The 55,872-nt window shown below is 65.5% G+C and carries 56 protein-coding genes and 2 other annotated features (2 of these 58 running past the window's edge); of the genes, 29 read left to right on the forward strand and 27 right to left on the reverse strand.

From position 1 onward, the window contains the following. The 3 genes from ACWPN5_RS28870 to ACWPN5_RS28880 form a co-directional block, all read right to left on the reverse strand. Positions 1-1,302, reverse strand: partial view of a trypsin-like serine peptidase gene (locus tag ACWPN5_RS28870; protein WP_492298864.1) — the 5' portion only. 615 nt of this gene lie to the left of the window's left edge; only the first 1,302 of its 1,917 coding nucleotides appear in the window; it begins with the start codon at positions 1,300-1,302; its stop codon lies off the left edge, out of view. A gap of 3 nt (positions 1,303-1,305) precedes the next feature. After that, positions 1,306-2,529, reverse strand: a complete 1,224-nt coding sequence (locus ACWPN5_RS28875) for a trypsin-like serine peptidase (RefSeq protein WP_492298866.1) — start codon at positions 2,527-2,529, stop codon at positions 1,306-1,308. A gap of 267 nt (positions 2,530-2,796) precedes the next feature. Continuing rightward, positions 2,797-4,028 (reverse strand): IS3 family transposase gene (locus tag ACWPN5_RS28880; RefSeq protein WP_492295000.1). Its coding sequence is split into 2 segments (ribosomal slippage): positions 2,797-3,737 and positions 3,737-4,028, totalling 1,233 coding nucleotides; the frame shifts between segments, so codons are not numbered across the junction. After that, positions 3,628-3,744 (reverse strand) — a sequence feature (AL1L pseudoknot). Its footprint overlaps the gene before it by 117 nt. Between ACWPN5_RS28880 and ACWPN5_RS28885 the strand changes: the two genes are divergently transcribed. Then, positions 4,006-4,761, forward strand: a complete 756-nt coding sequence (locus ACWPN5_RS28885; protein WP_492298868.1) for a hypothetical protein — start codon at positions 4,006-4,008, stop codon at positions 4,759-4,761. The genes ACWPN5_RS28880 and ACWPN5_RS28885 overlap by 23 nt on opposite strands. Before the next feature lie 328 nt (positions 4,762-5,089). Continuing rightward, positions 5,090-6,304, forward strand: a complete 1,215-nt coding sequence (locus ACWPN5_RS28890) for a tyrosine-type recombinase/integrase (RefSeq protein WP_492298870.1) — start codon at positions 5,090-5,092, stop codon at positions 6,302-6,304. A gap of 52 nt (positions 6,305-6,356) precedes the next feature. Here the strand turns inward: ACWPN5_RS28890 and ACWPN5_RS28895 are convergent, their stop codons facing one another. The 4 genes from ACWPN5_RS28895 to ACWPN5_RS28910 are packed head-to-tail and all read right to left on the reverse strand — an operon-like array spanning position 6,357 to position 11,195. Then, on the reverse strand, positions 6,357-7,877 hold the full coding sequence (locus ACWPN5_RS28895; RefSeq protein WP_492298872.1) for a hypothetical protein: 1,521 nt from the start codon (positions 7,875-7,877) through the stop codon (positions 6,357-6,359). 26 nt (positions 7,878-7,903) lie between these two features. Further along, complete coding sequence (locus tag ACWPN5_RS28900; RefSeq protein ID WP_492298874.1) at positions 7,904-10,219, reverse strand: KGGVGR-motif variant AAA ATPase; 2,316 nt, start codon at positions 10,217-10,219, stop codon at positions 7,904-7,906. Then, complete coding sequence (locus tag ACWPN5_RS28905) at positions 10,216-10,992, reverse strand: hypothetical protein (protein ID WP_492298876.1); 777 nt, start codon at positions 10,990-10,992, stop codon at positions 10,216-10,218. Before ACWPN5_RS28905 ends, ACWPN5_RS28900 begins: the two co-directional genes overlap by 4 nt. 35 nt (positions 10,993-11,027) lie before the next feature. Then, on the reverse strand, positions 11,028-11,195 hold the full coding sequence (locus ACWPN5_RS28910) for a transposase (RefSeq protein WP_492298991.1): 168 nt from the start codon (positions 11,193-11,195) through the stop codon (positions 11,028-11,030). A gap of 73 nt (positions 11,196-11,268) precedes the next feature. On the opposite strand from ACWPN5_RS28910, the gene ACWPN5_RS28915 reads away from it, so the two are divergent. Further along, positions 11,269-12,096, forward strand: coding sequence for an IS630 family transposase (locus tag ACWPN5_RS28915; protein ID WP_492298878.1), 828 nt, complete (start codon positions 11,269-11,271; stop codon positions 12,094-12,096). Positions 12,097-12,129: 33 nt separating this feature from the next. Then, positions 12,130-13,503, forward strand: coding sequence for an ISKra4 family transposase (locus ACWPN5_RS28920; protein WP_492298854.1), 1,374 nt, complete (start codon positions 12,130-12,132; stop codon positions 13,501-13,503). On the opposite strand, the gene ACWPN5_RS28925 is transcribed toward ACWPN5_RS28920, so the two are convergent. Further along, positions 13,452-14,504 carry an IS5 family transposase gene (locus tag ACWPN5_RS28925; RefSeq protein ID WP_492298880.1) on the reverse strand — a complete coding sequence of 351 codons (1,053 nt, stop codon included), beginning with the start codon at positions 14,502-14,504 and terminating at the stop codon, positions 13,452-13,454. The genes ACWPN5_RS28920 and ACWPN5_RS28925 overlap by 52 nt on opposite strands. A gap of 211 nt (positions 14,505-14,715) precedes the next feature. Here ACWPN5_RS28925 and ACWPN5_RS28930 point away from each other — a divergent pair, with 211 nt between their 5' ends. Further along, on the forward strand, positions 14,716-16,203 hold the full coding sequence (locus tag ACWPN5_RS28930; RefSeq protein ID WP_492298882.1) for a SulP family inorganic anion transporter: 1,488 nt from the start codon (positions 14,716-14,718) through the stop codon (positions 16,201-16,203). Between the two features lie 13 nt (positions 16,204-16,216). Next, positions 16,217-17,071 carry a universal stress protein gene (locus ACWPN5_RS28935; RefSeq protein WP_492298884.1) on the forward strand — a complete coding sequence of 285 codons (855 nt, stop codon included), beginning with the start codon at positions 16,217-16,219 and terminating at the stop codon, positions 17,069-17,071. Between the two features lie 72 nt (positions 17,072-17,143). Here the strand turns inward: ACWPN5_RS28935 and ACWPN5_RS28940 are convergent, their stop codons facing one another. Then, a complete protein-coding gene (locus ACWPN5_RS28940) occupies positions 17,144-17,446 on the reverse strand; it encodes a recombinase family protein (RefSeq protein ID WP_492298886.1) in 303 nt (100 codons plus the stop codon). On the opposite strand from ACWPN5_RS28940, the gene ACWPN5_RS28945 reads away from it, so the two are divergent. Continuing rightward, a complete protein-coding gene (locus ACWPN5_RS28945) occupies positions 17,445-17,861 on the forward strand; it encodes a carboxymuconolactone decarboxylase family protein (RefSeq protein WP_492298887.1) in 417 nt (138 codons plus the stop codon). The two genes, ACWPN5_RS28940 and ACWPN5_RS28945, sit on opposite strands and share 2 nt — an antisense overlap. A gap of 194 nt (positions 17,862-18,055) precedes the next feature. Here ACWPN5_RS28945 and metB read toward each other — a convergent pair whose 3' ends face one another. Together metB and ccoN are read right to left on the reverse strand one after the other, a co-directional pair. Next, positions 18,056-19,237 (reverse strand): cystathionine gamma-synthase, encoded by a 1,182-nt coding sequence (gene metB, locus ACWPN5_RS28950; RefSeq protein ID WP_492298889.1) that lies wholly within the window; start codon positions 19,235-19,237, stop codon positions 18,056-18,058. A gap of 71 nt (positions 19,238-19,308) precedes the next feature. Further along, a complete protein-coding gene (ccoN, locus tag ACWPN5_RS28955) occupies positions 19,309-20,817 on the reverse strand; it encodes a cytochrome-c oxidase, cbb3-type subunit I (protein ID WP_492298890.1) in 1,509 nt (502 codons plus the stop codon). Positions 20,818-21,083: 266 nt separating this feature from the next. Between ccoN and ACWPN5_RS28960 the strand changes: the two genes are divergently transcribed. Next, the gene (locus tag ACWPN5_RS28960; protein ID WP_492298892.1) at positions 21,084-21,965 is read left to right on the forward strand and encodes a LysR family transcriptional regulator; all 882 of its coding nucleotides are present in this window, start codon (positions 21,084-21,086) and stop codon (positions 21,963-21,965) included. A 131-nt stretch (positions 21,966-22,096) separates the two neighbouring features. Continuing rightward, entirely contained in the window at positions 22,097-22,264 is a 168-nt protein-coding gene (locus tag ACWPN5_RS28965) for a hypothetical protein (RefSeq protein ID WP_492298894.1), read from the forward strand. Positions 22,265-22,334: 70 nt separating this feature from the next. On the opposite strand, the gene ACWPN5_RS28970 is transcribed toward ACWPN5_RS28965, so the two are convergent. The 3 genes from ACWPN5_RS28970 to nirK all read right to left on the reverse strand — a co-directional run bounded on the left by ACWPN5_RS28970 (position 22,335) and on the right by nirK (position 24,739). Continuing rightward, a complete protein-coding gene (locus ACWPN5_RS28970; protein WP_492298895.1) occupies positions 22,335-22,880 on the reverse strand; it encodes a hemerythrin domain-containing protein in 546 nt (181 codons plus the stop codon). A 23-nt stretch (positions 22,881-22,903) separates the two neighbouring features. Beyond that, positions 22,904-23,530, reverse strand: coding sequence for a hypothetical protein (locus ACWPN5_RS28975; protein WP_492298897.1), 627 nt, complete (start codon positions 23,528-23,530; stop codon positions 22,904-22,906). 147 nt (positions 23,531-23,677) lie between these two features. Next, entirely contained in the window at positions 23,678-24,739 is a 1,062-nt protein-coding gene (gene nirK / locus ACWPN5_RS28980) for a copper-containing nitrite reductase (RefSeq protein ID WP_492298899.1), read from the reverse strand. Positions 24,740-25,220: 481 nt separating this feature from the next. Here nirK and ACWPN5_RS28985 point away from each other — a divergent pair, with 481 nt between their 5' ends. The 6 genes from ACWPN5_RS28985 to ACWPN5_RS29010 all read left to right on the forward strand — a co-directional run bounded on the left by ACWPN5_RS28985 (position 25,221) and on the right by ACWPN5_RS29010 (position 30,885). Beyond that, positions 25,221-25,673, forward strand: a complete 453-nt coding sequence (locus ACWPN5_RS28985) for a c-type cytochrome (RefSeq protein ID WP_109069058.1) — start codon at positions 25,221-25,223, stop codon at positions 25,671-25,673. 14 nt (positions 25,674-25,687) lie between these two features. After that, positions 25,688-27,037 carry a cbb3-type cytochrome c oxidase subunit I gene (locus tag ACWPN5_RS28990; protein ID WP_492298900.1) on the forward strand — a complete coding sequence of 450 codons (1,350 nt, stop codon included), beginning with the start codon at positions 25,688-25,690 and terminating at the stop codon, positions 27,035-27,037. Continuing rightward, positions 27,037-27,852 (forward strand): CbbQ/NirQ/NorQ/GpvN family protein, encoded by an 816-nt coding sequence (locus tag ACWPN5_RS28995; protein WP_492298902.1) that lies wholly within the window; start codon positions 27,037-27,039, stop codon positions 27,850-27,852. The genes ACWPN5_RS28990 and ACWPN5_RS28995 overlap by 1 nt, the downstream gene beginning before the upstream one ends. A 4-nt stretch (positions 27,853-27,856) precedes the next feature. Then, positions 27,857-29,770 carry a nitric oxide reductase activation protein NorD gene (locus ACWPN5_RS29000; protein ID WP_492298904.1) on the forward strand — a complete coding sequence of 638 codons (1,914 nt, stop codon included), beginning with the start codon at positions 27,857-27,859 and terminating at the stop codon, positions 29,768-29,770. A gap of 23 nt (positions 29,771-29,793) precedes the next feature. Continuing rightward, positions 29,794-30,468: a DUF4142 domain-containing protein gene (locus ACWPN5_RS29005; RefSeq protein ID WP_492298905.1), complete on the forward strand. Its 675-nt coding sequence runs from the start codon at positions 29,794-29,796 to the stop codon at positions 30,466-30,468. 138 nt (positions 30,469-30,606) lie between these two features. Then, positions 30,607-30,885, forward strand: coding sequence for a DUF6522 family protein (locus tag ACWPN5_RS29010; protein WP_492298907.1), 279 nt, complete (start codon positions 30,607-30,609; stop codon positions 30,883-30,885). A gap of 75 nt (positions 30,886-30,960) precedes the next feature. Here ACWPN5_RS29010 and ACWPN5_RS29015 read toward each other — a convergent pair whose 3' ends face one another. Together ACWPN5_RS29015 and hmpA are read right to left on the reverse strand one after the other, a co-directional pair. Continuing rightward, complete coding sequence (locus ACWPN5_RS29015) at positions 30,961-31,185, reverse strand: hypothetical protein (RefSeq protein ID WP_247874577.1); 225 nt, start codon at positions 31,183-31,185, stop codon at positions 30,961-30,963. Between the two features lie 166 nt (positions 31,186-31,351). Beyond that, positions 31,352-32,578: an NO-inducible flavohemoprotein gene (gene hmpA / locus ACWPN5_RS29020; RefSeq protein ID WP_492298908.1), complete on the reverse strand. Its 1,227-nt coding sequence runs from the start codon at positions 32,576-32,578 to the stop codon at positions 31,352-31,354. Between the two features lie 240 nt (positions 32,579-32,818). Between hmpA and ACWPN5_RS29025 the strand changes: the two genes are divergently transcribed. After that, positions 32,819-34,081: a sensor histidine kinase gene (locus ACWPN5_RS29025; RefSeq protein ID WP_492298909.1), complete on the forward strand. Its 1,263-nt coding sequence runs from the start codon at positions 32,819-32,821 to the stop codon at positions 34,079-34,081. 45 nt (positions 34,082-34,126) lie between these two features. Here ACWPN5_RS29025 and ACWPN5_RS29030 read toward each other — a convergent pair whose 3' ends face one another. The 3 genes from ACWPN5_RS29030 to ACWPN5_RS29040 all read right to left on the reverse strand — a co-directional run bounded on the left by ACWPN5_RS29030 (position 34,127) and on the right by ACWPN5_RS29040 (position 37,729). Beyond that, complete coding sequence (locus ACWPN5_RS29030; RefSeq protein ID WP_492298910.1) at positions 34,127-34,426, reverse strand: HD-GYP domain-containing protein; 300 nt, start codon at positions 34,424-34,426, stop codon at positions 34,127-34,129. 107 nt (positions 34,427-34,533) lie between these two features. Further along, complete coding sequence (locus ACWPN5_RS29035; protein WP_492298912.1) at positions 34,534-35,658, reverse strand: ATP-binding response regulator; 1,125 nt, start codon at positions 35,656-35,658, stop codon at positions 34,534-34,536. After that, positions 35,636-37,729, reverse strand: a complete 2,094-nt coding sequence (locus tag ACWPN5_RS29040; RefSeq protein WP_492298914.1) for a PAS domain-containing protein — start codon at positions 37,727-37,729, stop codon at positions 35,636-35,638. The genes ACWPN5_RS29035 and ACWPN5_RS29040 overlap by 23 nt, the downstream gene beginning before the upstream one ends. 690 nt (positions 37,730-38,419) lie before the next feature. Here ACWPN5_RS29040 and ACWPN5_RS29045 point away from each other — a divergent pair. The 6 genes from ACWPN5_RS29045 (at position 38,420) to ACWPN5_RS29070 (ending at position 42,896) form a co-directional block, all read left to right on the forward strand. After that, positions 38,420-38,587 (forward strand): hypothetical protein, encoded by a 168-nt coding sequence (locus tag ACWPN5_RS29045; protein WP_492298916.1) that lies wholly within the window; start codon positions 38,420-38,422, stop codon positions 38,585-38,587. 162 nt (positions 38,588-38,749) lie between these two features. Then, entirely contained in the window at positions 38,750-38,905 is a 156-nt protein-coding gene (locus ACWPN5_RS29050; RefSeq protein WP_492298917.1) for a hypothetical protein, read from the forward strand. Positions 38,906-39,133: 228 nt separating this feature from the next. After that, positions 39,134-40,365 (forward strand): IS3 family transposase gene (locus tag ACWPN5_RS29055; protein WP_492295000.1). Its coding sequence is split into 2 segments (ribosomal slippage): positions 39,134-39,425 and positions 39,425-40,365, totalling 1,233 coding nucleotides; the frame shifts between segments, so codons are not numbered across the junction. After that, positions 39,418-39,534 (forward strand) — a sequence feature (AL1L pseudoknot). Its footprint overlaps the gene before it by 117 nt. A gap of 501 nt (positions 40,366-40,866) precedes the next feature. Continuing rightward, complete coding sequence (locus ACWPN5_RS29060) at positions 40,867-41,091, forward strand: hypothetical protein (protein WP_492298918.1); 225 nt, start codon at positions 40,867-40,869, stop codon at positions 41,089-41,091. Between the two features lie 255 nt (positions 41,092-41,346). Further along, positions 41,347-42,141, forward strand: coding sequence for a tellurite resistance TerB family protein (locus ACWPN5_RS29065; protein ID WP_492298920.1), 795 nt, complete (start codon positions 41,347-41,349; stop codon positions 42,139-42,141). Between the two features lie 218 nt (positions 42,142-42,359). Further along, entirely contained in the window at positions 42,360-42,896 is a 537-nt protein-coding gene (locus tag ACWPN5_RS29070) for a hypothetical protein (RefSeq protein WP_492298922.1), read from the forward strand. A gap of 100 nt (positions 42,897-42,996) precedes the next feature. Here ACWPN5_RS29070 and aac(6') read toward each other — a convergent pair whose 3' ends face one another. The 7 genes from aac(6') to ACWPN5_RS29105 all read right to left on the reverse strand — a co-directional run bounded on the left by aac(6') (position 42,997) and on the right by ACWPN5_RS29105 (position 47,931). Further along, positions 42,997-43,440, reverse strand: coding sequence for an aminoglycoside 6'-N-acetyltransferase (aac(6'), locus tag ACWPN5_RS29075; protein WP_492298923.1), 444 nt, complete (start codon positions 43,438-43,440; stop codon positions 42,997-42,999). Positions 43,441-43,632: 192 nt separating this feature from the next. Further along, on the reverse strand, positions 43,633-44,055 hold the full coding sequence (locus ACWPN5_RS29080; RefSeq protein WP_492298924.1) for a hypothetical protein: 423 nt from the start codon (positions 44,053-44,055) through the stop codon (positions 43,633-43,635). A gap of 71 nt (positions 44,056-44,126) precedes the next feature. Beyond that, positions 44,127-44,624, reverse strand: coding sequence for a GNAT family N-acetyltransferase (locus ACWPN5_RS29085; protein WP_492298926.1), 498 nt, complete (start codon positions 44,622-44,624; stop codon positions 44,127-44,129). 267 nt (positions 44,625-44,891) lie between these two features. Next, a complete protein-coding gene (locus ACWPN5_RS29090; RefSeq protein WP_492298928.1) occupies positions 44,892-45,725 on the reverse strand; it encodes an aminoglycoside adenylyltransferase family protein in 834 nt (277 codons plus the stop codon). A gap of 66 nt (positions 45,726-45,791) precedes the next feature. Continuing rightward, positions 45,792-46,172, reverse strand: a complete 381-nt coding sequence (locus ACWPN5_RS29095; protein WP_407826107.1) for a helix-turn-helix domain-containing protein — start codon at positions 46,170-46,172, stop codon at positions 45,792-45,794. Further along, positions 46,165-46,422 (reverse strand): BrnT family toxin, encoded by a 258-nt coding sequence (locus ACWPN5_RS29100; RefSeq protein WP_492298930.1) that lies wholly within the window; start codon positions 46,420-46,422, stop codon positions 46,165-46,167. The genes ACWPN5_RS29095 and ACWPN5_RS29100 overlap by 8 nt, the downstream gene beginning before the upstream one ends. A 798-nt stretch (positions 46,423-47,220) precedes the next feature. After that, positions 47,221-47,931, reverse strand: coding sequence for an IS6 family transposase (locus ACWPN5_RS29105; RefSeq protein WP_492298932.1), 711 nt, complete (start codon positions 47,929-47,931; stop codon positions 47,221-47,223). A 168-nt stretch (positions 47,932-48,099) separates the two neighbouring features. Here ACWPN5_RS29105 and ACWPN5_RS29110 point away from each other — a divergent pair, with 168 nt between their 5' ends. Then, a complete protein-coding gene (locus ACWPN5_RS29110) occupies positions 48,100-48,243 on the forward strand; it encodes a hypothetical protein (protein ID WP_492298933.1) in 144 nt (47 codons plus the stop codon). A gap of 50 nt (positions 48,244-48,293) precedes the next feature. Here ACWPN5_RS29110 and ACWPN5_RS29115 read toward each other — a convergent pair whose 3' ends face one another. Beyond that, a complete protein-coding gene (locus tag ACWPN5_RS29115) occupies positions 48,294-48,998 on the reverse strand; it encodes a GntR family transcriptional regulator (RefSeq protein ID WP_492298935.1) in 705 nt (234 codons plus the stop codon). 396 nt (positions 48,999-49,394) lie between these two features. Here ACWPN5_RS29115 and ACWPN5_RS29120 point away from each other — a divergent pair, with 396 nt between their 5' ends. The 6 genes in view from ACWPN5_RS29120 to ACWPN5_RS29145 are tightly spaced (at most 60 nt apart) and all read left to right on the forward strand, a layout consistent with a single transcriptional unit that may run on beyond the window. Beyond that, complete coding sequence (locus ACWPN5_RS29120) at positions 49,395-50,120, forward strand: enoyl-CoA hydratase/isomerase family protein (RefSeq protein ID WP_492298937.1); 726 nt, start codon at positions 49,395-49,397, stop codon at positions 50,118-50,120. Positions 50,121-50,177: 57 nt separating this feature from the next. Then, complete coding sequence (locus ACWPN5_RS29125) at positions 50,178-51,677, forward strand: aldehyde dehydrogenase family protein (RefSeq protein WP_492298938.1); 1,500 nt, start codon at positions 50,178-50,180, stop codon at positions 51,675-51,677. A gap of 33 nt (positions 51,678-51,710) precedes the next feature. Continuing rightward, entirely contained in the window at positions 51,711-52,910 is a 1,200-nt protein-coding gene (locus ACWPN5_RS29130; protein WP_492298940.1) for an ABC transporter substrate-binding protein, read from the forward strand. A 30-nt stretch (positions 52,911-52,940) separates the two neighbouring features. Continuing rightward, positions 52,941-53,840 (forward strand): 3-hydroxyisobutyrate dehydrogenase, encoded by a 900-nt coding sequence (gene mmsB / locus ACWPN5_RS29135; RefSeq protein WP_492298942.1) that lies wholly within the window; start codon positions 52,941-52,943, stop codon positions 53,838-53,840. 14 nt (positions 53,841-53,854) lie between these two features. After that, positions 53,855-54,835, forward strand: a complete 981-nt coding sequence (locus tag ACWPN5_RS29140) for a quinone oxidoreductase family protein (RefSeq protein WP_492298943.1) — start codon at positions 53,855-53,857, stop codon at positions 54,833-54,835. A gap of 60 nt (positions 54,836-54,895) precedes the next feature. After that, a protein-coding gene (locus ACWPN5_RS29145) for an AMP-binding protein (protein ID WP_492298944.1) crosses the window boundary here: on the forward strand, positions 54,896-55,872 show its 5' portion. Its footprint extends 547 nt past the window's final position; only the first 977 of its 1,524 coding nucleotides appear in the window; it begins with the start codon at positions 54,896-54,898; the stop codon falls past the right edge of the window.

The raw sequence follows: 55,872 nt of genomic DNA on the forward strand, positions 1-55,872 counted from the left end.
TGGGGCCACCATCGCCCGGACCAGCCGCTTGGTGAAACGCTTGCCCCGCCCCTCATCTCCGCGGATGACGAAAAGCCGCTGCTCTGCCGTCGCATTGGGCCTCATCGCCGCCCAGACGCGCTTTTGCGTCCGCCGCCGTCCGATGACGGGATGGGGGAACGGCGCGGTTCCCGGCTGGTCTTCAAGAACGGCGATGTAGGGCGTGTCGTCCCGTTCGCTTGCGATGGCGTCGATTTGTTGGGCCCAGCGCGCGACGGGCACCGCCCGGTTGGTCCCGGGGGTGTTCGTCGTTTCCTTGCCGGCTTGGTGCAGGGCAATGACGCGCCACTCGTCGTTGAAGATCGGCGCTCCGGACGATCCGCCGGCCGTGTTGGCGTCGTGCAGGCAGCGCACCGCGGGCGTGCCCAGGTTCTGGTTCATCTTGCCAATGGACCAGAGGAGGGGCTGGCCGATGTTCTGCGTGCCGTGCGGGTGGTGCAGGACGTGGATCTGATAGGGAGGAAGAGGCGGCCCGTCGGGGAGCAGATCGTGCCCCTTCAGCCCCAGCCGCGGCGGTCTGGCAAGGCGGATCAGCGCGAGATCCCACGGTCCGGTGGGATCCGCGATCCCCGTGATGTCGTTGACGTTGAACGTGGCTGGGGAGGATTCCAGGGGCGTGGGCGGACTGGCGTAGGCGAGCCAGCCCTCGTTCAGGAAGGCGACCTCGCCCAGCTTGCGCTCGGTGCCCGCCGAACCGTCGTCCAGATAGTCCTCGGCGTCTCCGAAAATAAGCTTCAGATGGCGGACGCTGTCAGGCTTGGCGACGGCGGATCCATTCGGATCGGTGTCGAGCAACGCGCGCACCACATGGGCCGCCGTCGCCACCAGTGTCGGCCGCACCAGGACTCCGGTGCCGTTCTGGACTCCGTGTACGTCGATCCGGCAGACATGCTCGCACGCACGCAGCAGCCGCTTGCCGGACAGCAGCGCGTTGGTTGGCGTGAACACATTGTTCTGGAACGCCTGAAGCTGGAAGGCCGAGGGGCCCAAGATGTGCGTGGCGGCGTCTTCGAAACCGGGGCCGGCAAGTTCGTTTTCGACAAGCGCAATGACAAGCTGTCGCAGCCTCCCTCTGCCGTAGGCGGCGGAGAGGGCTTCGACGAGAAAGCCGATCTGGTCGTTGTTCCCGATGTCCGTCCGCAACTGTAAGCCGTGCCGGACCCGAAATTCCTCCCACATGGCGTTGATTTGCGGCCATGATCCGGAGATTGCCTCGGCAAGCGCGAGAATTCTCTGGGCATGGAGATCGGGCGGCACGAGCATGGGTTAGGCTGCTTTCCAAGCCGGTGCTGGCAGAACGTCATTGAGGCTCTGCGTAATGCGTTCGCAAGCGTGAGCCCAATTCCTCTGCTTGTGACGGCCGCCGAAGTGCAGGCCGAGCACGGTGCCGCCGGGGGCGGTCAGATCGACCACCGCCGAGCCTGAATTGCCGCCCAGCGTGCTGGCATCATGGGTGATGATCCAGCCTTTGGGGTCCTTCGGCACCTCGCCCGCTGCCTCCGTGATGATTCCAGGAGCCAGCCGCTTGTAGCTCTTCACCCCATGAAAGAGTTGGACGAACATGTCCGGGGTTGTTGACTTCTCGTTGCCCGGAAAACCGACCACGAAGACATCGCGCCCCTTGCTGGCAAGTCCTCCCCTGGTCCTTGGATCGTCTCCCCGGGCGACCGGAAGCGGTTCCGGCAAGCGCTGTCCCGCGACCGTTTCCAATTCAAGAATGGCGAGATCGAGGCTGTCGAGGTTCAGGCGGTTGAAAATATCATAGTGTTTCTCGGCACCCTCCGGCCCCACTTTGACGACCCGCCTGATGGGAAAACGTCGCTCGTGCATGGGGTTTCCCACCTCGTGCCCGAAATGCGCGCTGACGCCCGGCTTGAGCGTGCCGGTGAAGAATCCTCCCTCGCGTGAGCACCCTGGGGCAATCTCCTGGAGGACATGGTAGTTGGTGGCCACGAGGTTCGGAGCGACGACCCAGCACGTCCCTTGGTAGCCGAGCGAATTTCCCTGCGGGTCGTCGATCCGGCCAACGGCGCGGCAGACCCGCCGCACATCCTCCGCCCGCGTGGCGAGCGCGGACGCATAGTCGCCGATCGAGGGCGCCGTCAGGTCGACATAGTCGTTTTCGACGAACAGAACCGGCCGGGTTCCGTCCGTTCTGATGACCGCCTCAAGCGCCGAAATCGCCTTGCGCGTGAGCTTGAGGTCAGGCCCTTCCCCATAGAGCTTTGCCAGAGTGTCGTCCACGTTGCCGAGAACCCTGCCCAGCACGTGCGGATCCGGCGTCGAACCAGTCTTTCTCGCGATGTAGTGGATTTCGGCCTCAAGCCGTTCGGTCAACTCCCGTGCGTCCGGCAGCGCGTTGCTCCGCGCCGTTCGACTCAGCCCCTCCGCAAGGCCAACGTCGCGAACGCCTCCGGCACTCTCCAAGACCGATTGGCGCCGCTGGGCAATAAGTTCAATATACTTCGCCGCACGAATCACGGTTTCCATTCCCCGCACAATGCCGTCTGCCAGCCGAGAAACAGGAGCACGGATCACAGCCGCTTCATACTATGGTATGCGGTGCTTATGATTCGCGCTTTACTTTTCTTCTCTGGCCAAGCCAAGGGTACATCTCGGCACCTTCCGAAATCAATATGCCGCTACAGGCTCGCCGACCTGCCGCCGATAACCTATGAATGGAACGAAGGAGCCGGTGGGTGCGGTGCACGGGCTGAGTGAACCGCGCCGGGTTTCCCAGAGGCCGATTTGGTTGAGTCACGCCGCCATGGCGACGTCCTCGGTTTGAGCATAGTAGCGCGCTTCGGCCTCAGCGGGGGGAATGTTGCCGATGGGTTCGAGCAGACGCCGGTGGTTGAACCAGTCCACCCATTCCAGGGTGGCGAACTCGACGGCTTCCAGGGTGCGCCAGGGTCCGCGGCGGCGGATCACCTCGGTCTTGTAGAGGCCGTTGATGGTCTCGGCCAAGGCGTTGTCGTAGGAATCGCCGACGCTGCCCACGGAGGGCTCGACGCCGACGTCGGTGAGACGCTCGGTGTACTTGATGGCCACATATTGCGCCCCACGGTCGCTATGGTGGATGAGGCCGCTGCCCTTGGCCGGCCGGCGATCGTGGAGTGCCTGCTCCAGGGCATCCAGCACGAAGCCGGTGTGGGCGGTGCGCGACACCCGCCAGCCCACGATGCGGCGGGCAAACGTGTCGATGACGAAGGCCACGTAGACGAAGCCCTGCCATGTGGCAACGTACGTAAAATCAGCCACCCACAAGGCATTCGGGCGGGGCGCCTGGAACTGGCGGTTCACCCGGTCAAGCGGACAGGGAGTCGCCCGGTCGCTGAGCGTCGTCCGCACCGCCTTGCCGCGCGTAACGCCCCGCAGCCCCATGCGCCGCATCAGGCGAGCCACCGTGCAGCGTGCCACGTCGAGGCCCTCCCGCCGCAACTGCCGCCAGACTTTGCGTACCCCATAGACCTGGAAGTTCGCATCCCAGACCCGTCGGATAGCCACGCTCAGCTCCGCGTCGCTTCGCGAGCGGGCCGGCGCCTTGGCCGGATCGACCGTCCGGGCGGCATGGGCGTAGTAGGTGGACGGGGCGATCGGCAATACCTTGCAGATCGGCTCGACCCCGTGGACGGCGCGGTGCGCGTCGATGAAGGCGATCATTTCTTGAACGGGCGGTCGAGCTCCGCCTGGGCAAAATAGGCCGACGCCTTGCGCAGGATCTCGTTCGCCTGGCGCAGTTCCCGGTTCTCGCGCTCCAGCGCCTTGATCCGCTCCTGTTCGTCCGTCGTCGGCCCCGGCCGCTTGCCCTGGTCACGCTCGGCCTGCCGGACCCAGCCGCGCAGTGTCTCCGCCGTGCAGCCGATCTTCGCCGCGATCGAACTGATCGCCGCCCACTGCGAGGCGTGATCCCCCGCGTGCTCGAACACCATCCGCACCGCGCGTTCGCGGACTTCAGGAGCGTATTTGCGTGATGCCGCTTTCGTCATGATGACCCCAGTCTCTCAAGAAACGGGGCCTCTGGGAAACCCGGCGCGGTTCATTCACCACTTCGCCCGTCTGTTTCCATGGTTTCGCAGCGAGCAGCCTGGGCAGCTCGCCGCGTTACGGACCCGCGAACCGGGCGACTTCGTGCTCAACGTCGCACGCGGGGCCGCGACGGAGGATGTGGCGTCGGGCGAAGGCTCCGAGGCGGCGATGGAGAAGACGCTGGCGCGGATCGGTGTTCTCGATGTCCTGCCGGGTGCCGTCGTGGATCGTCAGTTCCCCGTCGGGCTGTTTGAGGGCCGGGTGGCGGCGGGCCGCGAGATCTTCACACGCGGCAAGAGTGCCATCGACCTGATCGCCTGGCGGGAGACCGATCGGCGTCTGGCGCTGTTCGAGCTCAAGGTGGGCGATAACAGAAAAGTGGGCATCATCTCCGAGACGTTCTTCTATGCCATGCTGCTCCAGGATGTGCGGTGCCGAAGCGATTTCCGCTTCTCCTCGAACGTTGGTCCCCGTGCCAAGCTCCCCCCATCCGTCGTCAAGCAGGCGGAGCGCATTGACGCTTGGCTGCTGAGCCCGGCGGTGCACCCGTTGTTGGAGAGCGGTGGCATGGTTGATCTGATGAATGGCGCCTGCGCCGAACAGGGCGACATCGTGCGGTTTGGCGACTTGCGGCTTGATGACAGCACGCCGGGGCAGCCCGTGGTCTCGATCCGTCATGCTGTTCCGGAGTGACGGCTCTGGCAGATCGGGGTCCAGGCGATCATCGCGAAGTCCAGTCAGCCTCACAAAGCGATATCCGGTGGTGCCTCGTCGGGCTGCTCAGTAGCCAAATGATACTGATAGGCACAATAAGTTCCGATACCGAAAGATGCCCGTTGGCTTCTCCCGCGCCCTCCTTTTCCATGAGTCTGATAATTGCCGCTATCGTACTCTTGCCCCTGGCACCGGGCGGCGCTACCCTGCTCTTACGGCCGCGCCCACGGTCGTTCCGCTGCTGCGTTCCCAAGCGTTCCGCCGAGCATTCCCGCCGTCTTCGTCCCCACCGCTTGCCGAGACTCCTGTGACCGCCCCGTTCGACGACGCCGTTCCGCCGCCCCTTCCCGCCCTCGTGCCCGCGACGGGCAAGGCTCCCGTGCGCCGGCGGCGGACCGACCGTCTCCCCGAGCATTTTCCCGAGCTGAACGATCCGGCGCTGCTGGCGCGCGCCGTCGCCCGCCTCGACGGCCTCACGGACACGCTGCGCGCCTACCTCGACGCCGCGGCCGAGGCGCTCGCCCCGAACACGCTGCGCGCGCTGCGCTCCGATCTGCGCATCTTCCTGATGTGGTGCGAGCACCGCGGCCTCGCGGCGCTGCCGGCGGCGCCGGAGACCGTGCAGGCCTACGTCCGCGCCGTCGGCGCCGTGCACAAGCCGTCCACCGTCGCCCGCTACCTGTCCTCGATCGCCACGTGGCACACCGCCGCCGGGCTGGTCAACCCGTGCGCCGACGCCCGGGTGATCCTGGCCCGACGCGCCCAGCGCCGGCAGCACGGCACCCGCCGCCGCCAGGCCGAGGGGCTCGGCGAGGCGCGCATCGACGGCATCATCGCCGCCGTGGACGCCGCCGCCGGCGACGCCCCGCTGCCGCCGCGCGCCCTGCGCGACGTCGCGCTCCTGCTCACCGCCCGCGACACGCTGTGCCGCGCCTCGGAGCTGGTGGACCTGCGCTGGGAGGACCTCGCGCCGGCCGGCGACGGCGCCGGCACCGTTCTGGTGCGCCGCGGCAAGGCCGACCAGGAGGGCGAGGGCCGCGTCGCCTACCTGGCGCCCGACACCATGCAGGCGCTCGCCGAGTGGCGCGCCGCCCAGACGGCGCTGCTCGCGGGCGAACGCGCCCGCCGCGCCGCGGGCAAGGCGGCGACGGTTAAGGGCGCCGGGCACCGGCCGGCGGCCACCGCCGTCCCGTTCGGAGAACTCGAGGCTCGGCTGTTCTGCTCGCTCGACCGCGCCGGCCTCACCCCGCTCAGCCCGACCTCGGTGGCGCGGATCGTGCGCGCCCGTGCCGCCCAGGGCGGCGAGACGCGGCGCTTCTCGGCCCACTCCACGCGCGTCGGCGCCGCCCAGGACCTCGTCGCCGCCGGCTTCGACCTGCCGGCGATCCAGCAGGCCGGGGGGTGGAAGTCGCCGGTGATGGTGGCGCGCTACGCCGAGCGCCTGCTCGCCGAGCGCGGCGCCGTGGCCCGCCACCGCGCCGGCCGCCAGCGCCGCCTTCGCAGTGAAGGCGGGGCTGAGTAGCAGCGTGTGAGTCGACCTCTAAGTGGGTAACGTTTCACCATACAAGCAACAATCAGGATGGCGTGCTGTGTTCTTGGTTGAACCGTCCCCTAGGCCAGCGTTCCGGCATCCAGTCGAGAGTGGCAGTTACTACTCCGCCATCCGCCGCGGAAGGCGTGACGAAAGTCGAGCGCATCTCCTCCAGCCCGTCCAGACACAACCCAAAAGCGGCGTCGGCCTCCGCGACCTCATCCAGGCGGTCCAGCCCAGCCATGCGGACGGCGAGTGTAGTGCTGTTGGCCACGATGACTCGCGCATTGGTGCGCCGGGCGATCTCACGCGCGCGTGTCTGCGTCCAGCGGCCGGGACGCTGGGTGATGTCCAGCACGGGTGTGACGATCAGGTCGGGGCGCAACGCGAACACCGCATCACCGGGCACCTGTTGCTCCAGGTCCTCGCATATTAGGATCACGACACGACCGAAATCAGGTAGATCGCGCACCACCAGCACGGACCCAGTGGCGACGTCCTCTAGATGGGAAGCGTTTTTGGCCGCCATAGGCAGGCGGCAGTCACGCATGCGCGCGGCATCCATATTGAAATGATTGGCTTTCCTCTGGCGCCAGATCTCCCGCCCACCGGCGTCTAAGACGACGCATTCGTTGAAAGGCCGCTCGCTTTCCGGACAGGTTTCGGCGCTCACGCCGGAGCCGAGGATCACCAAACCCGGCGTGTCGGCGCCCACACGCCGAGTGCGCTCGCTTAGACGCCTCCGCACCAAGTCAACGGCGTCTGGGGGCACGCAAAGTTCGGGCAGGACCACGATACGTGCGCCGTCGTCGAGGAGTCGGACCACGGCCCCGGCCGCCCGCTCAGCGGCGAGATCCGTGTCGGCGGGCTCAGCGTGTAGGAAGCAGCGGCCGCGCCGCGACGACGGAAGGAACATGAGGTCGTCTCGATCCTGCGCTACCGGCGCCATGCCGACGCGCCAGCGTTGCTGCGGCGCACCGCCCGGGTGGTCAGCCCGGCGACCGCACCGCAGGTTGAGCTGGTAGGGAACGGGCAGCGGTGGAACGACTGTCAAATAGGTAAATAACTGCCCGAGCCGATCACCGCTAGCAATCGAGGCTTCCTCCATGGATCGGTTCCGGAGCAGAGGGCCCTTGGGGATGACGATGCCAACACCGTCGCGGGCTCCGTAATACCCCTCCACCGTACGTGTCTCCTCGGCCGTCTTCAGCAGTTCGCCGGCGCACGGCAGTGCCATGCCGGGGCCGTGCCGCGTGGTGGTGTGGGGGTGGACCAGCCCGAACGCGTCGTCAAGGGCACACAGGACGACCAAGGCGCGCTCAAGTATCCGGTCGGCCGAAACGTCCACCGTACCGGTTCCACCGCCCAGGAGGTACTCCACGAGCTCGGCTGGAAGCTCCGGTCCGGGCGCCCTGCGGACTGCTTCGGCAATGCGGGCGCATTCCAGGGCCGTCCGGCCGTGCCAGGGCGTGGACAGGGCCGTTCCCTCGTGCGGGAGAACCCGCTGCCAGAGATAGGCGAACAGCCCACCGGGATCCTGCCGAAGGGAGTCGATCACGGCCACGTCGACCGGCTTTATCGTCGTTATAGTCACGTCCGGCCCTCGCCGCCGCGTGTCCCACCCACCCCGTCAGTCACTTCCGGCGGGAAGGACTCCAGAAGCCGGTCAACGCCGAATTCCCGTTCGCTCTGGACCGCATTCAGGACGTCGGCCAACTCTTTGACCGGCTCGTCCGGATTGGCAGTCAGCTTGGCAATAAGGAGGTCTTTCAAAACGCGGTTACGCAACCGCTGCCATTGTTCGCGGCGCTGGCTGCCCTCAAGCAACGGTGTCACCTCTCGGAAGAAGGCGATGCGTTCGTCGAGGGGGAGTTTGTCAAACCCTTGCTCGAATATGGTTTGAGCGGTTAGGAGCGCTTCCTCGCTCCGGTCGGTTTGCGCCAGCAGAAGAGAGCGGTCCATGCGCAGCCGAAGCATGCGTGGAGCCCATTCTAGGTCCTTCCTCGCGGTGTGCAGGGTCGCCTCTGCTTCGCCGATCAGTTCGAGAGCTTCGGTGTACCGGCCGGAGGCCATGTGCAACCGGGCCTTAATCCGCAACGCGTCGACCCGCAGGAATGCAACCGGCGGCGTGGCCTGCGGAACCATCTGGAGGACCTCGGAAACGGCACCGATGCCCTTGTCGAATTGGCTCGTCGCAAGACACGCCTCGGCGTATGCCACTAGGATCCGAGCGAAGGACGGCCTGACCCGTTCATGCTCCCGCCACGCCGGCGGCACGTCATTCAGATATTCATTGGCGATTGCGATGGCCTCGGTGTGGCGGCTCATCTTGCCAAGCAGGCGGATCAGGTTTGCAAGCGAGCGGAGGAACGCTGGTACTCGTGAGGAAACCGATCCAACTGGTCCAATCGATTTCCGCGTAATCTTGACGGTGCGTTCCTGCAGTTTTACCGCCTCGTCATACCGCCCCATCGCCTCGGCGGCTTCAGCCGCAACGGAGAAGGCCGTCCCCTGGCGCCACCTTGCAATCGGCGCAGGCAAAGCGCGGAACGTGTCTGCGGCGTGGAGCGCAAGGTCGAACGAGCGGTTGAACTGGCCCCGTTCCATGAAGTACCAAGCCGCGTCCAGGAACACTCCCCCCGCCGTCAGCGCGTAGGCCTTTGGTTCGGTCTGCATTAAGCGATCTGCCAGCATAATGCTACCTTCGCAAAGGCGGCCGACGGTATCCGATGTCCCCAAGGAAGCACCGGCGCGTACGGCAAGCTCCCCACATGCCCTTGCCAAGTCGAGCGCCCAGTCCTCCCGAATTTCCTCGTCGGCAAGTGCGTCGTCGAGCCATTGCAGGAGCATCGCAGCATCGGCGGAATCGGCGCTGAACGGCGCGTTGCGCAACCTTTCGAGATCGACCAGCCGTGGATCAGAGAACGCAGCGCGCAGCCACAGCTTATCCAGGCGCTCCCGATTGACCGTGATGGGATCGAGATCCACCTCGGCGATGCGGGAGGCGAGGCCGTGCATGTCGCGCAGCAGCGAACTCGGTTCGTCAGGTTGGTCCTCGAAAACGGCTAGCTTCTCCTCGTGAGCCAGCCAGGGGTAGTGAACGATTTCGGCCACTCGGAGACGCGACGGTACGAATTCATTGCGCCCGGGCAGGGCTTCGGCGAAGAGCCGGGCGGCGTACCGCCGGGCTGACTCCGCTGCGGCCTTGTCAAGGACGCGCATCGGGCAGGGCAGGATGTTGATGGGCCGCTTGGCGGCTGTTCGCTGCTGGTTGATGTTGGCCGCTGCGCCAGCCGCCCCTTCAATGCTTTGGCGGTTGTAAATGAAGCAGAGCACCACCGTATCGGGCAGGTGCACCGTGCACACGCCGGCACTGTCGGAAACGCCGGTCCGGCTGTCCAGGAGAATGACATCGTAGGCTCGCCGCGCCCAGTCGGCGAAAGCATCAAGGAAGGCGCCGCCGTCATAATCCTCGTAGAAGGTTTTCCACTGGAATCCGGCGACCTTGTCGCTGTACGACGAGTCCTGCCGGCCTGACCCCAGGAAATCGACGCACCCTTTGGCTTCATTGGGCAGTTCGAGCCGTTGGACGAACCCTGTACACTTGGCGAGTGCCAGCGGGTCGCCAGCGTTCTCATCGGCCTCTGCGAAAGCGTCAATAAAGTTCCATAGCCAATCGATCAGACCGGGGCTCGATCGTTGCGCCGGGTCCTTGAGGAATGGGTGGAAGTAACGGTGCAGCCCCGGCGCCTCGAGATCCCAGTCAACGGCCAGCACCCGCTGGCCGTTGGAGGCCAGAGCCCACGCCACGTTAGCCAGAGCCATGCTCCGCCCGCTGCCCCCTTTGAAGGAATAGAACGTGACGATGCGGCCTAGCGGACGCTTTTTACGGGGAACTACCTTCATCCTGTGTGCCTCATTTCAGCCGGACGCCGAAGGCTGTCGCCGCGCCGTAGTGAAGCGATGCTGAGAGTCGGAAATGCGTGCGGCAGTGTCCGCCGTTCCACCCGCTTCGGAGGCCGCCGCTTGGCAAGATCATACGTCCCCGGACCAGCGCCGTCGTCCGTGGCGGGCGGATCGGGAAGGAAAGTGCGCGCCGATGGCGTTAGGACGTTGACCATCGTCTGACCTTCCCGGCGTGAAACGACCGCATCTACCATGCGCAGCTCCCGCAGCTTGCGGCACACACTCTCCTCGCTTTCGCCGACTGCCTTGGCGAGGGCCTTGTTGTTCAATGGCGTCTTCGCTAGCTGCTCCAGGATCGGGCGGAACTTGGCGTCTGACAGAGTGTCACGGAACCCGTCCGTTGAGCACCGTTCCGCCGCGGCGCCCAGCGCGTCGGCCAGCGCGTCGTAACGCCCGGCGATGAATACGGGATCCGTAACAGGAGTGTCGCACCCGTCCAGAAGCCGGTCCCGCACATGCTTCGCCCTGCTCCACCCGTCGCGCAGGACGCCCCCGTCGGCGGTCACGATGGCGTCCAGCGCCCGAGTAAACGCAGCGCTGACGTACCGATCAACTCTCTCGTCAATTCTATTAGTGCCTTGGCGTGCGTCTAACAGCGCCAACACCTTGTCAAACATGGACCATGGATTACTCATGCCGCGCTCCCTCGCTCCCTGATCCGGCATCATGACATGGTCGCGTAACGAATGCGAATCAATCATCCGATCAATCATGGGTGGGTATCCGTGATTCCTAGCCAGGAATGGGGTCACACCATAGATACCGTGGCCTTTGTGAAGCGGGAAAGCGGGTTGAGGGCCGGCACCAAGCCGATGTAGGAAGCCAACGCTTCCGGTGAGCGGAACCGCGCGGGATTATCGGGTTCAGCCACCAACCGCGCCGCCGTCGTCGTGCCGATCCCTTCGATGGAGGTCAGTAGACGGCCGACCTAGTAGCCCGCGCCGAACGGACAGTTACGTTCTACAAAGGATGCTGGCAGGCTGCGGGGCATGGATGTCTCGCAGTGGGCCATTGACCTGAAGCTGGCTCCCGCCGACCGGGATCGGTTGGAGGGTCTCATCCGCAGCGGCAGCACGCCGCAGAAGTTGGTGCCGCGCGCCCGCATCGCGCTGCTGAGCGACGGCACATGCCTGAACGGCGCCATTGCCCGAGAGATCGGCGTCGCCTTGCCGACCGTGCACCGCTGGCAGCGGCGCGTCCAAGAGCAGGGCGTGAACGGGCTGCTGCGCGACAAGACGCGCCCGTCGCGCATCCCAGCCTTGGCGCCGGAGGTGGTCGAGCGCGTGGTGGAGATGACGCTCCAAGAGCCGCCTGACGAAGCCACGCACTGGAGCAGCCGCACGATGGCGGCCGCCAGTGGGGTGAGCGACACCAGCGTGCGCCGCATCTGGCGCGCTCACGGCCTCAAGCCGCATCGGGTGCGCACCTTCAAGCTCTCGCGCGATCCCAAGTTCGTCGAGAAGGTCCAGGACGTGGTCGGGCTGTACATGGACCCGCCGAAGCACGCGCTGGTGCTCTCGGTCGATGAGAAGTCGCAGATCCAGGCGCTGGAGCGCACCCAGCCGGGGTTGCCGCTGGCCAAGGGGCAGCCGGCGACGCAGACCCACGACTACACCCGGCATGGCACAACGACGCTGTTCGCGGCGCTCAACGTGCTGGACGGCACCGTGCTCGGCCAGTGCGCGGCCCGCCACCGGCATCAGGAATTCATCCGTTTTCTCAATGCCGTCGAGGCCGCGGTGCCAGTCGGCGAGGTGGTGCACGTCATCCTCGACAACTACGCCGAGACCGTCTCAAACCTGGGGGGAGAATGGTAAAGGGCGCTGGGAAGGCGGCGAACCGGGGGCGCAATGAAGTGGCGTGTCATGGTGGAGGTGACGGGCGAGGACGGAGCGGTGACGCAGCACGTGATCTCCGAGGGTGAGCGCACCGGGGCCGGTCAGGCGGCAACGCTCGGGCTGAGTCTGAGCGAGGGCAAGGCGACCGTGGCCGGCTTGCAGCGTGTCCTGGTCACGGCCCAGGCCGACGCGCATTGTCGCCTTCGGCGTCGGTGCGGCCACTGCGGAGCGTCGCGCCCGCTCAAGGACCACCGCTCCCGCCGGCTGGTGTCGTTGTTCGGGACGGTGGAGGTGCGCGCACCCCGCTTCGGCCCCTGCCGGTGCGGCGTGGCCTGCCGGCGCAGCCTGACCCCGGTCGCCGAGATCATGCCCGACCGCTGCACCCCGGAGTACGAACGCATCCTATCCGGGATGGGCAGCGCGCTGCCCTATCGGCGGGCGCGGGCGTTGCTGGTCGAGCTGCTGCCCTTGGATGCGGCTCCCGATGTGGAAACGGTCCGCCGGCGCACGCTTCGGGTCGGCGCCCGGCTCGAACGGGCGGCGCTGGTCCCGCCGGACGAGGGTTCGTCGGCCCCGGCAACGGCGATCACGCTGGCCATCGACGCGGGGCATGTGAAGTCGATCAAGACTTATCAGGTGCGCTCGTTCGAGGTGATGCTCGCGCGGGTGGGCAACGATCAGGGGCGGGAGGTCGTTTTCAGCAGCCTGCCGACCGAGGCCGACCGGCAAGTGCGGCAACTCCATCATGTTTTGCGCCGTCTGGGGGCGACGGCGACCACACCGGTCACCATCCTCAGCGACGGCGCGGAGGGTCCACGGTCGCTGGGCGCCGCGGCCAGCGTCGGCCCGATCCGTAACGTCCTCGACTGGTTCCACCTGTCGATGCGGGTCCAGCACGTGGCGCAGGCCGTCAAGGGCTGGGCCACGGCGGTGCCGGCCGCCGCGGAGCGGACGACGATGCTGGACGACGCCGTGACCCGCCTGCGTTGGCGGCTCTGGCACGGCCAGACCGAACGGGCGCTGACCTTGATCGGCGACCTCCTGACCGACCTCGACGCCGCTTTGGAAGCCGCTGACGACCCGCCGGCCCGGAAAGTGGCCGGGCTGCTGCGCGCCTTGGAGACGTACGTCGTCGGGCAAGCCGACCTGATCATCGACTACGCCGCCGCTCGGCATCGGGGCGAGGCCATTTCCACGGCGACGACCGAAAGCACCGTCCAACGTCTGCTGCACCGGCGCATGGGCGCCAATCAGCAAATGCGCTGGTCTCCGCGGGGCGCCCACCGGATGCTGAAGGTACGCACTGCGGTGATGAACGGCACACTCGCCGCGGATCACGTCGCGGCCGAGCCATACGCCCGCCGACCATTTCGTCGGGCGGCGTAACGCCCCCCAGGTTTGCGACGGTCTCTGCGCAAGCCAGCTCCCTTGATCCAGCCGAACAGCTCCTCAATCCGTTTGCGGATGCGCAAGGACACGGCATAGCCAGGGTGGCGGGTGGTCCGGCCGTCGATCGCCGAGCGGCGCTTGCTCGTGTTCTGCGCGACGTGCGCAGCGGCGCCCAACTCGCGCATGGTCGCCACGAAATCCCTGGTGTCGTAAGCCTTGTCGGCGCCCACGGTGATGCGGTGGCGGCCGGGGATGGCCTCGACCATGGAAACCGCCGCCTCGCGTTCGGCCAAGCCGGTGGCTGCCGTCAGCCGGACATCCACCACCAGGGCGTTCCGGTTCTCCATCAGGGCGTGGCCCATGAAGGCCAGCTTCGCCGGCTGCCCGTTGCCCTTGCGGTACAGCCGCGCCTCGGGATCGCTGGTCGAGGCATGGGTCTCGTTGGACCGCTTCTCGCCATGGAAGTCGCGCTCGCCGTTGCGCCCCGGCCCCGGCGGCTCGCCGCTGCCATCCTTGGGCCGGAAGCTCTTCACGCTGGCCCAGGCTTCGATCAGCGTCCCATCCACCGAGAAGTGCTCGTCCGACAGCAGCGCCTTGACCCGGGGTTGACCCAGCACGGCGGCCAGGAACTTGGCCGCCACATCGCCGGCCAGCAGGCGCTCACGGTTCTTGGTGAACACCGTAACGTCCCACACCGGGGCGTCCATCGACAAGCCGACGAACCAGCGGAACAGCAGGTTGTAGTCGAGCTGTTCCATCAGCTGGCGTTCCGAGCGCACCGAGTAGAAGGCCTGGAGCAGCAGCGCCCGCAGCAGCTTCTCCGGCGGGATCGACGGTCGACCGATCGTCGAGTACAGCCCCTCGAACGTCGGCGACATCACCTCCAGCGCTTCATCAACAATAGCCCGGATCGGTCGTAGAGGATGGCTCGCCGGAACACGGGCCTCACAGCTCACATAGCTGAACAGGCCCTCGCTGTGGTCGTCCGATCCCCGCATCGTCCCCTCGCCAGCCGCTTTCTCTTCGACCGGAGAGAATCACGACCGCCAAGCCGGGCATAGCCTTTTTCAGCGGCCTGTTAGTGTCCTCCGACCCCGCTGGGTCGCCTGGGGACGATCGTCATGTGGCGGGCCTTGCGCCTTCACACATCCTGCCGTGATGCTGGCCGGCTTCTTTGGAGCCGCCGCGCCCTCCTTTTCCACGAGCTTCATGACATTCAATTTGCAACGACTCCGTACGGAGTGGTTCGGCAACGTGCGCGGTGACGTGCTGGCCGGACTGGTCGTCGCCTTGGCCCTCATCCCGGAGGCTATCGCTTTTTCCATCATCGCAGGGGTCGATCCCAAAGTCGGGCTCTACGCCTCCTTCTCCATCGCCGTGATCATCGCGATTGTCGGCGGCCGGCCGGGAATGATCTCCGCCGCAACCGCAGCCACCGCGGTCCTCATGGTCACCCTGGTGAAGGACCATGGTCTGCAATACCTGTTGGCCGCGACCGTGCTGGCTGGCGTGCTGCAGGTCGGCTGCGGCCTGTTGCGGCTGGGCGTCCTCATGCGCTTCGTGTCGAAATCGGTCATGACCGGGTTCGTCAACGCTCTGGCCATCCTCATCTTCCTGGCTCAGTTGCCGGAACTCATCGGCGTCACTTGGCTTACCTACGCAATGGTCGCCGGCGGCCTCGCCATCATCTATCTGGTGCCGCGGGTGACGCGCGCGGTCCCGTCGCCGCTGGTGTGCATCCTGGTGTTGACCGCGCTGTCGGTCGCGTTCGGCCTCGATGTGCGCACCGTGGGTGACATGGGCGAGCTGCCTTCCACCCTGCCGGTCTTCCTGCTGCCCCAGGTGCCGCTGAGCTTCGAGACGCTGTGGATCGTCCTGCCCTATTCCGCCGGGATCGCGGTGGTCGGGCTGCTTGAATCCCTGATGACGGCGGCCATCGTCGATGATCTGACCGATACCGGCAGCGACAAGAACCGCGAGTGCATCGGACAGGGCATCGCCAACGTCGCCACCGGCTTCATCGGTGGCATGGCCGGCTGCGCGATGATCGGCCAGTCGGTGATCAATGTGAAGTCGGGCGGCCGGGGGCGGCTCTCCACCTTCTGCGCCGGCGTCTTCCTGCTGTTCCTGATCGTCGTGCTGGGCGACTGGGTGCGCCTGATCCCCATGCCGGCGCTGGTGGCCATCATGATCATGGTGTCGATCGGAACCTTCAGCTGGGTTTCGCTGAAGAACCTGCGGACGCATCCGCGCAGTTCCAGCATCGTCATGGTGGCGACCGTCGTCGGGGTGGTGGCGACACACAATCTCGCCATCGGCGTCCTGATCGGCGTTCTGCTGTCCGGCCTGTTCTTCGCCGGCAAGGTGGCCCAACTGTTCCGCGTCACCTCCGTCCTCTCGGATGACGGCACCGCACGCACCTACACCGTCGAGGGACAGCTGTTCTTCGCCTCGGCCGAGAGCTTCACCGCCGCCTTCGACTTCCACGAGGCGCTGGAGACGGTCACCATCGACGTCAGCCGCGCCCACATCTGGGACATCTCAAGCGTCTCCGCGCTCGACATGGTGGTGCTGAAATTCCGCCGGGAAGGGGCTGAGGTCGAGATCGTCGGCCTGAACCATGCCAGCGAGACCATCGTGGACAAGCTGGCGATTCACGACAAGCCGGGCGCCATGGAGCGCCTGCCGGCCCATTGAGGGAGGATGCGCAATGACATGTCTGCTGACACTGGTGGACGGCTCGGCCTACACGCCGAGCGTCTGTGACCATGCCGCCTGGGCCGCCAAGCGGCTGAGCCTTCCGGTGGAGCTGGTCCATGCCCTGGGCCACCGGGAGGAGCCCGCCGCGCACCCTGACTTCACCGGCAGCCTCGATGCCGATGCCCAGGATCGGCTGCTTGCCGAACTGGCGGAACTGGATGCGCGGAAGGCGAAGCTGGAGCAGCAGCGCGGCCGGCTGGTTCTGGACAGTGCCAAGGTGCGCCTGGAACAGGCCGGCGTTGCCCATGTGGCCCCCCGTCTGCGCAATGGCGACGTGCTGGAGGCCGTCCAGGATCTGGGAGGCAAAGCCGCCCTGATCGTGATCGGCAAGCGCGGCGAGGCGGCCGACTTCGCCACGCTGCATCTGGGTTCGAACCTGGAGCGAGTGGTCCGCGCGACCAGCCGGCCGGTGCTGGTTGCCTCTCGTGCTTTCCAGCCGGTGACGCAATTCCTGATCGCCTTCGACGGCGGTCCCAGCGCCATCAAGGCGGTGGAGGAGATTGCCGGAGGGCCGTTGCTGCGCGGCCTTCCCGGCCAGTTGCTGATGGCCGGAACGCCGACACCGGCCGCCCGCGACCGGCTTGACCAGGCAATGGAGCGCCTGCGCAGCGCCGGTTTTGCCGTGGAGGCCAGGGTGGAGGCCAAGCCGCCGGAAGAGGTTATCGCACAGGCGATGGATCACAATCCCGTCGGGCTTCTGATCATGGGTGCCTATGGTCATTCCCGAATCCGCAGCCTGATCATCGGCAGCACGACCACCGCGATGATCCGCTCCGTCAAGGCTCCGGTCCTGCTGTTCCGCTGAGACGGGGGTGCCGGGGCTCGGTGCGCAATGCCACATGCCGCAAGCGTCCCGCGCCGACATCGCCGCCTGCGTTCAGGCCGCAACTCCGTTCCGTGCGCGTTTCACGATTGCGGCGACGGTGTTCTTGCTGAGGCCCAGCTCCCGTCCGATCAGGCGGTAGCTGCGGCCCTCGTCCACCAATGCCAGAACTTTGGGCGCCAGCCGGTCCGACTTTGGCCGTTGTCCGGGCTGCCGGCCGAGTTTCTTACCACGGGCCTTGGCGGCGGCGAGGCCGGATCGGACCCGTTCGCGCAGCAGGTCACGTTCGAACTCGGCAATGCCGGCGAGCACGGTGGCCATCATACGGCCGGCGGCGCTCGCCAAGTCGAAGGTCATGCCGCTCAGCGCGATCCTCTTCGGCGTCCACCATTACGTCACGAAGAGCACCAACCTGCCCGAGGAACTCATCCACCTCGTGTTCCTCAGGGTCTCGCAGATCAACGGCTGCGCTCACTGCATCGATCTGCACAGCCGCGACCTCCGGAAGACCATGTCGATCGACAAGGTCACGCTGGCGCCGGTGTGGGAGGAGGTCCCGCACCTGTTCTCCGACACGGAGCGCGCGGCCCTGGCCTGGGCCGAAGAGGTGACCCGCGTCAGCGAAACCCACGCGTCCGACGCCGCCTACGCGGCGGTATCGTCGGCGTTCGAGCCGAAGGATCTGGTCGATCTCACCATCGCCATCGCGGCGATGAACGCCTTCAACCGGCTGGGTGCCCCCTTCCGTCTCCCGGTGGCCGCCAAGGCCTGAGCCGATGCGGATGGGAGCGGTGGCGACGCCGGAACCCGCCGCAACCAGCACGTCTCTGTGGCGCAGCGACGGGTGATCCATGTCCAGAGGGTCGCCGCGCCGCGCGATATGATCGGCCTCGCGTAGTTCATGGCGCCTCCCGCCAGCCCTTCGGCATCGTCGACTCATGTATGGCGCGACACCTGACGGAACCCTTACACGGAACTGCGACCAAGCAGCGGAGCGACCGTTCTCAGGGCTTGCTCCAAATCCATGAGCAAGTCACCTTCCCCCTCCAATCCGATGGACAAGCGCAACAGGCTGTCGTCGATGCCCGCCGCTCGCCGCGCCTCGCTTCCCATGCTCGCGTGCGTCATCGTCGCCGGATGAGCGACGAGGCTTTCGATGCCGCCAAGTGACTCGGCGAGCGTGAACACCCTCACCGCTTCCACGAAACGGCGTGCGCCGTCCGCTCCACCTTTGATGTTGAAGCTCAGCATGGCGCCGTAGCCACGCTGCTGGCGCTCCGCGATGGCGTGGCCGGGGTGAGACGGCAGGCCTGGATAATGCACGGTCTCCACGCACGGATGACGATCGAGAAAATCGGCCATCGCAAAAGCGGTGCGCTGCTGGTGCTCCAGCCTTGGAAACAGCGTTCTCAAGCCTCGCAACGTCAGATACGCGTCGAAGGGCGACCCGGTGAGGCCCATCGCGTTCGCCCAATCCTTGAGGTGGTTCAGATCCCGCGTGTCCGCGGCGATGACGGCTCCCCCCACGACGTCGGAATGGCCGTTGAGGTACTTGGTCGTTGAATGGATGACGAAGTCGGCCCCGAGCGCCAGCGGCTGCTGGAGCGCTGGCGAAAGGAAGGTGTTGTCGACGGCGATCTTTGCTCCCGCCGCTTTGCCCTGTTCGGCCAGCTTCGCGATGTCGGTGATGCGCATCAGCGGATTGCTTGGGGTTTCGATCAGGATGAGTGCCGGGCCGCGTCGAAGAGCCTCGGCGAAACCTGCCGCCTCGTTCAGATCGACGAACGCCACCCCAAAATGCCCTTTCGCCGCGCTCATCGAAAGCAGGCGATGGGTTCCGCCGTAGCAATCGTGTGGAGCGATCACCAGTTCGCCAGGGTCAAGCGTCGCCAGCAGCAGGCTGACGGCAGCCATGCCGGTGGCCGTGACCACCGCACCGGCGCCGCCCTCCAGTTGGGCGAGGGTATCGGCGAGCAGATCGCGCGTCGGGTTGGCCGTTCGCGAATAATCGTATGGTCCGGGCTTCTCAAAGCCGGGAAACCGGTAGGTGGTCGACAGGTGAATCGGCGGCGTCACCGCGCCGTACTCCGCGTCGTTCCCGATGCCGTTGGCGGCGGCGATCGTCTGCGGGGATTTCCCATTGTCCATGCTCGGCATCCTTTGCTGCGTGCCGTGGTCCGGCTGTTCGACCGCTCCTGGCCTGGCCCGATGGCGCCACGTCAGCGCGCCGCCGCCCGAAGGTTCGCGGCGCGGCTTGTCCGTCCGGGCTCGCTCGCCACATCGCCACGCATGGTGCGCACCAGGTTGTAGACCATCATGAGCGCGCCCGCGAGAAACAGGGCGCCGCCGGTTGCGCGGATGACGTGGAAGGGCTGCGTGGCCGTGACCGTCTCGACGAACGAATATTGGAGAAAGCCAAGGGTGTCGTAGGCGCGCCACATCAGACCCTGCATGATGCCCGACACCCACATGGCGGCGATGTAGAGCAGAATGCCCACGCTCGCCGTCCAGAAATGCAGGCTGACCAGCCCCACGGAGTACAGACGCTCCCGCCCCCAGAGCCGCGGGACGAGGTGGTAGAGGGAACCGAACACCATGAAGGCCACCCAGCCGAGCGCGCCGGAATGCACATGGCCGACCGTCCAGTCGGTGTAGTGCGACAGGGCGTTCACCGGCTTGATGGCCATCAGCGGACCCTCGAAGGTCGACATGCCGTAGAAGGCCACCGACGTCACGAGGAAGCGCAGGACCGGGTCGGTGCGCAGCTTGTCCCAGGCACCCGACAGGGTCATGATGCCGTTGATCATGCCGCCCCAGGACGGCATCCACAGCATGATCGAAAAGGTCATGCCCAGCGTCTGCGCCCAGTCCGGCAGGGCCGTGTAGTGCAGATGGTGCGGGCCGGCCCAGATGTAGATGAACACCAGCGACCAGAAATGCACGATCGACAGGCGGTACGAATAGACCGGCCGCTCCGCCTGTTTCGGCACGAAATAATACATCATGCCGACGACACCGGCGGTCAGGAAGAAGCCGACGATGTTGTGCCCGAACCACCACTGCACCATCGCGTCCTGCACGCCGGACAGCAACGGGTAGCTCTTCGCTCCGGTGAAGCAGACGGGCACGGCCAGATTGTTCAGCGTATGCACCATGCCGACGACGATGACGAAGGACAGGTAGAACCACAGGGCCACGTAGATGTGCCGCTCCCGCCGCTGCAGGATCGTCCGGACCAGGATCGTCGCGTAGAGCAGCCACACACCGAGCAGGAACAGGTCGGTGTACCACTCGAACTCCGCGTATTCCTTGCTCTGGGTGGCACCCATCACGTAGCCGGACACCGCCAGGAGAACGAATATCTGATAGCACCCGAACAGCAGTTGGTGCAGTTCGCGGCTTCCCCACAGAGCGGTTCGGCAGGTCCGCTGCGCCACAAAGAAGGACGAGCCGATCAGCGCGTTCCCGGTGAAGGCATAGACGATCAGAGTGGTGTGGATCGGCCGGACGCGGCCGAAACTGGTCCATTCCAGCCCGAGGTTGAGCGTCGGAGCGACCAGCAGAAGGGCAACCCACAGGCCCATTGCCAGCCCGGCCACACACCAGAACAGGGATGCCCGGATGAACATCCGCACCGCGGCGTCTCCGGAGTCGTACGAGGCCGCGTCGCCGTCCGTCCGTCCGGCCCCGGGTATGGATAGCGTGGTGCTGATCGCGAGATCGGTCATGCGCAAGACCCTGTCGACGTCGCACGGCGGGAGCGGCCGGACGGCCGACGTCATAGCGGCCCGGTCGGCGATGCCCGGTCGGGGCCGCCCAGCGCAGGGCGCGCGGACTCCAGTCCCGTTTTGGAATGGGAGGATCACAGGCGCCATGCCCGACGGCTCGTAACACGGTTGCACAGAGCCTAGGTCGCGCCTACACATAGCAAAAGCGAATTTATTCGATGGATTGTATCGGATTATCCAATACAATTTCTCGTGGGGGACGTCGCATGGACATGGAAACGGCCCGCACTTTCCTTGAAGCGGCCACGGCTGGAAGCTTCGTCGCGGCGGCGGAGCGGCTGCACGTCACGCAATCGACGGTCAGCACGCGCATCCGGCAATTGGAGGATCAGCTGGGTTGCCAGCTGTTTGTGCGCAACAAGAACGGCGCGATGCTCACCGCGGCCGGGATCCGGTTCCAGCGTCATGCCATCGCCATGCTCCGCCTTTGGGAGCAGGCCCGGCAGGAGGCCGCGCTTCCCATCGGGCATCGCGCCCTGCTGCGCATCGGCAGCGAGGCCGGTCTGTGGAACCGGATGCTGAACCGTTGGATTCCCTGGATGCGGCGGAATGCCGAAGACATCGCCCTGCGGTGCGAGGTCGGGTTGGCGGACGATCTGCTCCAGCGCCTTCGCGACGGGACGCTCGATCTCGCGGTCCTCTATTCGCCGCGCGCCGTGCCGGGCCTCGCGGTGCGCCTGCTGCTGGAAGAGGATTTGGTCCTTGTGAGGGTTCGCCCCGCTCCGAGCGCCGGTGGCGACCACTACGTCCTCATCGACTGGAGCGACGAATTCCAGCGCAGCATCCGTTTGCGAAATCCGGAGCTTCTGTCCACACCCCTGTCGATCGGCGTCGGCACGCTCGGGCTGGACTATGTCAGGCAATGCGGGGGAACCGGGCATTTCCCACGGAGCCTGGTCCAGCCCATGCTCGACCAGGGGGTGGGGGAAGTCGTGCCCGAAGCGCACCCGTTCAGCTTGCCCATCTACGCCGTTCACCCGGCGGAGCCTGATGTCAGCGTTCTCGTAACCGCGTTCGAAGGCCTGCGGGCCATCCTCGGCTCTGACGAGGTGACAGGGAATTCTCAACAAGGCGCCGACGCCCAATAAAATCCCGTTCCGGCCGGCGTCGGCGCGCGCGGGGCTGATGCCCGCAAATGGATGCGGCCTCACCGGCTGGCTTTCACGCCGTCGCGATGATGCGGCGTGAACGGTGTTCTGACAGGAAGGGAGGAATCACCATGAAGCCCCAGCGGTCCGCACCCCGGCCCTCGTCACCCTTCGCACGCCCCGACGGGTCCTGCCTCGGTCGTCTTCCGGACGAGCAGGAGGACGAGCCCGTGCCCGCCGCGCCGGCGGAACCCGAGGACAACCCCGCCCCGCCCACCGAGCCGATGAATCCGGCTTGATGCGGTTCGGAACACCGGCGCACGTTGGCCGCGACCGATCAGCCGCTGAACCTGCCGCTGAATGCCCGTCCTAAACCTGCGGCGATGATGCGCGTTCATCCGCGCCGCCAAGCGCCTCTTCCCCACAACGGTAAGCCCGTGCAAGGGAGACGTCCTGTGCCGGCGTAAGCACGGCGTCAACGGCACTGAGCAGTGCGGTCTCTTCCTTTTGAATGTGCAGGACGAGGCCCTCAATCAGCTGCTGCCCGAAATGGCGGAAGACCGGCCAGCTTTCCTCATCGAACCCCTCACGCAGAGCCAGGGCGCACAGCCGGGTGATGCGGCGGACGAGCGGGCGCAGGGCTTCGTGGTCGGTCGAGAGGTCGGCCGTCATCTCGTAAGCGCCAGCGGCGGCAATGGGCGGGAAGAGCCACTGCTCTTCCAGGAGGAAATGCCGTTCGAGGTCCTGGCCCAACTCCTTGCCAAGGGTGGCGAGCAGAACGCGACCGTCCACGTCCAGATGTGGGATGTCGTCTTCCGTGGTGCGCTCCAGGTAGGCTTCGAATGCGTTCAGAAGGTCGATGGTCCGGTGATGATCGTCGTGCAGGAGTTGGCCGGTCTTGCTGTCGGTGTGCATGTCCGAAGTCTTTTGAAAGGGGGTCACGCGTTGGGTCGGCCATTCCAAGCGGCAAGCCTGACCAGTCGAGGATCGTCGGCGTGGTCCACCAGCATGCGTCGGACCCGCTCCTGCCACAGGATGCGGAACTGTGCCGCTTCGTCCGGGGATGCCGCGTGGGACAACAGGCGCTGCAGAAGGCCGGGCATCGCCGGATCGACCGGCACGACGCCGCTGTCGAGCGTCGCTTGCACTCCCGCTCCCGTGTCCATGCGTACGAAGGCCATCGTCCCTTGAATGCCGACCCCGAAGGACAGGAGGTTCCGGCGGTCGAAGCGTCCAGCGATGCCCTTGAAGCCGGTGCTCTCCGTCGCTCCGGTCAGCAGCGTGGCGACGCTTGCCATCACACCGGCCACGCCTTCGGCGGCGGCCTCGCGAACAGACACCGCAACGGCCCCGCGCTCGGGCACCTCATCGGGATACAGACGCTCCAGTGACCGTACGGTCATCAGGTAAGCGCCCGCGACGGTCGGGCAGGAATGGCCGGCCAGCCGCACCGCATCGGCATAGCCATACTCAAGCAGGCCGTCCTCGGCCGCGCCGAGGAACGCGCTGAGCGGATCGCACACGACGAGCCGCGGCGCCGCATCATAAAAGGATGGAAAGGTCATAACCTGATCATGCCACGATGATGCGCGGGCCTCTTTGTCCTCGCGCAAACGGCACGGCCAAGCCCCGGTGGCAAGCGGGAAATGCCCAACGGAGGAAGACAGGGTCTCGCCCCCCACCCTCCCCCTGCGCATCCCACCGGGGTGGGATCAATGCTTCATCTCGCCGAGCTGCTTGCGGGAGTCGCCGCTCTTGTCGAGGATGACGCTGTCGTTCGCCCTGCCATCGACTTCCAGAATGCCGATGAGCCCCTTGGTGGCGCGGCTCAGAGCGTGGTCGACCAAGGCGTACTTGCCCGGATAGTCGACCTTGAACTCCACCATCGTCGCCCCGCCCGGCGCCACCGTGACCGTCTGCACGTTCTTCAGCGGCGGCGTGTCCAGGGCACCGAGATTGTGGACGCGATCAAAGATCTCGCCGATGACATGGAACGACGAGGTGAAGTTCGGCCCGCCGACACCGAACCAGATGCGCACGGTTTCGCCCACACTGGCCTTCAGCGGCTTGTCCTTCACCAGCCCACCCACGGCGCCGTTGAACACCAGATAGCCGGGCTTCTCGTTGACCAGGCCGTCGTAGTCGTCCTCCGCCGGCAGGTTCTTCGCCTTGGTGGCGTAGATCTCCTGCTGCATGACGTAGAACTCCTTGTCGACCTTCGGCAGGCCGTCTTCGGGCTCCACCACGATCAGGCCGAACATGCCCTTGGCGATGTGCTGGGCGACCATCGGCGTGGCGCAGTGATAGACGTAAACACCCGGCGCCATCGCCTTGAACGAGAATTCCTTGGTCTGGCCCGGCTCCGCCTGGGTGATCTGTCCGCCGCCAAGGAAACCGGTGGCCGCGTGGAAATCAATGGAATGGTTCATGATCGACCCGGGCGCGTTCGTCATGGACACGTTCACCGTGTCGCCGACACGGACGCGGACCATCGGGCCGGGGACCTTGTTGTTGAACGTCCAGTAGGTGTAGGTCGTGCCGTCATCCAGCCTGGCTTCGACCTCGGTCGTGGTCAGCACGACGTTGTGGGTCTTGGGCGCGCGCTTGCCCGCCGCTTCCGGCGCCGGGACCGCCGCGGGGTCCTGGACGATGTCGACCGCCGGTTCCTTGACCTTCGGCTCAGCGTACAGCGTGGTGGCCGATGCGGCGCCAACCCCGGACAGGGCGATGAAGGCGGCGGCGCTGACGGTGGCGAGGAAGGTCTTGTTTTTCATGATGCAATCCAGGGCGAGTGTTGCTTCTGAAGCCAGCGTCCCAGATTTCACGCCCCAATTACTTGACGGCCATCAAGAATTTGAAGCCAGTGCAACGCACAAATCCTCCAACATTTGGCCAACTTTTATCACAACAGCAATAACGAATGTGCGGAAGCGCGGGGGCGAAGGGCCGTATAACTATGAGAATCACCCCGAATCACAAGGTGAACTCTGATGAGGCCACCGGGCGGCCCATTGCCCGTCCCGCTGTGAACATGGCACCGGCTTAACGTCCCTGCGACATCCCGCCGCGGCTCAATGTGCAATCCCGCCGTACAGGGACACCGCGCCACGCCGCTTCCTTCGGCTTCGAGAACCGCGTTCGAGGACACTCGGACGCTCCTTCCTATCCTTTTCCGCACTGGCCCAACGGTCCTGTTTGCGCTTCCACTGGTTCTGGACACGTAACCTAACCGTGTAACGATAACAGGGGGAGGTGATGGCCGAGCGATTCACGAAATCAGCGGCGCGCAACATCTTCTACGGCGGGTCGCTCTTCTTCTTCGTCACCTTCGTCGCCCTGACGATTCACAGCCACTACTACATTCGAACGACCAGCACGGACGAGGCCACGCTGTCCGAGAGCGTCGCACGCGGCAAGCACGTGTGGGAGAGGAACGCCTGCATCAACTGCCACTCGCTGCTTGGTGAGGGTGCCTACTTCGCCCCGGAGCTCGGCAACGTCTGGGTCCGCTACGGCGGGCGGGAGGACGCCGAAGGCGCGCGCACGGCGCTGATCGCCTGGATGCAGTCGCAGCCCAGCGGGGTCGAGGGGCGCCGCCAGATGCCGCAGTTCAACCTGACCGACGCGGAGCTCAACGACCTCGTCGACTTCCTCGAATGGACCAGCCGCATCGACACGCAAGGCTGGCCACCGAACCAAGCGGGCTGAAGGGGAGGCATGGCATGAAATACGCGACCCAACGCATCGCCTATTGGTACTTCGCCTGCGCGATGGCCCTGTTCGTCGTCCAGGTGCTGGTCGGCTCGCTCGCCGGGACCGTCTACGTCCTGCCGAACTTCCTGTCCGAGATCCTGCCCTTCAACATCCTGCGCATGATCCACACCAACGCGCTGATCGTGTGGCTCCTGCTCGGCTTCTTCGGCTCGGCCTACTACCTGATCCCGGAGGAGGCGGAGCGCGACATTGAGAGCCCGGCGCTCGCCTACGCCCAATTGGCCATCCTGATGGTCGGCGCGCTGGGCGCGGTGGTCGGCTACACGCTGGGCATCCACGAGGGGCGTGAGTTCCTCGAACAGCCGCTGTGGGTGAAGATCGGCATCGTCGTCGCGGCGTTGATCTTCCTCTACAACGTCTCGCTGACCGTGATCAAAGGCCGCAGGACGGCGATCACCAACGTCCTCCTGCTCGGGTTGTGGGGGATCGCGGTCTTCTTCCTGTTCGCCTTCTACAACCCGACCAACCTCGCGCTGGACAAGCTGTACTGGTGGTACGTCGTTCATCTGTGGGTCGAGGGCGTGTGGGAGCTGGTGATGGCCTCGGTCCTCGCCTTCCTGGTCATCAAGATGACCGGCGTCGACCGCGAGGTCGTGGAGAAGTGGCTCTACGCCATCGTCGGCCTCGCCCTGTTCTCTGGCCTGCTGGGCACCGGGCACCATTATTACTGGATTGGTGCTCCGGGTTATTGGCAGTGGATCGGCTCGCTGTTCTCCACGCTGGAGGTCGCGCCCTTCTTCGCCATGGTCGTGTTCGCCTTCACCATGGCCTGGAAGGGGCGGCGCGACCATCCGAACAAGGCCGCCTTCCTGTGGACGCTCGGCACCCCGGTGATGGCCTTCTTCGGTGCTGGCGTGTGGGGCTTCATGCACACGCTGTCCTGGGTCAACTACTACAGCCACGGCACCCAGGTCACCGCGGCGCACGGGCACCTTGCCTTCTTCGGGGCCTACGTGATGCTGAACCTCGCGATCATCAGCTACGCCCTGCCGAGCCTGCGCGGCCGCGCGCCCTACAACCAGGTGCTCAACATGTGGAGCTTCTGGATCATGACCTCGGCCATGGCCTTCATGACCTTCACGCTGACCTTCGCGGGCGTCGTGCAGGTCCACCTGCAGCGCGTGCTGGGCATGACCTACATGGAGGTCCAGGAGCAGCTGGCCTTGTTCTACTGGATGCGCCTGGGTTCCGGCATCTTCGTGGTCATCTCGGTGCTCATGTTCGTCTATGCGATGTTCGGACCGGCGCGTGAGCGGGTGCCCGCGCGCACCCAACCCTCCGTCGCGCCGGCCGAGTGATGGCGGAGGAGGCCTCCTCCCAGCATGGGACGGCGGGCGGCGCCGTCCCCTTCTACGCTCCCACTGGCAACGAGGTGGCGTTGTTCGAGCACGCCCACCGCAACCGTCTGCCGCTGTTGCTCAAGGGGCCGACCGGCTGCGGGAAGACCCGCTTCGTCGCACACATGGCCGCAAGGCTGGGGCGTCCGCTCCACACGGTGTCCTGCCACGACGACCTGACCGCCGCCGACCTGACCGGCCGCTACCTGCTCAAGGGTGGCGACACGGTCTGGACCGACGGCCCGCTGACCCGCTCGGTGCGCGAAGGCGCGATCTGCTACCTCGACGAGGTGGTCGAGGCGCGCAAGGACGTCACCGTGGTGCTGCACCCGCTGACCGACGACCGCCGCCTGCTGCCCCTGGAGCGCACCGGCGAACTGCTGGAGGCTCCGCCGTCGTTCATGCTGGTCGTCTCCTACAACCCCAGCTACCAGAATATCCTGAAATCGCTGAAGCCCAGCACGCGCCAGCGCTTCGTCGCCATCGAGTTCGGCTTCCCGAAGCCCGATGCCGAAACCGGGATCGTCGCCCAGGAAAGTGGGTTGCCCGCCGACCGGGTCGCTCCGCTGGTGCAGCTTGGCAACGCCCTGCGCGCGCTCAAGGGGCAGGATCTCGAGGAAGGAGTGTCGACCCGGCTGTTGGTGTACTGCGCCTCGTTGATCCGCGATGGCATGCCTCGCGACGAGGCGATCCTGGCGTCGATGATCGAGCCGCTCACCGACGACCCGGAGGTCAAGAAGGCGTTGCTTCGGGTCGCCGAACTCACGCTGGGATGATCGCATGGCCTCGATTTGGGAACCCGAGGAGTTCGTCGGAGCCCTGTGGCACCGTTTGGTCGGTGACGCCGCGTCCTACCCGCGTCATCCCCAGGCTGCGGTCCGCCTCGACGAGATGCGCGCGCGCCTCGGCGTGCTGTTCCGGGCACTCGGCGGCCCCGGCGCCGTGCGCATCGCCGGCACCTCCGCCGAAACGTCCGGGCATCGTCTCGGCCTGAAGCAGCGTCTCGGTCTCGGGACGGAAAAGCTGGAACGCGCCCGCTACGACGGCGTCACCCTCCAGCTTCCCGACCGCGTCGATGTCTTCCCCTCCCGCGAGGACAACGCGGCGCTCTACGAATGGCTCGCCATTTTTTTCGTCCAGGCCGAACCGCCTCCGGCGATGCCCGACGACCCGCTGCAGGCCGACCTCGTCCGCCTGCGTTCGGCCCGTCGGGCCACGCAACGGGCGCTCGATGAATGGCCGGGTCTGCGCCCGCTGCACGTCCGGCTCTGCCAAGCCATGCGCGCGGCCCGGCCCAAACGGCGGCTGCCCGGACAGGAGGCCGCCGTCGAGGCACTCGTCGGAACGCTCATCGGCAGCGGCGGCCCAGCCGATCCGGACCTGCTGGCCGCGGTCACCGACGCGACGGTCCCGCTCGACCGCTTCCGCGCCGCCTCCGGCTATCGGCCCTTCCTGCCGGTGCCGCTGTGGGGCGAGGTGTCCGCACCACCGGAGGGCGCCGCTTCGCCCGAGAGCGATGAGGAGGGCGGCGCCGGGGCCGAAGGGGACGGCAAGCGCCGCAGGGCCAAGCGCCGCGACAACGACCAGACCCGGCGCGACGACCCGCTGATGCTGAACCGCTTCGAGAAGATTCTCGGGCTGGCGGAGATGGTCAATCTCAATCGCAAGGTTGAGGACGACGACGAGGAAAGCGCGCGCAAGGCCGCGGAGGACCTGGACGAGATCTCGGTGGGTCAGCACGAGCGCAAGGCGGCGACCAAGCTCAAGCTCGACCTCGATCTGGCCTCCGAGGACGCCGACGTCGCGCCATTGCGGGCGGAAATCACCTATCCCGAGTGGGACAGGAAACGCCGTCTCTATCATCCCGACCATTGCCGCGTGATCGCCGAGCCGGCCGCGCTGGAGGGGGAGGAGTGGCGGCCCGACGACAACACGCTGCGCCGCATCAGCTTGGTCCGCCGCCAGTTCGAGGCGATGCGGCCACGCCGCCAGGTGATGACCGGGCAGCCCGACGGTGATGAACTCGACCTGTCGGCTCTGGTCCGCTCGGTCGCCGACCGGCGCGCGGGCGGCATCGGCTCGGATCGGGTCTACACGGCGGTGCGCAACGTCGCCCGCGACCTGTCGGTGTGCGTGCTGGTCGACGTCTCGCTGTCCACCGACAGCTGCATCGAGGACCGGCGCGTGCTCGACGTCGAGAAGGAGGCTCTGCTGGCGTTGACGCACGGGCTGACCGCCTGCGGCGACGAGCACGCCATCCTCACCTTCACCTCGCACCGGCGCCACCGGGTGGACATGCGCACCGTGAAGGACTTCGAGGAGCGGTTGGACGCCCGCGTCGTGCGCCGCATCCAGGCGCTCAAGCCGGGCAGCTACACACGCATGGGAGCGGCGCTGCGCCACGCGACGGCCCTTCTCAAGGACCGCCCGCACACACACCGGCTGCTTCTGGTGCTGACGGACGGCAAACCGAACGACACGGACCATTACGAGGGCCGCTACGCCATCGAGGACACGCGCGTGGCGGTGCAGGAGGCGCGCCGCGCCGGACTGCGGCTGTTCGGCGTCACGGTGGACGAGAAGGGGCGCGATTACCTGCCCTACATCTTCGGCCCCGGCGCCTACGCCATCTTCCCGCACGCCGCCCGCCTGCCCGCGGCGCTGCCCGCCATCTACCGCCAGCTGACCGGCTGAACGCTCAAGAAACAGGAGGCATCATGCTCAGGATCATCCTTGCCGCCATCCTCGGAGCCGTCCTGGTGTCCGGCTCACCGTGGGCGCAGGTCAACATCCGGCCGGACACCACGCCCCGCCTGCCGCCGCAGCCGGGACAGTCCCTGCCCGTCGAGGATGCGCTTTTCCTCAAGGAGGCGGCCGCGGCCAGCCAAGGGCAGGCGGAACTCGGGCGTCTCGCGGCGGAGAAGGGGGCGGACGACGCGTTCAAGAACCTGGCCAAAGGAATCGCGGAAACCCACGCCACCTTGGGTGAGTCCCTGAAGCGGCTCTCGTCGGCCCGCCCCCTGCCGCCGGCCGACCAGTTGAAGCCGGAGCGCGCCGACGCCTTCGGTGCCGCCGGGGCGGTGACCAACCCGGCGAACGCCCAGGAGGGCATGACGCAGGACGCCGTCAAGGCGCTGTCCGGGGCGTCGGGCGACGCCTTCGCCAAGGGCTACATTGAGGCGCAGCTTCGCATTCATGACCGCATCGTCGACCTCTACCAGACCGAGGCGTCGAACACGCCGGACCGCGAGCTTGCCACCTTCGCGATCACCAGTCTGGTGTCCATCCAGAAGGACCGCGACGCCCTGCGGCAGATGGCCGGCCGCTTCGGGATCAGCGCTCCGGCCACGGGCCAGCCGGTCCAGTATGGCGATCCGACCAAGGCCCGTTGAGGCCGGCGGCCGCCATAGCGAACGGTGCGCCTCCGGTGACCGGGCAGTTTTCGTGCGTTTGCCCCTGGGCAAAGACGGCGACAACGCCTCACGTCATGATCCCCTCCGGTCATCATTCCAAGGACAAGCGAGGCGGACATGACGGAGACGCAACCACAGCCGGCGGCGCTGCTCGGAACCCAGGTTGCCGAGGGGGACGGAGCTGGAGATCTCGTGTTTGACGCTGCGATCGTGGGGTCGCTCCTCGGCCTCGAACCGGGCGCCTTCATGGAAGAACTGAAGAAGGGCATGGTCCATCAGGTTCATGAACAGGGAACGGGTGTGGACCATGGTCGGAGGCGGGTGACCTTCCGCTACCGGGCACGGCAATCAGTGCTGGTTCTGGACGCGCAGGGCCATGCACTTCATGTTGCATGAGGTTGAGGTGGATGCCGAAGAGACCCGCTGGCCGTCGGCTTCACGGTGGGCGTCCCCTGACGATGCCGGGGCGGGTCAGTAATCCCGATCCGGGTGATCGGACCAGTCGCCCAGATTCATCACGGCGACAGCCATCGCCACACCGCCGAACGTTCCGCAAACCGAGCCGAAGAGCAGGATGAAACCGATCAGCCAGTAGTCGGAGCCAAGGAGCAGTGTACGGAGACTGGCGACATCCAGCGCGAGAAGGCCGAGGCAAACGACAACGCCGGCCACGACCCCAATCGCCAGATGGGTCAATAGGAATGACACCAGATTATGCTTCTGCAAGAAAGCGGAGCGCCGTGGATTTCGAGGCATTACAGTGACTCCCTGCAGAGCAAAGGCGCATGGTGGCAATTGGAAGGCAGCATGCGCCGCGCCCTTGACGGTCCCCCTGAACTGAATCGGCGCACGCCCTGAAACCTCATACGGCAAGCAGTTCGTCCGCTGGGCCAAAGAACTCGTAATGGATGCTGCCCAATGGCACGCCCCGGCCGGCGAGGCCGCCGACCATAGCGCGCAGGAACGGTCGAGGGCCACACAGATAGTAGGCCGCCTCCTGCGTCGGGGTGTTGGCCACGATCCAATCCATGCTGATGAAACCTCGCTCATCGTAGTCGCGCCCCTGAACGTCGGCCGGGTCAGGGGCGTTGTAATAGGTGCGCAGCGTGATGTTGCGAGCCTGAGCGGCCAGTGCCCGGGAATGATCGCGCATCGCGTGAACGCGGCCGTTTTCGGCGCCATGGATGTACCAGGTCGGCCGGCCATCGCCGGAACCGGCAATGGTCTCCAGCATGCTCATCATCGGGGTCAACCCCACCCCACCGCTCAGCAGCACGACCGGCCCGGCGGAAGCCTCGTCGAGGAAGAATTCGCCGGCCGGGGGCGCCACCTTCAGCACCGTGCCCGGCTTGGCGTGATCGTGCAGCCAGTTGGATGCCAGCCCCGCCGGCCTGCCCGAGCCCTCCTCCCGCTTGACGCTGATGCGGTAGGACCGGGAATCCGGAGCGGAGGAGATGGAATAGTTGCGCTTCAGCACACCGGCTCCCGGCACATCCAGCGCAAAGGTCAGATACTGACCGGGGCGGTGGCGGATCACACCGCGCCCGTCTGCCGGAACCAGGATGAAGGAGCGGATGATGTCGCTCTCCGGCGTCACGCTCTCCACCGTGAAGTCGCGCCAGCCGTTCCATCCGCCCGGCGCCGCGGCGAGCCCGGCGTAGACGCTGGCCTCCCGCGCTTTGAGCACGTCCGCCAGAAACCAATAGGCCTCGCCCCAGGCGTCGAGCACCTCGTCGGTCGCGGCGTCGCCCAGCACGTCCTTGATTGCGCCCAGCAGGGCATCGGCGACATAGGGGTAATGTTCGGGCAGGATGTTCAGCCCGACATGCTTCTGCGTGATCCGCTCCACCCGCGAGGCCAGCACACCCAGGTTGTCGATGTTGCGGCCATAGGCGATGATCGCCGCCGTCAGCGCCTTGGACTGCGACCCGGTCTCGCCATGATGGGATTGATTGAACAGGTCGCGGATTTCCGGGGTGCGGAACAATCGCTGATACATGCGGTCGGTGACCGCGGTGCCGCCTTTCTCCAGGGCGGGAACCGTGGCCTTGACGATGTCGATGGTTCGGTTGCTGAGAGCCTCCGCCATGAATTGTCTCCGTGCTGCCATGGCGATTCAACCCTCCGCCAATTCAACCGGTTCCGGCGGTTTCTCCGGAACCGGGCCGACCTCCATAGGTTGTGATCGCGCAGGCATCGGCAGCCGATGGCGCTGTAGTTCCTACTGCGGAAGCGGCTTCCATGCGCTATATTTCGGTCTACGAAGCGCTCGTCCGCTTCTTCACGCCAAGGACTGTTGGCGTGACGAACCGCCTGGGAACCGTGGCTGATGCCCGCTGCCGACACCGATGCCCTGCAACCGTCCGTCCTGCGCGACGCCGACCATCTGACGGCGCTCGTCGATCTCAACGAACGCCTGTTCTTTGCCCATGACCTGCCGGCCGTGATCTCCATCCTCCGGACGGCCGCGCGCCGCCTGACCGGCGCCGACGGCGTCACCATCGTGCTGCGCGATGGCGACCTGTGCCATTACGTTGAGGAGAACGCGATCAGCCCGCTGTGGAAGGGCCAGCGGTTTCCCATGGGCACGTGCATCTCGGGCTGGGCCATGCTGACCGGGCAACCGGCGATCATTCCGGACATCTACGCCGATTCGCGCATTCCACACGAAGCCTATCGCCCCACCTTCGTGCGCAGCCTCGTCATGGTGCCGGTCGGCGCGCCAGAGCCCATCGCCGCCATCGGTGCGTACTGGGCAGCGCGGCACACGCCCGACACGGGCACCGTCACCCTCCTGTTGGCGATCGCCCGATCGGCGGCCCTGGCGCTGTCCAACGTCCGCCTGCTTGAATCGTTGCAGGAGGCGGCCGAAGCCGCACGGACGCAGGCCAAGGAACTGGCGCGGGCCAACACGGCGCGCACCCGGCTCCTTGCGACGTTGAACCATGACTTGCGCCAACCGGTCCATGCCCTGACCCTTGCCACCCACGCCCTGTCGTCCCGGGTCACACCCCGCGGGGAAATCTACGTGTCGACGATGAAGCACTGCCTGGGCGTTGTGAAGCGACTGATGGATGGCGTGCAGGACTTGGTGGGCATGGACGACGGCACGATCGCCGTCCGGATCGAAGACGTCCCATTGGACGACCTGATGACACACGCCACGGCGACGTTCCAACTGGCCGCCGAAGCCAAGGGGCTCGACTGGCGTATAGAAGGGTGCGGCCGCCGGATGACGGTGCGCACGGACCGGCTGCTTGCGTCGCGAATCCTCCACAACCTCATCGACAACGCCATCAAATACACCGACCACGGGGAAATCCGGATCGTGTGCCGCACCGACGACGACAGGGTGTGGGTCGACGTCTGCGACACCGGCCGTGGCATCCCGGAGAATTCCCTGGCCGACATTTTCGAAGAGTTCTACCGCATCGAAGCCGGAGATGAGGTCGTTGGCCTGGGCCTTGGCCTGTTCATCGTGAAGACGCTGGCGGATCACCTCGGCTATCCGATCACGGTGGAATCCCGCCCAGGGGTGGGCACAACGATCAGCGTCGCCTTGCCAGTGGCTGGTTCTGTCGCACGTCCATAGGCGGGCGAGCGAGAGCCCTTGCCCGAGGGGGCACCGTGACCAGCGTCAGCGGCCAGCCACGAACCCGCTCGAGGAGGTATCGCAGAAATGCTGCTGGATGGCCGCGATGGCGCTCATGTTTGCAAGGAGAGCTGCGACGCAGTCCGGATCGAACTTCCGGGCCGCCTGCTCCCAAAGGAAAGCCGCCGCGGCCTCGTTCGTCCACGCTCCCTTGTAGGGACGTTCCGACGTGAGCGCGTCGAACACGTCGGCGACCGCGACAATGCGCGCTTCCAGTAGAATGGCCACGCGGAAAGGCCGTTGGGATATTCCTAGGACGCGCTTGGCGGCATGATTGATGGGCATGCCCTTGCCGTGCTCAAAGCGAAGGCGTTTCCACAACGGCATGATACGAGCAGGATGGCCTTTGCCGAACCCGGTGCGGACCGAACCAACTCAGCGATGAGGGCGGGTCAGCTGCCGAGAAGCTCCTGCACGGCGGCAAGGAGTTGATTGGAGGCAACGGGTTTGCGGAGGAATGCCACACCGAGGTCCGTGGCGTGGCGTTCGCTATCCGACCCCATATCCCCGGTCAGAATGATGCTGGGTATCGGATGGCCAGCCTGTGCGCGGATGAAGGCAACGGCGTCCGTTCCGACTTCGCCTCCACGCAGTCGGTAATCCGCGACGACGAGGTCCGGCGCACGCGGCATGTCTCGCAGACCTTCGAGAGCCTGCGCCGCGGACCCGGCGATGACGACCTCGTAGCCCCACTCCATGAACAATGTCCGCAACCCGGAGAGCACGATCACGTCGTCATCGATCAGAACAGCCAAACGCCTTTGCCCGTCGGCCATTACAACCGGCTTGGGCCGGGGTGGACTTGTCCCCGTGGCACCCGCAAGGGGGACGTCGACCGCAAAGGTCGATCCACGCCCCGGTTCGGAGCGCACGGTCACCGGGTGATCAAGCAGTTGGGAGAGCCGCTGTACGATGGCCAGCCCCAGGCCCAACCCTTGGCTCCGGTCGCGTTCCGGGTTGTTGACCTGATGGAACTCTTCGAACACCCGACCCATCTGCTCGGCGGATATGCCGATTCCACTGTCGTGAACCTGGATGCTTACGCGGTCGGGAGCGATGTCGCAGACGACCCGCACATAGCCTTCAGGGGTGTAGCGCAAAGCATTCTCGACCAGATTGCGCAATATGCGACCGAGCAGCACCGGATCGCTTCGCACCGCCAGAGCTGGTCCGGGGTCGGTGACATGGAGTTCCAGACCCTTGCTCGCCGCGATCGGTGAATAAGCGGCTCGCATCTCATCCAGCAACGACGCAAGCGGCATGTCACGGACCTGAGGCACAATCGTTCCGACATCCAAGCGAGAAACGTCGAGCAGGCTGTCAAGCAGAGCCTTCAACGTGTCCAAGGCACGCTCCAAGGCCATCAGCGACCGGCGGCTCCGGTCCTCGCGGACATGAGACTGCAAAACGCCGGCGAACAGCAAAGCCGACTGGAGCGGTTGCCGCAAATCGTGGCTGGCGGCGGCCAGGAATCTGGACTTGGACTGGTTGGCTTCATCGGCCAGAGTTCTTGGCATCCCGCAGAGCCTGCTCCATCGCCCGACGGTCGGTGACGTCCATGTTCATGCCGCTCAGGCGGACTGGACGACCGCTGCCATCATGTTCCGCCCGTCCCACTCCCAGTAACCAGCAGACCCCCTTTTCCGGATGCGAGATGCGAAACTCCGCCTGGTAATCCGGCCGCCTGCCTTCGAGCACGTCCTGCACGGCCTGCCGCAACACCGGGTGATCGTCCGCAACAACCAGGTCATAGAACGCGGGTTCACTGGGGTGGAAGGTCGTCGGATCGACGCCCAACAGACGGTACATGCCGTCCGACCAAGTCACGACGCCAGTGCGGAGATCGAGATCCCACAGACCAGCGTTTGCGGCGTTCAAGGCAATGGCGAGATTCCTCTCGCTCCGCTGCAAGGCCGTTGCCACGGACTTGCGCTCGGTGATGTCGATGTTCAGGCCGCTCATGCGCAACGGCGTGCCGTCCGTGTCGTAATGGACGCGCCCGGTGGATAATACCCATCGGACCGCCCCATCCGGGAGCATGATGCGGTATTCCAGTGCGAGATAGGGCTTCCGTTCGCTGAAGAGCTGCGCCTGAGCCGCGGCAGTGACGGCTTCGACATCGTCCGGTCTCACTGTACGAAGCCAGGATTCCAAGCAGGGAGCATCGCTCTCCGGGTCCAAGCCGAACAGGCGATAACTGCCCTCCGACCAGTGCCCGCGCCCGGTGCGCAAATCCCAGTCGAAACTGCCGGCCTGAGCCGACTGCAGGGCCAAGCTGAGGCGTTCGTTGCTTGCCCGAAGCTCCTCTTCGGCCATCGTCCGTCGGGAAATGTCCAAAAGATGGACGGTCAGGCCCCTCGGGGTGGGAAACGCTCGGAGCCAGAACCAGCGGCCGGTCTGCGGACCGCGGAATTCGACGTCCACCGGAACCCGTTCGGTCATGGACCTGTGCAACTCATCCGCCAACTGGCCTTCGGCGAGTTCGGGAAAGGCGTCCCACAGCCGCATGCCGAGCAGGTCGCGGCCTTGAGCGACCAGAGTCCTGGCCATGTCGTTGAGTTCGAGGAATCGCCAGTCCCGATCGAACTCGATGACGCCATCCACGGTGTTGGCCAGCAACACGCTGACTTTGCGGGCGGAGTGTTGGGCCTCTTCGCGCACTCTCAGGAAGCGGCGTATACCCCACAGGGCGCCGAGGCCCGTGGTCAGGAGCAGCCCAAGAAAGATGGCCACGGTCCAGAAGGTTGCGGTGTGGATGGGACGCATCGCCGTCGCTTTGTCGAGCCCGACGTGCAGATACAGGCCCCGGGCACCCGACGTTGCTGGTGAATAGGCAAACACCCGTGGCCGACCGTCCATCCCCGCCAATTCAACCACACCTTTGGTCGCCTCGCGCAACAAAGGACCGAACGGTTCCGGCAACAAGCGGCCGGCCAGTTCCGGTGCGTCAGGGATGGTTGCGAGAACCGTTCCGTCACGGTCGGCGACAAGGAGACAGGTGTTGTCCGGCAAAGATTCCTGCGTGAGGGACTCCCGCAGCCAAGCGGTGTCGAGAAGTGCCGCAATCACTCCATGGTAACCTCCATCCTCCCGGCGATGGGCACGGGCGAAGGGAATGGCGGTTTGTCCCGTGATCGGCGATCGCATGGACTGGCCTGTGACGATGCCATCGGTGCTCGCCGCATCCTGGAGGAGCCGACCTGCAATCACCCGCCCCACCGTCTTGGAGTCTGTCGAGCACCATACGGCACCGTTCGCGTCGGAAATTTCCATTGCCATGTAGCTCGGATACTTGGCCCTGATCCGGGACATGACCCCCTGGCAGGCCGTGGCGTCCATACGCCCCACCCCCGCTTCGGTAAGAGCGAACAGGATGTGATGGATGTCCTGTATGATCCGTCTTTGTTCCGCGTCCACAAGGTCGAGAAAGTGGCTGGCATCCTGTCGAAGCTCGGCCTCACGGGCCGTATGAAGCTGCATGATCGGAAAGAGCTCGAACGCCAGCAACGGAGCAGCGATGAGCAGGAGGAATGACAGCAGGCGGTTGGCTTTTTTACGAGGCGCTCGCTTCTGTAAGGACTTCAGCAATTCCTGTCTCCAAGGGCCGCCCTTTTCTTCCTTGGAGCATTATACAAAAATACGCCGGTATGTGATCAGATAAAAACACCACCATCCTAAAGGATAGATATCGACATATGCCTTGAGGCAGAGCTGTCAGTGCTGTTAAAAAAGCCACTTCAACTTCTTTCCCACACTCCGTCCGGAAGAACGCCTCTCTGTGGAAATCAACCTTCACTACCGCAAGCTCGCAGAACTTTTTTGAGCAATTGTTTTGCTTTCCAGCGCTGGATTATATTTCCATGGCGCACTACCATCTCGGCGTAATTCTTCGCCATAGATGAAAAACACAGAATGCCTTCTTTTTGAGCAGCCTCGTCGGTGCATGCATACTGAGCCTGACGGAGGCATAAGTAAGCGGTCCGGCACCCATCGAGCGCTATGCTTGGCGGATAATCGACCATCGTGCCGAGCCTCGTAAAAGCAATATTGAACAAATTTTGCGCAAGATAACCGGGGCGATGGCGAACGATTCAGCGTGATTCGCGTTTTCAGATGAATGACCTCATGATTGCTACCTCTTGAGCTGCAAGGTTGGTCATCGCCCTGCCGCGAACCGCTCGTCATGAGGAGCTGCCTGTGAAGGCGCCCATTCAACTCCGGCGCATCGGGTGGTTCCCGCGAAAGAGCGTCGTATGATCAGACCATGGGCACCAAGCGGTGGTCCGGCCAGGACTCGGACTCAAGAGCTACCACACCGCTCGGCAAACCATCGCCGGCGAACAGATCGTCGCCATGGTCCGTTACGGGCAGGTCGCCGCCGCTCCCATCAACAACATTCCGGCCCCGTCGGCCTTCATCGAGGACCTGTTCGGCGCGATCACCTGAAGGCGCCGATACCACGGTCCCGCGTGCCCACTATACGATGTGCGACCGAATCCGATGAAGTCCAGCTGCTTTTGACGACGATCAAGGCTACCCGTTCTCCACGCTCGCAGCATTCATATCGCGCGCGAACCACCAACGGATCCGACGGAAGCGACAGTGCCAATGAATGAAGCCCAAAGCGGACTGCTGATCGTCTCTCCACTGCTGATCGGCATGGTTGTGCTGCTGTATCGCCAGGGTGTCATGACGCGAAGCGGCGCGGTGCTCGCCGCGCTGGCTTCAGTCGGCACGGTAGCGTGGCTATTCTTTACTCAGTAAATTGTGTCCGCCTTCGAGGTGGCAACGTCAGGAGGGATGGTGGTTGCCCTCGTCAGAACGCAAACACCGCCGATGGCACCGACCATGATGGCTGGCGCAGTTCGGCCACGGATGCCGATAGATCGGGGGATCAAGCGGCCAGCGGCGACCTCAACCCAGGCAGTGAAGGCCTGGGTGAACCGCGCCGGGTTTCCCAGAGGCCCCGTTTCTTGAGAGACTGGGGTCATCATGACGAAAGCGGCATCACGCAAATACGCTCCTGAAGTCCGCGAACGCGCGGTGCGGATGGTGTTCGAGCACGCGGGGGATCACGCCTCGCAGTGGGCGGCGATCAGTTCGATCGCGGCGAAGATCGGCTGCACGGCGGAGACACTGCGCGGCTGGGTCCGGCAGGCCGAGCGTGACCAGGGCAAGCGGCCGGGGCCGACGACGGACGAACAGGAGCGGATCAAGGCGCTGGAGCGCGAGAACCGGGAACTGCGCCAGGCGAACGAGATCCTGCGCAAGGCGTCGGCCTATTTTGCCCAGGCGGAGCTCGACCGCCCGTTCAAGAAATGATCGCCTTCATCGACGCGCACCGCGCCGTCCACGGGGTCGAGCCGATCTGCAAGGTATTGCCGATCGCCCCGTCCACCTACTACGCCCATGCCGCCCGGACGGTCGATCCGGCCAAGGCGCCGGCCCGCTCGCGAAGCGACGCGGAGCTGAGCGTGGCTATCCGACGGGTCTGGGATGCGAACTTCCAGGTCTATGGGGTACGCAAAGTCTGGCGGCAGTTGCGGCGGGAGGGCCTCGACGTGGCACGCTGCACGGTGGCTCGCCTGATGCGGCGCATGGGGCTGCGGGGCGTTACGCGCGGCAAGGCGGTGCGGACGACGCTCAGCGACCGGGCGACTCCCTGTCCGCTTGACCGGGTGAACCGCCAGTTCCAGGCGCCCCGCCCGAATGCCTTGTGGGTGGCTGATTTTACGTACGTTGCCACATGGCAGGGCTTCGTCTACGTGGCCTTCGTCATCGACACGTTTGCCCGCCGCATCGTGGGCTGGCGGGTGTCGCGCACCGCCCACACCGGCTTCGTGCTGGATGCCCTGGAGCAGGCACTCCACGATCGCCGGCCGGCCAAGGGCAGCGGCCTCATCCACCATAGCGACCGTGGGGCGCAATATGTGGCCATCAAGTACACCGAGCGTCTCACCGACGTCGGCGTCGAGCCCTCCGTGGGCAGCGTCGGCGATTCCTACGACAACGCCTTGGCCGAGACCATCAACGGCCTCTACAAGACCGAGGTGATCCGCCGCCGCGGACCCTGGCGCACCCTGGAAGCCGTCGAGTTCGCCACCCTGGAATGGGTGGACTGGTTCAACCACCGGCGTCTGCTCGAACCCATCGGCAACATTCCCCCCGCTGAGGCCGAAGCGCGCTACTATGCTCAAACCGAGGACGTCGCCATGGCGGCGTGACTCAACCAAATCGGCCTCTGGGAAACCCGGCGCGGTTCACTCCTCTCGCAACAGAGAAGTCTGTGCACCAACGCTCAAGGCCGTCAACTCAGGGGAAAGCAGATCAGTCCTATTCATTCTCGGAGAACCAAGGGGGTGCACAATGGTTCCTGGAAGAAAGCGCACTCGGTTAACGCTCAGTATGCGCAGCGGATTTTACAGAAAGCATAGCCCCGTGTTCAGGGCCCGCTCTCATAAGCCGGGCAAACAGATCAGTTCTGTATCATGCCGGTGGCTCCCACGCGCTCGCCGGCCAGACGGTGGACATGCCGGACATCCCGGCGGACAAGTTGGATTGAGGTGGACCGTACTCTGACCGTCGCGGCTGAGCCGTCTTGTTCTAGCGGATAGGTTGATCGGGAAATGGTTCTGGCTGCCTACTTAATTTCCACGCTCTAATCTACTGATATATGGAAGCATTCTGGCGTCATTCTTCTGGATATCAAGCAATGGAGGAACGCTATGTCTGCATTCGTCCGAGTGTTTGTTAAGGGTTCAAGATTCGGAAATGCTGCAAAAATGGAATTAATGACTGATCGCGTTCCATTTCAAGGAGACTATATCCATATAGGAGGCAAAAATATCGCAAAGGTAAATTCTGTCATTTTGTTCGGTAACAATGAAGAGTTTGCTGCGTATGTGTATGCAGATCATGATCCCGATGATTTTCCAGATGGAGCGCAATAGGCGATCGTTCGCTCAACGATTAGCTTTGTATCCCATCCCAGCCGCCCGGCCCCCGCCGAGGCGGCTTTTTTCGTGCCCGAAGGAGGGGCATCCCCATGCTGCCACTGCCCATCCCCATCATCTCTGCCCTGGCCCCGGTGCTGAGGGCACGCTTTTGACGGCATACCGGGTTTCACCGGCGGGAAACGCTCCCATCTCTACGGCACCCGGTCACGGCGGGGAAAGGAATCCCCAGCCCCAGCAGAGAAGGGAACCATGAGCAACCTGAGCAAAGTTCTCGGTGTCATCTTGGCCAATGGATTGGCCGGCCGCACCGGCCGGGGACCAGCCTTTGCCGCTGCGCTGCCTCTGGTCCTTGGCAAGAAAGGCAAAAAGAAGAAGAAGGGCTATTACCACCATGGCTACGGCGTTCCGCAGGCGCCGGCTGGTGGCATGGGCTTGTTCCAGAAGGCGGGGCTCGCGTCTCTCGCCTACCTCGCTTACAAGGCGTATCAGGACAACCAGAAGCGCTCCACCGCCGCCGGGCATCCTTCGGCCCAGCCGAGCGGACCGGTAGGCGGCGGGGGCTTGAGTGGCATTCTCGACCGATTCGGCCTCGGAGGGGCGCTGGGCGGTGTTCTGGGCGGCGCGGCGGCGGGAGGGGCCGTCGGCGGCCTCGGCGACCGTCTGGCCAACGTTCTGCGTAGTGGCACGCCGGAGCCTGACCTCGGTGACGCAAGGGCGCTTCTGTTGATCCGCGCCATGATCGCGGCGGCAAATGCCGATGGCCGCATCTCGATCAATGAGCAGCGGCGGATACTCGACAGCCTCGACGCAGCCCAAGCCGAACCGGAAGACCGTCGGATCGTCGAAGCCGAGTTGCGCACGCCGCGACCCATGGATGAAATCATCCGTGAAGTCCGCGACCCTGAGACAGCCGAGCAGGTCTATCTTGCCTCCGAATTAGCGGTGCGCGGCGGCAACGACGTCGATCGCCAGTATCTTGCCTACCTTGCCTCTCGTCTCGGCCTGACCGACGCGCGCCGTCGCGAACTCGACTCGATGATCTGATGTTCTGACCGACGCAGGCCATCGATCTCCCCAGTACACAGATCGGCCGTCAGCAAAAACACGATGTGATCCCGTTGTGGTACTGGGGCTCGGGCACGCCAAGCTCTGATGACCTGCGCATCTGAACAGGATGCGCCTGACGCGCCACCCTGACAATCACCCCGCCGCCCGGCCCCGCCGAGGCGGCTTTTTTCATGCCCGAAGGAGGGGCGCCCATCGTGCTGCCACTGCTCATCCCGATCCTCACCGCCCTGGCCCCGGTGCTGCTGCCCGAGGTCGCCAAGGCCGCACTCGGCGGCGGCGAGACCGCCCAGAAGGTCGGCGAGGCCGCGGTGTCCGTCGTCTCCGCCGTGACCGGCGTGCCGATCAGCGCCCCGGCGGATGCCGAGCGCGCCGTCGCCGCGGTGCAGGACGATCCCGCCAAGCTGGCCGAGCTGTACCGCCAGCAGGGCGATCAGGTCGTGGCGCTGCTCCGGCTGGACAACGAGGACCGAGCCGACGCCCGCGCGCAGACCGTCGAGCTGGCGAAGGCCGGCAGCCGCATCTCCTGGGACGCCCCGGTGGTCTCGGTGATCGTGCTGGTTGCCTTCGGCTACGTGCTCCAGCTCGTCCTGACCCATTCCATCCCGCCGGGGCAGGAAACCACCGTCTCGATCATGCTCGGCGCCCTGACCACCATGGCCTCGGCGGTGGTGTCCTATTGGGTCGGCTCCAGCGCCGGCAGCGCGGCCAAGGATAAGCTGCTGCGGAAGTGAGGGACTCGCCGTGATCGTTCCTTACCGCTCCGACATCGCCGGGGCCGCTGGGTTCGTCCCAGGGGGCCCGGCTGTTCGCGTTCCCGGGTCGGCCACTTCGTCACAGCGACTTGCGGAAGAACACGACGCGTTCCGTCTCTTCAAAGCCGAGCGCGGCGTGCATGCGTCGGGACACATCATTCCCGATGTCCGCGTCGGAAGCGAACTCCGAACAGCCCTTCTCCTTCCCCCAACCTTCGACGGCCTGGATGAGCAGGCGGGCGATGCCGCATTTCCGCTGTTCCGCCCGCACGTAGATCCCTTCCAGGAACGCGACAGGTGAGGTCTCGCATCCATTCACATAGTCCCGACGCAACGAGGCCTCTGCAAAGCCCACAGCTACCCCACCCTCGTTCCGAACGATGAAAGCGACCGCTCGATCCGGAACACTGAGGTCATCAGCGGCTTCGGTGCGGTGGGTCTCGATCGACGCCTCCGGCCAGAGTTCCCACCGCAACGCGACCAAATCATCAAGCGTTTCGTGCGTGCATCGCTCGATGCGCATCCGGCGCTCCCTTCCTTTGCCCATCATCCAGTCGGGTGATTTGCGAAGCGATGATACGGCCTTCAAGGCGTACAATGTCTATTGGGTTTCGCTACACGAAAGTGCGCAAAATGGCTGGGATGGGGGAACGCGGCATGACCGTGAGCTCCGCCACGCTCCAGCGCTCCTTTCTGCGCCCTTTCGCGATAGCACTCAGCACTCCTTGTCACCTTCTGCCCAGCGCCGGAGTTGGGCGAAGTCAGCTTTCAGCCTTTGTCCTTCAACGTTGACTTCGCTGCCACGCGGCGTATTGCGGATCATTAGGTATCCGATTCTCAGGGGGATTGTGCTGTCGATGACAAAATTTTTCGCACCGTCTGGTAGCTCCTGAACATCCATCGGCCCCTGATCCAAGAACTCTTTCCGGCATGCGGTGATCATGGTCTTAAGCCGAAGAACAATGAGGGTCGGCTCATCCGCAACTAGAAACCACGGCGCTCTGGGATGGATAAGAGTTGCAGTCGCCATTCGCGGCGGCTCTGCACAAGCGGACAGCGCTAAAGCTGTAAATACGGGAAGGGCCGGGTGGAATTTTGAGCGTACACGTTTGGCAACACCGACGACAAAATCAATCATTACGCGCCTTTTTGCGACAGCACCAGGGCGGGAAATCCCGAGCCTCCATCTGCCCCTGATCCAAGAAATCTTTAGCTCGCACCGAAGCCGGGATGATAGGAAACCTCGCCTCTTGGGAGATCTTCTGTGAATCCCAAGCACTGGAAGTACTCCGGTGGGACATCGGCGTACCGTAGGCGAGGGTCGCTCCTGAACCCGAACCGGCTGTAATAGCCAGGGTCTCCGAGCACCACGCACCCTTGCGCCCCAATGTGCTGGAGAAGTTCCAAACCTTTGTGGATCAATGCTTGGCCGATGCCTTTCCGTTGCTGATCCGGTTGAACGGAGACTGGGCCCAGGCCATACCATCCGTTCGACCCATCGCTGATTGTAACAGCGGAAAAGGCGACATGACCGACGACGCCACTGTCTTGGACGGCAACTAACGAAATAGTCAATGCGCCAGCGTCCCTCAGGGCATCGACAATCGCAGCTTCGGTCTGACTGCTGTAAAGCATATCCCTGAATGCGGCGGTTGTCAGGCTTCGGATCTCATCCACTTCTTCAGGAAGTTCTGCACGAATTTGCACGGTTTCGCTCCGATGATTGTTCAATTTGCTCGACGGACTCTAACTCAGGGTGAAGGAGGTTCAGGGGAGCATGTCAGCACCAACTCCCTCAAGCGTCGTTCTGACACATAATACACCCTTCCATCTTCCCTTCGACCTGGCGGACTTCGGCCCCGCCGCCGCCAACTTGCCTGACTTCCAAGCTCCTTATCCGCATCGCCATGTTCGCGCCCTTTCGCGACAGCGCCTGGGTGGGCGCGAGGCCGCCCCATTCCACTCGTTGATCAGTCAGCTCGGTGACATCTCGGCCATCAGGGGCCGGATTTGTGCGATGACTTGGTCGACATGCGGCCGCACCCGCAGCACAAGATCACTCCAGTCCTCCCGCTCCTCGCCAAGATACGCCGCTCGCGCGTGCGCAAGAACTCGCTGGTGTTCTTCAGGCAAACGCGCGAGTGCCCAATCGGCCGCTTGATCCTTCGGGCGGATCTCGCCGGACGCGAGTGTCGTCCAAATCCGCGCGAGGGTCAGCAGCCCGTTTCGTCTGTCGTCCCCCTCTTCGATCCCCGGAATCAGGATCGGGACCATATCCACCATGGCTCTGACAAGATCTGCGCGCGGCACCGGATCGAGAACAGCGGTAACGGGTGGGCCGAAAAGCGGCACTGCCCCGCAATGCGCTGTCTCGATCAATACGGCGACGTCGGGATCTGGGGATGGCCATTCGGGCACATCACCCCGCTCGAGTTGGGCGCGCATCCATTCGCCATACTGCAGCTCAAGGCCGCCAGGGTAGCGCCAAGGGATGAGGGCCGGGCGGGCGAGGACGGTGAGTTCGATTGGACGGCCCGGCCCACCGACAGCTGCGCTTCCCGAAATCGGCAAAAGCCGACGGATGATCGCAGCGCGCTCATCGTCCGACAGCGATCGATCACTGACGACAAGGATATCGAGATCGCTATTGGGGCGCAGGCCTCCTGCAACCGCCGAACCGTAGAGATACGCGGCTACGGCAACGCCGCCGAGAACGTCTCGAACAATCGCCGTAGCGGCAGCTACCTGCTCGCACGATCGTGGTTCATGCGCGAGGGATGGTGCCCTTGTGGTCAATATGTCATCCATCTGGCGCCCTTTCGCGACAGCAGTCCCAACATGTGCTCCAGCCGCAGAACACGGCCACGTTTCGCGTCACGCGGCGTGGCGCGCCACCACCGCGGCCACCAGCTCGGGGTCGGACTCGATCACGAACAGCAGGGTCCGCGTGGCGGCGTCGGGCTGGGAGCGGCCTTGCTCCCAGTCGCGCAGCGTGCCCAGCGGAAAGCCGAAGCGGTCGGCGAAGGCCCGCTGCGATAGGTTGAGCTTGGCGCGGATGCCGCGCACCGAGACGCCGCCGGGCGGGTGGATCACGCGCAGCGCCTCCGCCGGCGCGTCGGACAGGTCCGCCGGCGCGTCGGGGTTGGCAGCGATCTGGCGGGCGATGTCGGCGTCGGTCATCGCGTCGATGCGCGCCCAGTCCACCGCCGCCAGGGCGGCGGCGCGCTGCGCGTCGGTCAGCTTGTGGTCAGCCATAGCGTTTCACCTCGCGTGAGTTGGCCTTGCGCATCGAAATCAGGTGCCGCCAGCCGCAGCGCGGGGTGTAGCAGGCGACGAACAGGCGGCCGTTGATGTAGCCGAAGGCGTTGATGCGCGTCTCGCCGTAGGCGTGGCGGGTGTCGGGGACTTCGACGGTCAGGCCCTCGAACAGCAGCGCGGCAGCGGCGAAGCCGATCCCGTGCTTCTCGATGTTGGTCCCGTTCTTGGCGTCGTCCCAGCAGAACATCCTGGCCCCCTGTTGATGTCCTTACAGTACGGAATTTCCGTACTGTAAGCAAGGGGAAAGATACGGAACCTCCGTACGGCACCAAGGGCTCAACGTCGCCCTTTCGCTTCACAAACGCCACGGAATCTATGGCGCCTCCCCGATGAGGTCGAGGCCGTTGTGCTCATCGATGGCGTCGGCCTGCAGCGTATCCTGGTCGATGCGGCGTTGACCCAGCCAGCGGACGGCACGCCGCGCCGCGATTGGTGTGCCCGTTGACACGGCAGCGTTTTGAATCCGGAGCCGGCTGACGCGGCTCCGTCCGGTCGAGTTCGATGCGAACCCGGCCCATTATTCCGCAATGGCCGCACCGCGGACCCGGCCCCAACCGACGCAGTGCCGCATCGGGGGCTTCGGCGGCAAAATCGGACGGCACCGCTCCGCTGGTGAACGTCGCGATGTGCTGTCCATGCAGCGCCCAACCCGCGGCGACGCGGAACGGTCATTTGTCCGTTGTGCTTCTCCGATCATTTGGGGAGCATGGGGCTGCCGCTCCCCGGAGGCCCCATGCACCACGACACGCTGCTCTGCCTCGACATCGAGACGATGCCGGACCGCCAGATCCTTCCGGCGGACTGGCCGGCGGAGAAGTTCCCGCCGCCGCATTGCCACCAGATCGTGGCGATCAGCTTCGTCGAGGCGGCCATCGACCGGTCGTCCGGGGTGGAGCGCTACCGCGTCACCGAATGCCGCTCCGGGCACCGTCAACTTGTCGAACGCCGGGCAGAGCGAGGGCGGCGGGCGGCAACCGTCTGCGGATTACGCCGCCAGTGGTGCGCCGGCGACTTCGGCCCAGACCTGGCACGCCTGGGCGCGGGCCTTCCGATAGTCAGTGACGGAACTGTGGTCGCGGCGGAGATGAAACAGGTTGGCGATCGGGTCGTGAATGGCGAGGAAACGCTGGACCTGGGCGGGGTCTTTGAAGCGCTTTCTTTGCCGATCGCGCCGACGAGTGGGTTGGTGGGAATTCTCGACCCGGTTGTTCAGTCCCTTGTGCTGGCGGTGCTCCACCCCCGGCATGATCGCCCGCTTGGCGGCGTAGGCCTTCAGCTTGTCGGTGATCAGCACCCGCGGCGCCCGGCCCTGCTTCTTCAGCAGCTTGCGCAGCAAACGCTTGGCCGCCCTGGTATCGCGCCGGCTCTGGACCAGCACGTCGAGCACGAAGCCGTCCTGATCGACGGCCTGCCACAGGTGATGTTTGCGGCCGCCGATGGTCAGGACCACCTCGTCGAGGTGCCACTTGTCGCCCCGACGCGGCGCCCGTCGGCGCAACCGGGTGGCGATCTCGGGGCCGAACTTCCGAGCCCACTGGCGCACCGTCTCGTAGCTCACGGTGATGCCGCGCGCCGCCAGCAGTTCCTCGACCATCCGCAGGCTGAGCGGAAAGCGGAAGTATAGCCAAACCGCCGTCGCAATGATCTCGGCGGGATAGCGGTAGCCGGCGTAGCGGGGATCGGGGCGCGTCGTCATGCCGTCCCATACCCCGCACGGCCCGCCCCGGCAACTGGGTGGTCAGCAAGTTGACGGTGCCATGCACCACGCTGGCGTCTGGCCCAAGCCGCCGCGGCCCTCGGCATCACGGTTCGGCCGGTCGCCCGCGGCCGTGACGGGCTGTTCATCCCCACGGAGATCGCTTGGGTGGTGGAGCGCTCCTTCAGCTGGATCACCCGCTACCGCCGATTGAACACCATCTTCGAGCGGACGAAGGAGCACCTCGTCGCGTTCGTGGAAATCGCCTTCATCTCAATCCTCTCACGCCGTCTGAAGCGGCTCGTCACTTAGGCAGCCCCCGCGTGACGTCCACAAACAGCCCCTCAAAAAAGAGAACGCCGCTACTCATGGTCACCGACTGGCGGCATGGAGACCACCATATCGACCCAAATGCTTCCACCCGTGGTCATGTGGTCGTGCATGTGCCGGCGCGCGGCCTCGCCATCCCCTTCCAGGATCGCTTTCACGAAAAGATCGTGTTCCGTGTAGGACTTCAAAGGGCGTGCGGTGTGCTGGAACGGATACTGGCGGTAGATGCGCAAGCGGCTGCGAATGAGTTTCGCCTGATGCTCCAGATGTTCGTTCCGGCTTCCGGCATAAATCAACTCATGCAGTTCGCGATTGAGATTGTCGTAAGCCTCGATGTCGCTGGCCTCGGCGGCGGCGCGGCTCGCCTCGTGCACTTCCAGAAGACGCTTGCGCCCGGCGATTCCCATGCGGCGGGCGGCAAGGCTGGCGGCCAGGGATTCCAGTTCGACCAGAACCTCCATCATGCCGACGAGTTGCTTGGCGGACATCCGCAATACGGAGGCGCCGGCTCCCGGCTTTATCGTGACCAGGCCGCTCGAGCCAAGCTGGGACAGCACCTCGCGCACTGGCGTCCGTGACACGCCGAACCGTTCGGCCAAAGCTCGTTCGTCCAGGCGCTCGCCGGGCGCGATGATCCCGCCCAGAATTTCCTGTTCGAGCACCTGCCGCATTTCCGTTACGCGGCTTGGCTTTTCCGCCTGCATGGCATGATCCGTTGGCAAATCGGGATCGGTCAACAGTATAGCGCCCGCTGGTCGACGTCAATGTTATGGTATGCCAAAACTCTGTTTTGGTCGACCGAACGGCTACAGGTGGCGGAGACATTAGGCCGGAGCGCCCCTTCATTCAGCAGAGGTTTTATTGCGTTTCTCAACGCGTAAAAGCGCACAGGAAACCGCCGTCGCTCATTGCGTGACCCACCAACCATAAGCGTGCCAAACTTTCCATGTTGCATCCCATTATCACTCTCTGGTATGCATGAACTCACTCATGGTTCTTTACAAAAACAAAGGCGGTATCCATAGGGCCGCGCCGTCACCAATGACGGCACCTGGGAGGAAACGATGAACGGGACACCACGGGGTCAGTCGGAGGGACCGGCGACAGCCCCCCAACTAACCGTGAAGGACGCGGTGGGCACCATCCGGCTCAACCGCCCGCTCCAGCACAATCGGATCGACGTGGCGGACATCGCCATTCTGGAGAAAAGAATCGCAGCGGCCGAGGCGAACCCGTCCGTTCGCGTGTTGGTGCTGACCGCGACGGGGCCGAGCTTCTCGTCCGGGTACGACCTGAGCGCGGCCCAGTCGTCCCAGCGCGGCGAGTCGGATGGCCAGGATGGGGAGAATGCCTTTGCACGGTTGTGCGATCGCGTCGAAGCGGTCCGCGTCCCGACGATCTGCGCCCTCAACGGCAGCGTCTATGGCGGCTCCACCGATCTGGCGCTCGCCTGCGACTTCCGCATCGGCGTGACCGGTATGCTCATGCGCATGCCGGCCGGGCAGCTTGGCATACACTTCTACCCCGGCGGCCTTCGCCGCTACGTGTCGCGGCTTGGCCTCAACGCAGCCAAGCGCTTGTTCCTCACGGCGGAGACGATCGCCGGCGACGACCTGCTGAGCATCGGCTTCCTGGACCGGATCGTCGCTCCCGACGACCTTCCGGACGCGGTGGACGAGCTGGCCGGACGCATCACCGCCTGCGCGCCGCAGGCCATCGCCGGCATGAAGCGCGCGCTCAACGACCTCGCCCGCGGCGACCTGGACGATCGGGCGGCGGAGGCGGCTTTCGCCGCGAGTCTGCGGTCGGACGAGTTCGCCGACGCCCTGAAGGTCTGGTCGCAGCGCCGGGCCTCCTGACCGCCCCCCGGCGCGCGCCGGATCGTCACACCAGCCCCATTCAAAAAGAGACCGTCCATGACCGACCAGAACCTGGTTCTGAACACGACCCCCCATGCCCTCGCGCGCGAGCTGTCGGGTTTGCTCCTGATCGCCGGCGAACTCCGGCCGGCGGCCACGGGGAAGACCTTCGACGTCGTGAACCCCGCGACGGGCGAGGTGATCGCCACGGCGGCGGACGGCGGCGAGCGGGACGTCGACGCCGCGGTCCGCGCGGCGGCCGCGGCGCAAGGCGCCTGGGCCCGCCTTTCAGCGCGCGAGCGGGGCCGGCTGCTGGTCGAATGCGGGCGCCGTCTGGTCGGCCATGCCGAGGAGATCGGGCGCCTGCTCGCCCTGGAGACGGGCAAGGCCATTCGCACCGAAAGCCGGGTCGAGGCGTCGCTGGTGGCCGACACCCTGACCTTCTATGGCGGACTGGCATCCGAGCTGAAGGGCGAAACCGTTCCCTTCCACCCGAAGATGCTGACCTTCACCCAGCGCGAGCCGATCGGCGTCGTCGGCGCCATCATCCCGTGGAATGTGCCGCTGTACCTGATGGCGCTCAAGATCGCGCCGGCGCTGGTCGCCGGAAACGCGGTCATCGTCAAATCCGCCGAGGAGGCGCCGCTGGCGGCCCTGCGCGTCGTCCAGGTGATGAACCAGGTTCTGCCGGCGGGTGTCCTCAACATCCTGTCGGGCGACGGCCCCGGCTGCGGCGCGCCCCTGGTCAGCCATCCGGGGGTCGGCAAGGTGACCTTCACCGGTTCGGTGGAGACGGGGAAGATCATTTCGCATCTGGCGGCCGACAAGCTGATCCCCGTCACCCTCGAACTGGGCGGGAAAAGCCCGATGATCGTGATGGGCGACGCCGATCTCGACAAGGCCGTCGACGGCGCCGTGGCGGGCATGCGTTTCACGCGGCAGGGCCAGAGCTGCACCGCCTCATCGCGCATCTTCGTCCATGAGAGCCTCCACGACGCCTTCCTCGGCAAGCTCAAGGCGAAGGTCGACGCCATGACCATGGGCGACCCGCTGGACGAGGCCACGGACATCGGCACCATCATCTCGCCGCAGCAGTTCGAGCGGGTGCAGTCCTACATCGCGCTCGGCGAGACGGCGGCGGGCGCGGTGGCGCACCGGTGCTCAGCCCTGCCGACGGACGAGCGGCTGGCTCGCGGCCTGTTCGTGCAGCCGGTCCTCTTCACCGGCCTTTCCAACGATCACCGGCTGGCCCGCGAGGAAATCTTCGGACCGGTCACCTGCCTGATCGCCTTCCGCGACTACGAGGACGCGCTGGCGATGGCAAACGACAGCGATTTCGGCCTCGCCGCGACCATCTGGACGCGCGACCTGCGCACCGCCCTCGACGCGACCCGGCGGCTCCAGGCCGGCTTCGTGCAGGTCAACCAGAACCTCGTGGTTCAGCCGGGCCTGTCCTATGGCGGCCTCAAGCAGTCCGGCCTTGGCAAGGAAGCGACCCTGGAAGCGATGCTCGATCACTTCACGCACAAGAAGACGGTCCTCATCAACATGGACTGATCAAGAATTCACAAGAAAAGGGAGGAAACAAGAATGCGTACGTCCTTCATCGCCGCCCTTCTCGCCACGACGACCTTGGCGGCCGGGGCGGCCCAGGCCGCCGACGTCATCCGGATCGGCGTCTTGAATGACCAGTCGGGGCTGTACAGCGAATTCGGCGGCGTCGGTTCGGTCGAGGCGGCGCGGCTGGCCGTCGAGGATTTCGGCGGCCAAGTCCTGGGCAAGACGATCGAGATCCTGTCGGCGGACCACCAGAACAAGCCCGACATCGGGCTGGCGAAGGCCCGCGAATGGTTCGACACCCAGGGCGTCCACGCCATCGCCGACCTGACCAACTCGGCCATCGCCCTCGGCGTCCAGAATCTCGCCCGCGAACGCGGGAAGGTGACCCTGGCCACCGGTCCGGGGACGACGCGCCTCACCAACGAGGACTGCTCGCCCAACGGCTTCCACTGGATGTGGGACACCTATTCCCAGGCGGTCGGAACCGCCCGCGCCGTCGTCCAGGACGGCGGCAAGGACTGGTTCATGCTGACCGCCGACTACGCCTTCGGCCACCAGATGGCCGCCGACATCGACAAGACGGTCAAGGAGAACGGCGGCAAGGTGCTGGGGCAGGTCCGGCACCCACTCGGCAACGCCGATTTCTCCTCCTTCCTTCTCCAGGCGCAGGCGTCCAAGGCCGCGATCATCGGGCTCGCCAACGGCGGGACGGACACCACCAACGCGGTCAAGCAGGCCGCCGAGTTCGGCATCACCAGCGGCGGCCAGAAGCTCGTCGGGCTGGCTGTCCTGATCAGCGACGTGCACGCGCTCGGCCTTGACAACGCCAAGGGCCTGATCGCGACCACGGCCTACTACTGGGATCGCGACGAGGGCAGCCGCAAGCTGGGCGAGCGCTTCGAGGCGCGCATGAAGCGCAAGCCCAACATGGTCCAGGCCGGCGTGTACTCGGCAGTGACCCATTACCTGAAGGCGATGCAGGCGGCGGGCATCGACGACGGCACCGTGGTCGCCGCCAAGATGCGGGAGCTTCCCGTCGACGACCTCATCACCAAGGGCGGCAAGGTTCGCGAGGACGGCCGGGTCATCCGCGACATGTACCTGATCGAGGTCAAGGCTCCGGCCGAGTCCAAGGGGCCCTGGGATTACTACAAGGTCCAGCGCACCATCCCCGGCGACCAGGCGGCGATTCCCCTCAGCGAGAGCAAGTGCTCCCTGGTCAAGAAGTGACCCACTGACAGACTCTTGCGGAGGAACATCATGGCGCGGATTGCTTTCATCGGACTCGGCAACATGGGCCGTCCCATGTGCGACAACCTCACCAGGGCCGGTCATGACGTCGTCGGCTACGACGTCGTGGCGGCGGCGCGCGACGCCCACGCCGCCGCCGGCGGCCGAGCGGCGGCCACATTGGCCGAGGCGCTGTCCGACGCCGACACCGTCATCAGCATGATCCCGACGGGAAAGCATGTGCGGGCCGCGTTTGAGGGCGAGGACGGCGTGCTGGCGCACGCCCGTCCGGGCACGCTGCTGATCGACTGCTCCACCATCGACGTGGAGAGCGCGCGGGCGGTCAGCGCGGCGGCGGCCCAAGCCGGTTTCGTCATGGTGGACGCCCCGGTGTCCGGCGCGGTCCCGGCGGCGCAGGCCGGGACCCTGACCTTCATGGTCGGCGGCACCGCCGAGGGCTTCGAGCGCGCCCGCCCGGTGCTGGCCGCCATGGGGCCGAAGATCTTCCATGTCGGCGCCTCCGGGAACGGCGTGGCCCTGAAGATCTGCAACAACATGATGGCGGGCATGAGCATGGTCGCCATCAGCGAGGTGTTCGCCCTGGCCGAGAAGCTCGGGCTCGACCACCAGACGGTCTACGACGTCATGACCGTGTCCTCGGGCAATTGCTGGGCCTTGCAGAGCTATTGCCCGGTTCCGGGACCGGTGCCGGCATCGCCGGCCAACCGCGACTACCAGCCGGGCTTCGCGGCGGCGATGATGCTGAAGGACATGCGGCTGTCCCAGGCCGCGGCCGCCACCAGCGGCGCCGCCACGCCGCTCGCCGGCAGCGCCGCCGCGCTCTACCAGATGCTCGTGGAGCACGGTCACGGAAACAAGGATTTCAGCGCCGTCTTCGCCCTGATCACCGGACGGCTGACCTCGGCGTGAAAGGGAAACCGATCATGGCTCATGCGATCCGCGTCCACCAGCCCGGCGGTCCCGAAGCCCTGGTCTGGGAGGAGGTGGCCGTGCCGCCGCCCGGTCCGGGGGAGGCCCTGGTCCGCCACACGGCGATCGGCGTCAACCTCATCGACACCTATCACCGCTCGGCCCTCTCCGGGCAGTACGCGATCCCACGCCCGGCCGTGCTGGGCGTGGAGGGCGCCGGCGTCGTCGAGGCGGTCGGCCCCGGCGTCACCGACGTAGCGCCCGGCGACCGCGTCGCCTACTGGATGCTGCTCGGCGCCTACGCCGAACGGCGCATCGTTCCCACGCACCGCCTGGTGAAGCTGCCGGACACGGTGTCGGACGAGGTGGCCGCCGCCGCGATGGTCAAGGGGACGACGGCGCAGTATCTGCTGCACCGCGTCCATCCGGTCAAGGCCGGGGAAACCCTTCTCGTGCACGCCGCGGCGGGCGGCGTCGGCCAGATGCTGTGCCAGTGGGCGCACGCCCTGGGGGCGACGGTGATCGGCACGGTCGGCTCGCCGGAAAAGGCGGCCGTCGCCCAGGGCGCCGGCTGCGATCACGTCATCCTCTACCGCGAGGAGGATGTCGCCGCGCGCGTCCGCGACATCACCGGCGGCCGCGGTGTCGACGTGGTCTTTGATTCCGTCGGGCAGGACACCTTCATTGCGTCGCTGGACTGTCTGAAGCCCTTCGGCCTGATGGTCAGCTTCGGGCAGGCGAGCGGCCCGGTGCCGCCCCTGGACATCAGCGTGCTGGCGCAGAAGGGCTCGCTCTTCCTCGCCAAGCCGACGCTGGCCACGGTCACCCGAAGCCGCAACGACATCGAGACCCTGGCCGGCGGGCTGTTCGAGGCCCTGGCCTCGGGCCGGGTCCAGGTCGGCATCGCCCATCGGGCGCCGCTCACCGAGGCCGCATCGGTGCACCGCGACCTGGAAGCCCGCCGCACGACGGGGCCGATCGTGCTCATTCCCTGAAGCGAACCACCCTTCGCCTCGGAGTCACATGGCCCGCATCGCGGCGACAGGAACACCGGAATGACGCACAATCTTTACAGCCTGCTTTTGAAACCCGGAGCGCCGTCCGATGCGCGGGTGGCCCTGAGAACAGATACCGAGCGAACCTGGACATACGCGGACCTGCGGCGGGCCGCCGGACGCATGGCGCACGTCCTTCACGAGGCCGGCGTCGGTCCGGGGAACCGGGTCGCCGTGCAGGTGGCGAAGTCGCCCGAGGCGGTGTGCCTTTACCTCGCCGTCCTGCAGCTCGGGGCGATCCACCTGCCGCTCAACACGGCCTACACGCTGGCCGAACTGCGTTACTTCCTCGACGACGCGGAACCCACGGTGTTCGTCGGACAGGCCGCGGTCGTCGGCGATCTGGTGCCGCCGGCCGGGTGCCGAACCTTCACGCTCGATCCGGACGGCGAAGGAAGCCTGACGGCGGCGTGCCGCGGCCGGCCGCCCCGGGAGCAGGTCGCCGAGGTGGGGCCGGACGACGTGGCGGCGATCCTCTACACCTCCGGAACGACGGGCCGCCCCAAGGGTGCCATGATCTCCCACGGCAACCTGGCCTTCGGCACCCGCACGCTGAACGCGCTCTGGGGCATCTCCGACGCCGATGTGCTGCTGCACGCCCTGCCCATCTTCCACGCCCACGGCCTGTTCATCGCCCTGAACGCGATGCTGCATGCGGGCGCGTCCACGGTTTTCCTTCCCAAGTTCACGGCCGACGCCGTCATCGGGCATCTGCCGCACAGCACCCTGTTCATGGGCGTCCCGACGCTCTACACGCGCCTCCTGGCCGACCCACGGCTCGACCGGGAGCGGTGCGGACGCATGCGCCTGTTCACCTGCGGCTCGGCTCCTCTGTCACCGGACCTCTTCGAGGCGTTCGAGGCCCGCACGGGGCATCGGATCCTCGAACGCTACGGCATGACGGAAACCACGATCATCGCCTCCAACCCCCTCGACGGCGAGCGTCTGCCCGGCACGGTCGGCTACCCGCTGCCAGG

Source organism: Azospirillum sp. UENF 211521, assembly GCF_058780535.1.

Excerpts from the sequence above, each read along its gene's own strand:
- ACWPN5_RS28875 (WP_492298866.1), bottom strand. The coding sequence starts at position 2,529 with ATGGAAACCGTGATTCGTGCGGCGAAGTATATTGAACTTATTGCCCAG.
- ACWPN5_RS28900 (WP_492298874.1), bottom strand. The coding sequence starts at position 10,219 with ATGAAGGTAGTTCCCCGTAAAAAGCGTCCGCTAGGCCGCATCGTCACG.
- ACWPN5_RS28905 (WP_492298876.1), bottom strand. The coding sequence starts at position 10,992 with ATGATTGATCGGATGATTGATTCGCATTCGTTACGCGACCATGTCATG.
- ACWPN5_RS28915 (WP_492298878.1), top strand. The coding sequence starts at position 11,269 with ATGGATGTCTCGCAGTGGGCCATTGACCTGAAGCTGGCTCCCGCCGAC.
- ACWPN5_RS28920 (WP_492298854.1), top strand. The coding sequence starts at position 12,130 with ATGAAGTGGCGTGTCATGGTGGAGGTGACGGGCGAGGACGGAGCGGTG.
- ACWPN5_RS28925 (WP_492298880.1), bottom strand. The coding sequence starts at position 14,504 with ATGCGGGGATCGGACGACCACAGCGAGGGCCTGTTCAGCTATGTGAGC.
- ACWPN5_RS28930 (WP_492298882.1), top strand. The coding sequence starts at position 14,716 with ATGACATTCAATTTGCAACGACTCCGTACGGAGTGGTTCGGCAACGTG.
- ACWPN5_RS28935 (WP_492298884.1), top strand. The coding sequence starts at position 16,217 with ATGACATGTCTGCTGACACTGGTGGACGGCTCGGCCTACACGCCGAGC.
- ACWPN5_RS28945 (WP_492298887.1), top strand. The coding sequence starts at position 17,445 with ATGCCGCTCAGCGCGATCCTCTTCGGCGTCCACCATTACGTCACGAAG.
- ACWPN5_RS28940 (WP_492298886.1), bottom strand. The coding sequence starts at position 17,446 with ATGACCTTCGACTTGGCGAGCGCCGCCGGCCGTATGATGGCCACCGTG.
- metB (WP_492298889.1), bottom strand. The coding sequence starts at position 19,237 with ATGGACAATGGGAAATCCCCGCAGACGATCGCCGCCGCCAACGGCATC.
- ccoN (WP_492298890.1), bottom strand. The coding sequence starts at position 20,817 with ATGACCGATCTCGCGATCAGCACCACGCTATCCATACCCGGGGCCGGA.
- ACWPN5_RS28960 (WP_492298892.1), top strand. The coding sequence starts at position 21,084 with ATGGACATGGAAACGGCCCGCACTTTCCTTGAAGCGGCCACGGCTGGA.
- ACWPN5_RS28965 (WP_492298894.1), top strand. The coding sequence starts at position 22,097 with ATGAAGCCCCAGCGGTCCGCACCCCGGCCCTCGTCACCCTTCGCACGC.
- ACWPN5_RS28970 (WP_492298895.1), bottom strand. The coding sequence starts at position 22,880 with ATGCACACCGACAGCAAGACCGGCCAACTCCTGCACGACGATCATCAC.
- ACWPN5_RS28975 (WP_492298897.1), bottom strand. The coding sequence starts at position 23,530 with ATGACCTTTCCATCCTTTTATGATGCGGCGCCGCGGCTCGTCGTGTGC.
- nirK (WP_492298899.1), bottom strand. The coding sequence starts at position 24,739 with ATGAAAAACAAGACCTTCCTCGCCACCGTCAGCGCCGCCGCCTTCATC.
- ACWPN5_RS28985 (WP_109069058.1), top strand. The coding sequence starts at position 25,221 with ATGGCCGAGCGATTCACGAAATCAGCGGCGCGCAACATCTTCTACGGC.
- ACWPN5_RS28990 (WP_492298900.1), top strand. The coding sequence starts at position 25,688 with ATGAAATACGCGACCCAACGCATCGCCTATTGGTACTTCGCCTGCGCG.
- ACWPN5_RS28995 (WP_492298902.1), top strand. The coding sequence starts at position 27,037 with ATGGCGGAGGAGGCCTCCTCCCAGCATGGGACGGCGGGCGGCGCCGTC.
- ACWPN5_RS29000 (WP_492298904.1), top strand. The coding sequence starts at position 27,857 with ATGGCCTCGATTTGGGAACCCGAGGAGTTCGTCGGAGCCCTGTGGCAC.
- ACWPN5_RS29005 (WP_492298905.1), top strand. The coding sequence starts at position 29,794 with ATGCTCAGGATCATCCTTGCCGCCATCCTCGGAGCCGTCCTGGTGTCC.
- ACWPN5_RS29010 (WP_492298907.1), top strand. The coding sequence starts at position 30,607 with ATGACGGAGACGCAACCACAGCCGGCGGCGCTGCTCGGAACCCAGGTT.
- hmpA (WP_492298908.1), bottom strand. The coding sequence starts at position 32,578 with ATGGCGGAGGCTCTCAGCAACCGAACCATCGACATCGTCAAGGCCACG.
- ACWPN5_RS29025 (WP_492298909.1), top strand. The coding sequence starts at position 32,819 with ATGCCCGCTGCCGACACCGATGCCCTGCAACCGTCCGTCCTGCGCGAC.
- ACWPN5_RS29030 (WP_492298910.1), bottom strand. The coding sequence starts at position 34,426 with ATGCCCATCAATCATGCCGCCAAGCGCGTCCTAGGAATATCCCAACGG.
- ACWPN5_RS29035 (WP_492298912.1), bottom strand. The coding sequence starts at position 35,658 with ATGCCAAGAACTCTGGCCGATGAAGCCAACCAGTCCAAGTCCAGATTC.
- ACWPN5_RS29050 (WP_492298917.1), top strand. The coding sequence starts at position 38,750 with ATGAATGAAGCCCAAAGCGGACTGCTGATCGTCTCTCCACTGCTGATC.
- ACWPN5_RS29060 (WP_492298918.1), top strand. The coding sequence starts at position 40,867 with ATGTCTGCATTCGTCCGAGTGTTTGTTAAGGGTTCAAGATTCGGAAAT.
- ACWPN5_RS29065 (WP_492298920.1), top strand. The coding sequence starts at position 41,347 with ATGAGCAACCTGAGCAAAGTTCTCGGTGTCATCTTGGCCAATGGATTG.
- ACWPN5_RS29080 (WP_492298924.1), bottom strand. The coding sequence starts at position 44,055 with ATGATTGATTTTGTCGTCGGTGTTGCCAAACGTGTACGCTCAAAATTC.
- ACWPN5_RS29090 (WP_492298928.1), bottom strand. The coding sequence starts at position 45,725 with ATGGATGACATATTGACCACAAGGGCACCATCCCTCGCGCATGAACCA.
- ACWPN5_RS29095 (WP_407826107.1), bottom strand. The coding sequence starts at position 46,172 with ATGGCTGACCACAAGCTGACCGACGCGCAGCGCGCCGCCGCCCTGGCG.
- ACWPN5_RS29100 (WP_492298930.1), bottom strand. The coding sequence starts at position 46,422 with ATGTTCTGCTGGGACGACGCCAAGAACGGGACCAACATCGAGAAGCAC.
- ACWPN5_RS29105 (WP_492298932.1), bottom strand. The coding sequence starts at position 47,931 with ATGACGACGCGCCCCGATCCCCGCTACGCCGGCTACCGCTATCCCGCC.
- ACWPN5_RS29125 (WP_492298938.1), top strand. The coding sequence starts at position 50,178 with ATGACCGACCAGAACCTGGTTCTGAACACGACCCCCCATGCCCTCGCG.
- ACWPN5_RS29130 (WP_492298940.1), top strand. The coding sequence starts at position 51,711 with ATGCGTACGTCCTTCATCGCCGCCCTTCTCGCCACGACGACCTTGGCG.
- mmsB (WP_492298942.1), top strand. The coding sequence starts at position 52,941 with ATGGCGCGGATTGCTTTCATCGGACTCGGCAACATGGGCCGTCCCATG.
- ACWPN5_RS29140 (WP_492298943.1), top strand. The coding sequence starts at position 53,855 with ATGGCTCATGCGATCCGCGTCCACCAGCCCGGCGGTCCCGAAGCCCTG.